This window comes from Chitinophaga sp., from assembly GCF_039596155.1.
GTDB lineage: Bacteria > Bacteroidota > Bacteroidia > Chitinophagales > Chitinophagaceae > Chitinophaga.
This window is the reverse complement of record NZ_JBCNKF010000027.1, coordinates 57,672-114,440: the sequence shown is the minus strand read 5'-3', so window position 1 is coordinate 114,440 and position 56,769 is coordinate 57,672. Positions and strand designations below refer to the sequence as shown.

Annotated in this window: 43 protein-coding genes (1 of these 43 cut by a window edge); 16 read left to right on the top strand and 27 right to left on the bottom strand. The window is 45.8% G+C overall.

What is annotated here, in order from left to right; all coding sequences use genetic code 11:
- Window positions 1-1,028: 1,028 nt before the first annotated feature.
- Window positions 1,029-2,387, top strand: a complete 1,359-nt coding sequence (locus tag ABDW33_RS23360) for a sigma-54 dependent transcriptional regulator (RefSeq protein ID WP_343692518.1) — start codon at window positions 1,029-1,031, stop codon at window positions 2,385-2,387.
- A gap of 27 nt (window positions 2,388-2,414) precedes the next feature.
- Window positions 2,415-2,765: an Hpt domain-containing protein gene (locus ABDW33_RS23355; RefSeq protein ID WP_343692517.1), complete on the top strand. Its 351-nt coding sequence runs from the start codon at window positions 2,415-2,417 to the stop codon at window positions 2,763-2,765.
- Between the two features lie 167 nt (window positions 2,766-2,932).
- Here ABDW33_RS23355 and ABDW33_RS23350 read toward each other — a convergent pair whose 3' ends face one another.
- The 5 genes from ABDW33_RS23350 to ABDW33_RS23330 form a co-directional block, all read right to left on the bottom strand.
- Window positions 2,933-3,388, bottom strand: coding sequence for a PA2169 family four-helix-bundle protein (locus ABDW33_RS23350; protein WP_343692516.1), 456 nt, complete (start codon window positions 3,386-3,388; stop codon window positions 2,933-2,935).
- Window positions 3,389-3,667: 279 nt separating this feature from the next.
- Entirely contained in the window at window positions 3,668-4,114 is a 447-nt protein-coding gene (locus ABDW33_RS23345) for a nuclear transport factor 2 family protein (protein ID WP_343692515.1), read from the bottom strand.
- Window positions 4,115-4,231: 117 nt separating this feature from the next.
- Window positions 4,232-5,077 (bottom strand): SAM-dependent methyltransferase, encoded by an 846-nt coding sequence (locus tag ABDW33_RS23340; protein ID WP_343692514.1) that lies wholly within the window; start codon window positions 5,075-5,077, stop codon window positions 4,232-4,234.
- 100 nt (window positions 5,078-5,177) lie between these two features.
- Complete coding sequence (locus tag ABDW33_RS23335) at window positions 5,178-5,441, bottom strand: hypothetical protein (RefSeq protein WP_343692513.1); 264 nt, start codon at window positions 5,439-5,441, stop codon at window positions 5,178-5,180.
- Between the two features lie 214 nt (window positions 5,442-5,655).
- Window positions 5,656-6,150, bottom strand: a complete 495-nt coding sequence (locus tag ABDW33_RS23330) for a DUF4251 domain-containing protein (RefSeq protein ID WP_343692512.1) — start codon at window positions 6,148-6,150, stop codon at window positions 5,656-5,658.
- Window positions 6,151-6,312: 162 nt separating this feature from the next.
- Between ABDW33_RS23330 and ABDW33_RS23325 the strand changes: the two genes are divergently transcribed.
- Window positions 6,313-7,656, top strand: a complete 1,344-nt coding sequence (locus ABDW33_RS23325; RefSeq protein WP_343692511.1) for a HAMP domain-containing sensor histidine kinase — start codon at window positions 6,313-6,315, stop codon at window positions 7,654-7,656.
- Window positions 7,657-7,837: 181 nt separating this feature from the next.
- On the opposite strand, the gene ABDW33_RS23320 is transcribed toward ABDW33_RS23325, so the two are convergent.
- From ABDW33_RS23320 to ABDW33_RS23305, 4 genes are all read right to left on the bottom strand, one after another.
- Entirely contained in the window at window positions 7,838-9,217 is a 1,380-nt protein-coding gene (locus tag ABDW33_RS23320) for a SusD/RagB family nutrient-binding outer membrane lipoprotein (protein ID WP_343692510.1), read from the bottom strand.
- Between the two features lie 4 nt (window positions 9,218-9,221).
- On the bottom strand, window positions 9,222-12,356 hold the full coding sequence (locus tag ABDW33_RS23315; RefSeq protein ID WP_343692509.1) for a SusC/RagA family TonB-linked outer membrane protein: 3,135 nt from the start codon (window positions 12,354-12,356) through the stop codon (window positions 9,222-9,224).
- Between the two features lie 186 nt (window positions 12,357-12,542).
- Complete coding sequence (locus tag ABDW33_RS23310) at window positions 12,543-14,021, bottom strand: OmpA family protein (protein WP_343692508.1); 1,479 nt, start codon at window positions 14,019-14,021, stop codon at window positions 12,543-12,545.
- Window positions 14,018-16,171: an alpha-galactosidase gene (locus ABDW33_RS23305; RefSeq protein WP_343692507.1), complete on the bottom strand. Its 2,154-nt coding sequence runs from the start codon at window positions 16,169-16,171 to the stop codon at window positions 14,018-14,020. The genes ABDW33_RS23310 and ABDW33_RS23305 overlap by 4 nt, the downstream gene beginning before the upstream one ends.
- A 264-nt stretch (window positions 16,172-16,435) precedes the next feature.
- On the opposite strand from ABDW33_RS23305, the gene ABDW33_RS23300 reads away from it, so the two are divergent.
- The 4 genes from ABDW33_RS23300 to sprA all read left to right on the top strand — a co-directional run bounded on the left by ABDW33_RS23300 (window position 16,436) and on the right by sprA (window position 28,195).
- Complete coding sequence (locus ABDW33_RS23300; RefSeq protein ID WP_343692506.1) at window positions 16,436-16,795, top strand: helix-turn-helix domain-containing protein; 360 nt, start codon at window positions 16,436-16,438, stop codon at window positions 16,793-16,795.
- A 31-nt stretch (window positions 16,796-16,826) separates the two neighbouring features.
- Window positions 16,827-18,152: a hemolysin family protein gene (locus tag ABDW33_RS23295; RefSeq protein WP_343692505.1), complete on the top strand. Its 1,326-nt coding sequence runs from the start codon at window positions 16,827-16,829 to the stop codon at window positions 18,150-18,152.
- Between the two features lie 20 nt (window positions 18,153-18,172).
- A complete protein-coding gene (locus ABDW33_RS23290) occupies window positions 18,173-20,650 on the top strand; it encodes a YfhO family protein (protein ID WP_343692504.1) in 2,478 nt (825 codons plus the stop codon).
- 390 nt (window positions 20,651-21,040) lie between these two features.
- Window positions 21,041-28,195, top strand: a complete 7,155-nt coding sequence (gene sprA, locus ABDW33_RS23285; RefSeq protein ID WP_343692503.1) for a cell surface protein SprA — start codon at window positions 21,041-21,043, stop codon at window positions 28,193-28,195.
- Between the two features lie 96 nt (window positions 28,196-28,291).
- Here sprA and ABDW33_RS23280 read toward each other — a convergent pair whose 3' ends face one another.
- Window positions 28,292-29,344 carry a phosphatidylinositol-specific phospholipase C1-like protein gene (locus tag ABDW33_RS23280; RefSeq protein ID WP_343692502.1) on the bottom strand — a complete coding sequence of 351 codons (1,053 nt, stop codon included), beginning with the start codon at window positions 29,342-29,344 and terminating at the stop codon, window positions 28,292-28,294.
- 130 nt (window positions 29,345-29,474) lie between these two features.
- Window positions 29,475-30,449, bottom strand: coding sequence for a sugar phosphate isomerase/epimerase (locus ABDW33_RS23275; protein ID WP_343692501.1), 975 nt, complete (start codon window positions 30,447-30,449; stop codon window positions 29,475-29,477).
- 539 nt (window positions 30,450-30,988) lie between these two features.
- On the opposite strand from ABDW33_RS23275, the gene ABDW33_RS23270 reads away from it, so the two are divergent.
- Entirely contained in the window at window positions 30,989-31,615 is a 627-nt protein-coding gene (locus tag ABDW33_RS23270; RefSeq protein ID WP_343692500.1) for a response regulator transcription factor, read from the top strand.
- Between the two features lie 53 nt (window positions 31,616-31,668).
- Here ABDW33_RS23270 and ABDW33_RS23265 read toward each other — a convergent pair whose 3' ends face one another.
- Window positions 31,669-32,439, bottom strand: coding sequence for a rhamnogalacturonan acetylesterase (locus ABDW33_RS23265; protein ID WP_343692499.1), 771 nt, complete (start codon window positions 32,437-32,439; stop codon window positions 31,669-31,671).
- A 671-nt stretch (window positions 32,440-33,110) separates the two neighbouring features.
- Between ABDW33_RS23265 and cysC the strand changes: the two genes are divergently transcribed.
- From cysC to ABDW33_RS23250, 3 genes are read left to right on the top strand one after another with little or no spacing between them, the layout of a single operon-like run.
- A complete protein-coding gene (gene cysC, locus ABDW33_RS23260; protein ID WP_343692498.1) occupies window positions 33,111-33,668 on the top strand; it encodes an adenylyl-sulfate kinase in 558 nt (185 codons plus the stop codon).
- 3 nt (window positions 33,669-33,671) lie between these two features.
- Window positions 33,672-34,502 carry a sulfotransferase gene (locus ABDW33_RS23255; protein ID WP_343692497.1) on the top strand — a complete coding sequence of 277 codons (831 nt, stop codon included), beginning with the start codon at window positions 33,672-33,674 and terminating at the stop codon, window positions 34,500-34,502.
- 33 nt (window positions 34,503-34,535) lie between these two features.
- A complete protein-coding gene (locus ABDW33_RS23250; RefSeq protein WP_343692496.1) occupies window positions 34,536-35,810 on the top strand; it encodes a Na+/H+ antiporter in 1,275 nt (424 codons plus the stop codon).
- A gap of 30 nt (window positions 35,811-35,840) precedes the next feature.
- Here ABDW33_RS23250 and ABDW33_RS23245 read toward each other — a convergent pair whose 3' ends face one another.
- The 4 genes from ABDW33_RS23245 to ABDW33_RS23230 form a co-directional block, all read right to left on the bottom strand.
- Window positions 35,841-36,683 (bottom strand): glycoside hydrolase, encoded by an 843-nt coding sequence (locus tag ABDW33_RS23245; protein ID WP_343692495.1) that lies wholly within the window; start codon window positions 36,681-36,683, stop codon window positions 35,841-35,843.
- Window positions 36,684-37,028: 345 nt separating this feature from the next.
- Window positions 37,029-38,039, bottom strand: a complete 1,011-nt coding sequence (locus ABDW33_RS23240) for an MBL fold metallo-hydrolase (RefSeq protein WP_343692494.1) — start codon at window positions 38,037-38,039, stop codon at window positions 37,029-37,031.
- A 29-nt stretch (window positions 38,040-38,068) separates the two neighbouring features.
- Window positions 38,069-39,304: a sigma-70 family RNA polymerase sigma factor gene (locus ABDW33_RS23235; RefSeq protein WP_343692493.1), complete on the bottom strand. Its 1,236-nt coding sequence runs from the start codon at window positions 39,302-39,304 to the stop codon at window positions 38,069-38,071.
- 691 nt (window positions 39,305-39,995) lie between these two features.
- On the bottom strand, window positions 39,996-40,346 hold the full coding sequence (locus ABDW33_RS23230; protein WP_343692492.1) for a YciI family protein: 351 nt from the start codon (window positions 40,344-40,346) through the stop codon (window positions 39,996-39,998).
- 99 nt (window positions 40,347-40,445) lie between these two features.
- Here ABDW33_RS23230 and ABDW33_RS23225 point away from each other — a divergent pair, with 99 nt between their 5' ends.
- Window positions 40,446-40,607, top strand: a complete 162-nt coding sequence (locus ABDW33_RS23225; RefSeq protein ID WP_343692491.1) for a hypothetical protein — start codon at window positions 40,446-40,448, stop codon at window positions 40,605-40,607.
- Window positions 40,608-40,638: 31 nt separating this feature from the next.
- Here the strand turns inward: ABDW33_RS23225 and ABDW33_RS23220 are convergent, their stop codons facing one another.
- A complete protein-coding gene (locus ABDW33_RS23220; RefSeq protein ID WP_343692490.1) occupies window positions 40,639-41,349 on the bottom strand; it encodes a thioredoxin family protein in 711 nt (236 codons plus the stop codon).
- A 71-nt stretch (window positions 41,350-41,420) separates the two neighbouring features.
- On the opposite strand from ABDW33_RS23220, the gene ABDW33_RS23215 reads away from it, so the two are divergent.
- Window positions 41,421-41,636 carry a YwbE family protein gene (locus tag ABDW33_RS23215; RefSeq protein WP_343692489.1) on the top strand — a complete coding sequence of 72 codons (216 nt, stop codon included), beginning with the start codon at window positions 41,421-41,423 and terminating at the stop codon, window positions 41,634-41,636.
- A 123-nt stretch (window positions 41,637-41,759) separates the two neighbouring features.
- On the opposite strand, the gene ABDW33_RS23210 is transcribed toward ABDW33_RS23215, so the two are convergent.
- From ABDW33_RS23210 to ABDW33_RS23175, 8 genes are all read right to left on the bottom strand, one after another.
- The gene (locus tag ABDW33_RS23210) at window positions 41,760-43,280 is read right to left on the bottom strand and encodes an alpha-L-arabinofuranosidase C-terminal domain-containing protein (RefSeq protein WP_343692488.1); all 1,521 of its coding nucleotides are present in this window, start codon (window positions 43,278-43,280) and stop codon (window positions 41,760-41,762) included.
- A gap of 32 nt (window positions 43,281-43,312) precedes the next feature.
- Window positions 43,313-44,143 carry a universal stress protein gene (locus ABDW33_RS23205; RefSeq protein ID WP_343692487.1) on the bottom strand — a complete coding sequence of 277 codons (831 nt, stop codon included), beginning with the start codon at window positions 44,141-44,143 and terminating at the stop codon, window positions 43,313-43,315.
- A gap of 1 nt (window position 44,144) precedes the next feature.
- Window positions 44,145-45,905, bottom strand: a complete 1,761-nt coding sequence (locus tag ABDW33_RS23200; RefSeq protein WP_343692486.1) for a DNA polymerase III — start codon at window positions 45,903-45,905, stop codon at window positions 44,145-44,147.
- A 217-nt stretch (window positions 45,906-46,122) separates the two neighbouring features.
- Window positions 46,123-48,033 carry an amylo-alpha-1,6-glucosidase gene (locus tag ABDW33_RS23195; protein WP_343692485.1) on the bottom strand — a complete coding sequence of 637 codons (1,911 nt, stop codon included), beginning with the start codon at window positions 48,031-48,033 and terminating at the stop codon, window positions 46,123-46,125.
- A gap of 23 nt (window positions 48,034-48,056) precedes the next feature.
- On the bottom strand, window positions 48,057-49,103 hold the full coding sequence (locus tag ABDW33_RS23190) for a class I fructose-bisphosphate aldolase (protein ID WP_343692484.1): 1,047 nt from the start codon (window positions 49,101-49,103) through the stop codon (window positions 48,057-48,059).
- 176 nt (window positions 49,104-49,279) lie between these two features.
- On the bottom strand, window positions 49,280-50,557 hold the full coding sequence (locus ABDW33_RS23185; RefSeq protein WP_343692483.1) for a TlpA disulfide reductase family protein: 1,278 nt from the start codon (window positions 50,555-50,557) through the stop codon (window positions 49,280-49,282).
- A gap of 564 nt (window positions 50,558-51,121) precedes the next feature.
- Complete coding sequence (locus ABDW33_RS23180; protein ID WP_343692482.1) at window positions 51,122-51,595, bottom strand: molybdopterin-dependent oxidoreductase; 474 nt, start codon at window positions 51,593-51,595, stop codon at window positions 51,122-51,124.
- A 6-nt stretch (window positions 51,596-51,601) separates the two neighbouring features.
- Window positions 51,602-52,192 carry a nucleotidyltransferase family protein gene (locus ABDW33_RS23175; RefSeq protein ID WP_343692481.1) on the bottom strand — a complete coding sequence of 197 codons (591 nt, stop codon included), beginning with the start codon at window positions 52,190-52,192 and terminating at the stop codon, window positions 51,602-51,604.
- A gap of 984 nt (window positions 52,193-53,176) precedes the next feature.
- Between ABDW33_RS23175 and ABDW33_RS23170 the strand changes: the two genes are divergently transcribed.
- Window positions 53,177-54,106, top strand: coding sequence for a hypothetical protein (locus ABDW33_RS23170; RefSeq protein WP_343692480.1), 930 nt, complete (start codon window positions 53,177-53,179; stop codon window positions 54,104-54,106).
- Window positions 54,103-54,522, top strand: a complete 420-nt coding sequence (locus ABDW33_RS23165) for a MauE/DoxX family redox-associated membrane protein (protein ID WP_343692479.1) — start codon at window positions 54,103-54,105, stop codon at window positions 54,520-54,522. The genes ABDW33_RS23170 and ABDW33_RS23165 overlap by 4 nt, the downstream gene beginning before the upstream one ends.
- 2 nt (window positions 54,523-54,524) lie before the next feature.
- Here ABDW33_RS23165 and ABDW33_RS23160 read toward each other — a convergent pair whose 3' ends face one another.
- Window positions 54,525-54,881, bottom strand: coding sequence for a DUF779 domain-containing protein (locus ABDW33_RS23160; RefSeq protein ID WP_343692478.1), 357 nt, complete (start codon window positions 54,879-54,881; stop codon window positions 54,525-54,527).
- 154 nt (window positions 54,882-55,035) lie between these two features.
- Window positions 55,036-56,568 (bottom strand): aldehyde dehydrogenase family protein, encoded by a 1,533-nt coding sequence (locus tag ABDW33_RS23155; RefSeq protein WP_343692477.1) that lies wholly within the window; start codon window positions 56,566-56,568, stop codon window positions 55,036-55,038.
- A 185-nt stretch (window positions 56,569-56,753) separates the two neighbouring features.
- Here ABDW33_RS23155 and ABDW33_RS23150 point away from each other — a divergent pair, with 185 nt between their 5' ends.
- On the top strand, window positions 56,754-56,769 hold the 5' portion of the coding sequence (locus ABDW33_RS23150; protein WP_343692476.1) for an AraC family transcriptional regulator. 905 nt of this gene lie beyond the right edge of the window; the window shows 16 of its 921 coding nt (coding positions 1-16); the start codon lies at window positions 56,754-56,756; its stop codon lies off the right edge, out of view.

Sequence of the window (56,769 nt, the reverse complement as noted above, 5' to 3'; positions counted from 1 at the left end):
GTGAAGAGAGATTGAGAGGTGCGGATGGATCGTGAAGAGAGATTGAGAGGTGCGGATGGATCGTGAAGAGAGATTGGAAGGTGTGGATGGATCGTGAAGAGAAATTGAGCGGTGCGGATGGATCGTGAAGAGAGATTGGAAGGTGTGGATGGATCGTGAAGAGAGATTGGAAGGTGTGGATGGATCGTGAAGAGAAATTGAGCGGTGCGGATGGATCGTGAAGAAAGATTGGAAGGTGCGGATAGATCGTGAAGAGAGATTGAGAGATTTATTGTGATATGATTGAATAGTGAAAATGAGTAGTGAAAAGGGAAAGTGATGTGTAAGAGATCATCAATTTGTGTATGCAGGAAATCATTGCCAGTGTAATTGGGAACAGTGAACAATGAAATGTGTAGATTGAATTAGTGCAGCAGCTCATAACCTATGCTAACAATTGAGTTTTGCGCCAACAAAAGAAAGTTATAAAAATAGGGGTGTATTGAATACCTATGCTAACGATAGAGCTTGTCATTAAAAACCAACCAACAATTTTAGAAACTAGTGAACAATTGTGAGAATGCGTCATCCCGGCCCCTGTGAAAACAGACAAGTGAAAAGAAAGGGGTCAGGAGATGATTCATCAGTCAGACGGTGAATAGAAGAGAAAAAGAATTATCTGCCGTTTTGTTAGAAAATTGAGTCAATTTCTGTAATAAGAAATTAGAGCCCGGTTATCTAACAGGAACTATATCAAATTATCGTGCTTTTTTCATAACCGATTCATCCAGGCCCCACGTGATTAAGTTGTTGTATGATGCGGAGTGGGGCCAGGGATGGGTCAGGTTTTAAAAAACAACCATATATTTTGTCTCATTAGCACAAAAGATTTTCAGCACATTTACACTACAATTACCAGCGCCAACAGCAGATTTTACCACCACCAATAGATAATTTTACTACTACCAGTATCAAAATGAACTAAAACTGGTCATCTCTTGAATCGATCATGATTGGAAAATTTCCTAATTTAACGGAAAATTCCATGAATGCTCGATTTTAAGATTTTTATAGTTGAAGACGACAAATGGTATGGTAACCTCTTGCATCATTACCTCACTCAGAATCCCGATTACGAAGTAACCCTCATCGGCTCAGGTAAGGAATGCCTGGCCCAATTGCATCGTAAACCAGACCTGATCACTATCGACTTCGGTCTTCCCGATATGAACGGAGAAGAGCTATACCGTAAGATAAAGCAAGCTCAACCCAATGTTCCTGTCATTATCATCAGTGCCCAGGAGAAGATCACAACTGCCGTAGACCTTCTTAAAATGGGGGCAGAAGATTACCTGGTAAAAGACGAGAATACCCAGCAATTACTGTGGAAAGCTATCATACGACTACGGGAGAATCAATCCCTGAAACATGAGATCACCCAATTAAAAGCAGAACTTAAAACCAGGTACGACTACTCCACCTCTATCGTTGGAAAAAGTCCTGCCCTGCAGGCCGTATTCCGCCTGATCGATAAGGCTGCCGGATCCATGATCAACGTATCCATTACCGGGGAAACAGGTACAGGTAAGGAACTGGTAGCCAAAGCTGTTCATTACAACTCTAACCGCAGTGGTCATCCCTATGTAGCTGTAAACATGGCCGCGATTCCAAAAGAACTGGTGGAAAGCGAATTGTTCGGGTACGAAAAAGGTGCTTTTACAGGGGCACAGAACCGTAAAATCGGCCGTTTCGAGGAAGCCAATGGTGGTACACTCTTCCTGGATGAAATCGGGGAAATGGACCTTAATATCCAAAGTAAACTGCTTAGGGTATTGCAGGAAAAAGAACTGATCCGTCTGGGGGGTAACAGTAAAATAAAACTGGATTTTCGCCTGGTGGTAGCGACGCACAAGAACCTGGCTGATGAGGTAAAGAAAGGTAATTTCAGAGAAGACCTGTACTACCGTATTGTAGGTCTGCCTATCGCCCTCCCTCCTCTCCGCGAAAGGAAAGATGATCTGTTGTTGCTTACCCAGTTCTTCCTTACAAATTACTGCAAGGATAATAAGATCCCGGAAATCAGGGTCTCCCCTGCGGGTCGCGATAAATTACTGAGTTATAATTATCCGGGGAACATCCGCGAACTAAAATCCGTAATAGAACTGGCAGCTGTCATGTCAGAAAACAATATAATTGAGCCGGATGATATCACCTTCCTTTCCGGTAATAATCACGATGTAGATACAGTACTGAATACAGAGTTAACCCTTAGGGAATATACCAGGCTGATCATCCGGAACTACCTGAAACGGTACAACGACAATGTACTGCTGGTGGCAGAGAAACTGGATATTGGTAAATCAACTATTTATAAAATGTTACAGACAGGCGAGATTGAAGGTGCCTGAGCCTGGAGTCATTAACCTATAGACTATATGCAAGCTGATCATGCACTTTATTCATATCACTATCTCTACAAAATATCAGATAATCCTGCATTCATCCACAAGATGATTGCCCTTTTCATCAATTCTGTAACTGAATATACCAGTGACCTGCAGCAATTGCAGGAAACAAAAGTATTGCATGATCTGAAAAGGACAATACATAAGTTGAAGCCGAGTGTACTGAGTATGGAGGTAAAGGGGGCTAAGGAAATTATTTTAAAGCTGGAGGGCCTGGGCGAATGGGACGAAGAGGTGGAGGAATTAGTGGGACGATTAAAGAAGATTTTTCAGGAGATCAAGCCGGGCATGGAAGAAGATCTGAAACAACTGGGAGTGTGACATTTTCTTCCGGAAGGATTCAGGAGCATGTAGATACAGGTCGGAAGCATTGGAAACAGGACATTTTTCCCATTGGGAAAGAATGCTGATCGTATTCGTAAAAAAGACTTCCTCCGTGATGGAGGAAGTCCGGTAAAAATAGACTAAATGAGAAGCCTGTAAAATATTTATTTAGATGCGTCACGCAGCTCTTTAATTTTATCATGAGAGCGTTTCAGCGTCTGTTGCTGTTCAGCTACCATTTCACGCAGGTAAGCAGGTAATTCTTCATCTTCCAGCGCGGTATTGTACGCTTTCTGTGCCGCATCTTCACCACGTTCGCAATTGGCCAGTACAGTATGACGATCATGACCGGTAAACAATGCCTTCACATCCATCCATGCGCGGTAAATCTTTCCACTGGTAGTGGTGGATGTTTCCATATCGCCACCTAATGCATTCACTTCTGTACCTAATGCCAGTCTGATTTCGTGGCTTTCACTGATCATAGATGAGAACAACGCTCTCAGATCAGTATCTTCCTGTTTCAGTTCTCCTAACGCTTTTTCATAACCGTCGATGCGGTCGTTGTTGATTTGTACCAGATCATTCAGGATCTCTATGGTTTCCATTGTCGCTTGCATAAAATACTTTTTTATTGGTTAACAGATAAGACCGTAATAAGTCTCTTTGTTATGATAACCAATAGAAAAATTATGCCATCATGCCAAAACAGGCGTTACAGGCGTTTGAAAGGCAACAGGCGAAATCAACAGGCAACAAGGGCTGCAAAGTAGTCATCAGTTTGGGTAAATAAAGAGACGTGCTCAGGTGTTTATATAGGCACCTTTCTGAGTTTGCAGGGCTTTGACGTTGTGGCGGAGTGAAAAGCTGCCAATTACGAGCCTACACCTTCATACCCCTCATGTATTAGCTACAGGCTGCTTAACTGCCTGCCTGGCGATCAGCTTCCACTGCCCTCCTTCTTTTACCCATACTAACAATATATGCAAATGCACATTGCCGGGTTTGCCGTTATCATTAGTTGCGGCTACCAGATTGTGTCTTACTATTGCAGTATTGCCGCTAATGACGATAGTCTGGTCAGTCAGGTCAATAGACACAAAATCAGAATGCCCGCTTACAATATTCTCTACGAAGGTTTGCTTATCTTCTATTTTCCCACCAGAATGGCCATAGGATAGTTTTGCATCTGCGAGTTTTTCCAATGTGGCTTTATCAGCATCTACCATGGCTTTTCGCAGGGATTCCACCTGGGCAGCGACAGCCTTTTCATCTTTAGATTGAGCAAATGCAAGCGTCGTTAGTGTACAAAATAAGATCAGGAAACAATACAATTTAGTTTTCATAAAACGTCGTTCTGGTTATGTAATGTGATGATATTATAGTTGTTCGGACTATAAGTTATTTAATTATTTTTCAAACCTGGATCTTTTTATCTGTAACTTACAGATAATTCACAAATCCTATTTTCTCACGGCGAAAGCTACACGATAAAACTCATATCCTTTCTCCGTTCGCAAGGGCATATATTGCCGCCTATATTCTACAGCACTATTATCCTCTAACAATTCAAATCCAAACTGCTGCAAATATTTTCGCAGATCACCTGGTTTCCAGCCAAATATCCACTTCTCTTCCAGTTCTGCTACATCATTCAGCAACTTTTCGCCCCCAAAGTAGGCACCTGGTTCCCGCAGCACCTTTTCATCTACATATGTAAAGATTACAAAAGATCCTTCCGGAAATCCGGCTATAAAGCGGAATGTGGCTGCGATCGATTCTTCCTGTAGATAATTGGTCACTCCTTCCCATATAAACACCGTTGGCAAAGAAGCATTGAGTGACAGGTCATCCAGGGATTGCTCATTAAAATCGACCTGTAAATATTGCACGTGCGAAGGCAAAGTACCCAGCTTCTCCTTTTTTACTGCCGAGGTGTTAGGATGATCTATTTCAATTACCGGCAGCAGGCGTAGAAAATCAAGGCGGAGGGCTCTGGTATCAAAGCCGGCGCCCAATATTACCACTTGTTGTACACCCTGGTTCACAGCTTGTTGCACAAGTTCATCGATATACCGGGTGCGGGCTATGCCAGAAGAATAAGCACCCGGTATCCGCTTTTGAATAATACGCTGGATCATCCGGCGGACGGGCGGTAAGGCTGAAAGACGGGTGGCTAACTGGTAACGACGGTCGAGGAAATTGATGGCATACGGGTCATAAACCAGTTTATCATGTGCCCGCTGGGTTTCGAGCGCCCTGAATAGGGCCATGTACTGGGCTGTCCGGCTGGCGGAGAATTTTTTCATAACGGCGTAGTAGGTTGTGCTTTGCCTAAAGATATAAAAAAACGCAGAAAGGGTTACAGTGTGTAACCCTTTCTGCGTTTTAATACTATATCAGGTGATCCTAGTTCAACATGTGCTCATGTTCAACAAACGCCACAAATGCTTCCTGTGTCCACGCCTGATAATCTTCGAGGCCTATTCCTAAACGCTCATCGCGCTGAATTTCTTTATCATCCCTGGAATCCCAGTAACCATTTGCGAGTGATTGAACATTCTCAGTTGTTGCTACTGATACTTCATTATACTCTTCGGGATAGCTCCTATAGTTTCCCATGGCCAGCTCCTGTATGGATTGCTTTACACCTTCTTTGTTATTCTTAGACATGGTATCTGTTTTTGGTTCGTAGAATAAAAAACAACAACCATTCCGCTATGCTAATCTATTGGCCATCTTAAGAGAACTTTAACTTATCGTTTAGATTTCTTTAATTCACTGCGGCTACAAAGCGATAAGCTTTAGTATATACTGCACCAGTAAGTGTTTACATATTTTTGATGTGAGATATCTGAAATATACAGTTGAGAATAATACCAATCACCTACTTTCTATTCTTCCTCGCATCCACCACACCATTAAATGTTATTGGCTGCCTGTTAACCCCAATTACCTGCAGTGTTGTATACCCCGCTGACGAAACATTGAGTATTAACTGATTTGCCTCCTGCGTATCATGCGGTTTAATCACAATTGTCCATCCACCCTTCTTCTTCTCCGTTACCTTATAGTCAAACTTTGTAGAAGTAAACTGAATCCCTCCTTTGGTAGGATCCATCGGTGCCGTGTAAGCTCTGCCAAAATAAGGCAGATAACTGATCACCGAATCTTTCGTTACGGTCAGGTCATAATTACCATTCAACTGCCTGTCAGGAGACGGGCCCGAAGGCATTGAAGACTGAGCAATAAAAACATATGACTGGCTGTTAATCAGGTTAGTTATAGCCGCCTTCTTCTCATCCCCCTTTGACTGTGCAGAAGTGAGGCCAGGCAGGGATATAGCAAGTGACAGAAGGCCTGCTATCATGATGTTCTTCATAAAATGTTGTTTATATGAGTATCAGCGAATATCATTCCAATAAAATGGTTGTATTTATGAAAACCACTATCACATTTTCGTGTTATAACATATTTAATTTGCATCCCCGACCTTTGTAGGACACTACTGAGGGACAATCGACTAACAAATAAAGACTCACACTTGCGAAATGTATTGCGTAAACTAACCAACTTGTGGGAAGTGTTGGTAGGTGATCCGGCGGAATTTACACTGGAGAACCGTGCTTTCAATTCCATTAGTGTCATTACAATGGCACTACTCACTGTTCTGCTACCTTTCAACATGTGGCTGGGACTTACAGCTGTGTGGATCATTGTGCTGGTGCTCCTCTTTTTACAGATCTTTTTCCTCTGGCTTTCCAGGTTTAAACGTATTTACAATGTAAGTATGCTGGCTTATGTGATCGTCAGCTATATTACGCTTACCGCCACCTACTACCTGAACTCCGGTAGCCACGGTCCCGTGCTACTGCTGTTTTTTCTGACCTTTAATCTGCTGATTGCCTTCAGTCCCCGTAAGCAGCACTGGCTTTGGGCAACCCTGCACCTGCTCATACCCATTGCCCTGCTCACGAAGGAATACATGCAGCCTAGCTGGATTGCAGACAGCTACCAGAGTGCGCAGAACCGGTTTATTGACCTGGCATCGAGTTACTTTGTGACGCTGACCTGTACTTTTCTGATCACCAACTATCTGCGCAATAACTACAACAGAGAGAAAAAGAATGCGGAAGACAGGGCCGATAAGATCGATATTCAGAATGTTAATCTCGAACAACTGAACCAGAAAAAGGATAAGCTTTTTTCTATTATTGCCCACGACCTGCAAAGTCCACTCAATTCCATCATCACCACGCTTCACCTGATTGCTGAATACGAATTGTCTGAAGACGAACGTAAAATGCTGGGCGATGAACTCCTGACCATGACCAAGAACACTTCTAATATGCTCACGAATCTGCTTACCTGGTCCAAGATGCAGATGGATGGTCGTGGGGTACGGTTATCCCCTGTACATGTATATGAAGTTGTGCAAAGGGTACTGGCTATTCAACAGATACTTGCGGACAAAAAGCATGTGACGCTGACTTCTAAAATTGATCCTGCTGTATACGTGACGGCAGACAACAATATGCTGGAACTGATTATCAGGAACCTCGTCAATAATGCCATTAAGTTTACACCTAATAACGGCCAGGTCACCATTAGCCTGCTGGTGAAAGATGGCATTTGTCAGTTGATGGTAACCGATAATGGTATCGGGATTGACAGCTCACATAAAGAAGAGATTTTCTCGCTGAAGACACAGTCTACCTTTGGAACGAATAATGAAAAAGGGATCGGACTGGGATTAGTACTTTGTAAGGAATTACAGGCTTTACAGCATGGTGAACTATGGTTTGAGAGTGTATTAGGGAAAGGAACCACTTTTTATGCAACGATCCCCCTGGCGGATCCGGCGGCCGATGGCAGGTTATCCGCATAAGAAAAGTAAGGCTGGCATCAGATCTGAAAGCCTTCAATGTGAGTATCAGTCCAATGAAAAACCGCGTCCACCGAAAAAATGACCTCTTTCAATCCAGTCCCCCTTGCCCCGCAGATCAGAACTTTTCAGTAAAAAAACAATTAAACAGCGGAGCCCATGACCCCGCTGTTCCATTATCTGATTACTTATCCCACCAGAGAAACGCTGCTAAAGAGTTAACTGCCGGCACATTGGCTGCATTCCGGCTAGTCTCAGAAGCAGGATAACTCACCCTCCTGATAAATGTAGTTAGCAGTGCATTTACAGGCAGTGTGAAATCCTTGTATTGATAATCATACCTCCGGGCATCGGTCCAGCACTCAGGCTGTAAGAACATCGCTACGTATTTCTCTTTGAATATTAGTCCCTTTGAAAATGCAGGCAGCTGTGCCAGGTAGACTGCTTTATTCGCCGGCGACACACCCACTTTATCCATATTCGCATTAATTCCGTCCAGGTAGGCCTGGTAAGCTTTGGTCTGATCTGTTCCGTAATATGCTTCGGCAGCGATAAACTTTGCTTCCGCATACGTGAGCAGCAACAAAGGCGCTCCTGATTTTGAGTAGTACCCGTTGACGGACAGGTAGCACTGCCCCTTGTCGGTACCTGATCCTACCCGCCCGGCACCGTTCACTGTACCCCTGTAGTCGCCATACCGGGTCGTATCTGTGATCAGTGGCAGGCGTGGGTCAAAAATGCCGTAGGTGGTGCCATTGAGGGCATTGATAAAGGTCGCACTTAACCAGCCATCCAGGTTTCCGCTGGCATTGCCTACCGCCGTTTCATTCCAGGGACTCAGACTTTGAAAACGGGTGATCGCTGCATCATCGTTGTTACTGGTATACCCGCTGTCCAGTGCGGCCAGTACGGCAGCGGGATTGTAGTTTGCCTGTTTACTGAGCCGGTTGAGTAAACGTGCTTTCAGAGTATAGGCGGTTTTAATCCAGCCGGTAGCAACCCCTCCATGTACCAGGTCATTTTCTGCATCCAGGGTAATGAGCGGATCTGCCTGCCTGAGTGAAGCGATTCCTTTGTCTATTAGTAGCAGGCAACTATCATAAATAGCCGATCCTTTGTCGTAAGCCGGTGTCAGGTAAGTAGCTCCCTGCCATGCCTGGGAATAAGGGGCGTCTCCCCACAGATCAATCAGCATACTCATATTATAAGCTTCCAGGATCTGGCCAACTCCCATGTGCTGATAAGCTTTTTTTGTCACCGCCAGCGCTTCCATCTGCCGGATATCTTCTATCGTGAGGTAGATATTCTTCCAGGTACTACTGGCATCAATATCATCATATACATCCGTACTGCCGGAGGCATTGGGCGACGCCAGCTGCTGTACGTAATAAGACGTAATATTGCCAACATTGAATACATTAATACCGGTTTGGTAGGTCACTTCTGATAAAAGGCCATTGATAGGCGGATTGGTGGTTTGGTTTGGATTGGTCTGGTTCACATCCAGGTAGCCTTTGGAGCAGGCTGCGAGCGATAGTATCAGTAAGATATATATTCGTTTCATGCATTTAGAATTGAAGGTTCACACTAAACAAAAAGCTTCGGGTAGCAGGATAAGTAAAGCCGGCAAAACTATCTGCGCCATTACTGCTGGCGGCTGCTGAACTGGTTTCAGGATCAAAGCCGGTATACTTCGTGTGCAACCAAAGGTTATTTCCGGTGAAAGAAACAGTGGCTCCTGAAATAGTATGCGTAGGTTTCAACCACTCCGCTGGCAGCGTATAAGATAAGCCTGCTGATCTAAGCCTTACCCATGATGCGTTTTCTATAAATTTCTCGCTGGCACCCCGATAGTAATTCCGGTAGTATCCAGCTCCGTAATCTATGCCATCAGGCCCTTTACTTTGTCCTAAGTAAACTGCTTTCTGATTCTGCGATCCGTCGGCCAGTACACCGTCGAATACGATGGTCTGGTCCCTGTTCGCAGTTATCCCAGACTCTCCAAATGCCGCCAGAAAGTTCGATAACTGGTTATATTTATATTGCCCTTGCCTTACATCGACGAGGAGCGAGAGTGTAAAGTTTTTATAGCGGAATGTCTGCAATGTACTCCCGATCCACCTGGGCAAGGTACTACCGAGGTACCGCTGATTAGTAACATCATCCAGGACGGGAAAGCCATTCGCTCCGATCAGTAAGGGCAGGTCTTTACGCAGTGTCACGCCATCATCATCGCCTTTGGCATAATAGCGTTTATAGCTGCGTCCATACAGGGCACCATAGGCCATGCCGGGTACCAGCTTGCTGGTTACAGTGGAACTGAGGTAACCATACTGACTGGAAATAACGATTTCTTTCAGTTCAGCACCTTGTTGTTCATTCAGTTTGATGACCCGGTTCCTGTTTGTAGAGAAATTGATCTTAACATCCCAGCTGAAATCCTTTGTACGCACCGGCATGGCTGTGACTGTTACTTCCAGTCCCTTGTTATTGATTTCGCCCGCATTTACATAAGCCTGATCGTAGCCGGTGGCGTTGGAAACATATACCGGCACCAGCAGGTCTTTACTCTTTTGCTGATAGGCATTTACTTCCAGCCCTAACCTGTTATTAAGGAAACGCAGTTCTGTACCAATTTCACTGGTATTTGTAAACTCAGGACGAAGATTTGCATTACCTAAAGTCCGGCTTTGATAAAAAGGAACGGTTGTACCGATCGGATCCCCTGTTTCAAAACCATTGGTAATCGCATATGCATCGCCGTCTTTACCTATTTGTGCGTATGAAAGTTTCAGTTTGCCGTAGGACCACCAATCTGGTAATTTGAACATATCAGAGAAAATATAACTTAGGCTGGCACTTGGATAAAAGTAGCTGCGATTCTGCCGGGATAAGGTGGATGTGAGATCATTTCTACCCGTCAGTTCTAAAAACAGTAAATTCTTCCAGCCAAGCGTCAGGTCGCCAAAGTAGCCATAGTTACGATAGTCCAGTATATAAGAATCTCCTTTCACCCGCTTTGCATTGCCCAATAGGAACAGATCCGGCACTACCAGGGTATCTCCCTCTACGCTGGTTCTCCTTACCCGCTGATCGCGCAGGTCATGTCCGACCTTAAAGTCAATAGAGAATTTATCATGGATAGTCTTAGTGAAATTAGCAATGAAAGTAGATGTCAGGTTTCTGCTTCGCAGGTTATATTCATCTATAAACCCATATGCATTGTCGTCAAGGTTCGGCGCTTCATCTACAACACTGAGCGGCCCGGGGGCCGTATGGGTGCGGCCATCCGTATAGAAGTCATTCCCGAAGCGGTATGAAAAACTCAGCCATGATACCGGTTTGTAAGTGACATAAGCACTGGCAATAGCCCTGTTCACATTATCTTTGAACCTGTTGGTTGACAGTGTGTAAATGGGGTTATTTGTACCACTGCTATAAGTTTGTTGCGTACCGTCTGCTTTCTTATAATCCTTCATATCCCAACGCGGCGCCCAGTAGATGATCTGTTCCCCGTAGCGGTCAGCGTTTACCCTATTGCCACCGGAGTTGATGTAATTGAGGGAAGCTCCTGCAGTAACCTTATCACTTACTTTGAAAGTCGCATTCAGCCAGGCATTGTAACTGGTGTAATCACTGAAGGGAATTACGCCATTCTGATCAAAATAGGAAACAGATCCCATTACCTGTGCAGCTTCGGTACCGCCACCGGCGCTCACGGTATGGCGTGTTTGCATACCTGTACGAAATGCCTGTTTATAATTATTAAAGAGTTTAGCCGGGTGCGTAGGATCCTGTTGCCGGGCTGCTGCAACGGTAGGTCCCCAGGAGGGCCAGAAGCTCGCGGGATCGTACACCCCCAGATAGCCCTGGGTATAGGTCGATTGCACTTCGGGGGTTTTGTTTACCTGGTCTAAGCCATACATTCCATTATAGGAAACCCTGATCTTGCCGGCTTTAGCAGATTTCGTTGTGATGATGATAGCGCCATTAGCTGCACGAATACCATACAGAGCGGTAGCGGCACCGCCTCTTAGTACTGAGATATTGTCAATATCATCGGGATTGATGTCCGAAGCACGGTTACTCATGCCCCGGGTCTCAGCGCCCCCGGTGGTATAGGTGCTGTTATCTATCTCCACACCATCTATTATAAATAGTGGCTGGTTGTTCCTGTCGCCCGCCAGTGAATTAATACCGCGAATAATGATCCGGGAACTCTGACCGGGTCCGCCACCGGTGCTCGTGATCTGTACACCTGCTACCTTGCCCTGCAGCGCATTGACCACATTGGGTTGGTGGTTTACATTCAGGTCTGCATTATCTACCTGTTGGATCGTATACCCTAATGCACGTTTTTCTTTTTTTACACCAAATGCGGTAACGACCACCTCACTCAGGTCTTTCCGGGAAGGCTGTAAAACGGCGTTTACAGCAGACTGATCACCTACCTGAATTTCCTGGGTGGTATAACCAACGTAAGAAAAGATGAGGGTGGCGTTGTCAGTTGACAGAGTGATCGAATAGTTTCCGGAGGCATCAGTGTAGGCATGGTGCTGGGTGCTCTTTTCGATGATAACGACTCTTTCCAATAGTTGTTTACTATCCCCGGCGGTGACAGTGCCGTGTATTGATTTTCCTTGCTGCGCAAAGGAAATCGAGGTGATGCATAACAGTAGCACCAGCCATGACAAGAATTGCATAAGCTGAGTTTTAGGTGAACAATGAGGCTATTCAGATGATTGAGTTAGACAAATCTTTTTTAGGCAATTGATTCTGGTTTCCTTTTAAATTTAGGGAATAAATATTTACAAAAAAAGCTTCCACCATTGGTAGAAGCTTTTTTCACCACAGGTGGACTGTGGCTGTATCCAATAAAATCGAAGATGCTAATCCGTTGTGTGAAAGATAATAATCTCCACCCTCCTATTCTTTCTGCGTCCTTCGGGGGTCTTATTATCTGCCACCGGCTGGGTTTCTCCTGCACCGCTAATCTGGCGTATATCGTTCCCCACTCCGTACCGCTGCATGTAATCTGCTACGGCATTCGCTCTACGCAATGATAAATTATAATTATAATCATCGTTTCCAGCATTGTCCGTATGTCCTGTTACCTGCAATTGCACACTTCCATCCCGGGGTATTTTTTTCATCAAACTATCAAGTGCTACATGTAAAGCCGGATTCAAATCACTACTGTTAAATTTGAATAATATATCCGGAATCACGAGCGTATCCGGCGGAGGTACTACTTTTTTTAACACCATTACAGGGGGTGTCATGTGACACAGGATCATTTCGACCCTGTTGTTATCTCCGGTAGCTGTATCATATCTTGGATTATCCTTTCCTTCTCCCCTGATCTGAAAATCATCAAAACTATATCCTTCATTGTATACGAGATAAGTAGCTACGGCCTTGGCTTTATCGTAGGAGATAATCTTGTTATACTCGTCTGAAGCAGTTTGCCATGCATGGCCGACCAACTGTATTCGCATGGTTGTATCGCCCCTGTATTTTCCCAACGCCTCATTGATTGGCTGCTTATATCGTTCACTGATAGTGGTACGGTCCTGATTAAAAAGATCATCTTTCAGGATCAAAGTATCGCACCCTTCCTGACTTCCGTTTACCGTATGTAAAACAGGTGCTCCCGGTGTCAGGCTTTCAGGAATTGAATGACGGTGATGTTCCGCATATAACGAAGCCCTGGTGGCAGCTGTATCGTTACACATCTGCAATTGCTCATTTACAGGGGTGATACTGATACTATCTATTAAGAGTTGTGCATTGGTGTAACCCGAAAACCCGTTTTTCCTTACAGGGGCTTTGAAATTGCCAACGATGAGATGTGTCGCGTTATTAGTCGCCACATATGTTTTCTCTAAAATATACCAGGGCATTTTGGTATGCCACAGTTTCTTTTGCTGATCATTTTCATTTAGCTCTATACTCACCGGCTGCGTCAGGCACCCTGTATTTTCACTAAAGATAAACGCGGTGTCAAACCGAAGCCCGATGCGCAAGGGGTAGTTCTCAGTGTTCATATACACCCTGATCTTATAGGCCTGCCCCTTTTGCAAGGCACACAACAACCTTGTTTGTATGTACACCCTTGCATCCGGGTTCTCCACCGGCCCTTCCTGCAAAAGGGATACATAGTGCTGCCCCTGAAGCGCGGCGCCATTACACAGGTATTTCATTTTGATCATTTCCGGTGCAACAGCCATCCATCCGCAGGGTGCGCAGGGCGCTATGTATTCCGTGCAGATATTTACTTCCTCAAAACTGGCGTTCGGCACTATGTTTTGTGCCACCAGCAGATGTGTACAGTAACAGAATAATAATATCAGGATGTTTAATTTCATTCAGCCACAATTTCCAATACTTTGCTGGTTAATGGCTCATTGCCGGATACATTTATACCCGCTTTCATGAGATAATCACCCGAAAATATTTTATTGTGTTCATACAAATGAGATTCTTCGCCGGGTTTCAGGTTGATTTCCGTCACCCGATATTGTCTTTTAGGATCCAAGCCTTGTAATTTTACCGGTGCAAAGTTTTCACCGTACCTGGTATGCAGGTTGTAAGCGAATAATACGGATTTTGCTTTATCGCCATCTACATACATCAATACCGCCCTGTTTTCGTGGTAAGGCGAAATGAGGCGATACAGGTCACCATGAGCCAGAACTGGTTGCAGGCGCTTATAGTTTGCTACTGCCTGCTGACTGAATGTCCACTCATCAGGGGTGAATTTATCCAGGTTGATATCATAACCTAGTCTACCCATCATGGCTACGTCTGTACGGAACTTCAGGGATTGCCTGCCCCAGGAAGTGACGTGATCGGCGACGGTGAATGAAGGGAAGAAATAGGAATATCCCCATTGTATAAATACCCGTTCAAATGGGTCTGTGTCATCACTTGGCCAGAACTCATTAAAGTATTGCAGGGCACCATAATCCACCCTGCCACCACCGCCGGAGCAAAGCATAATGGCCAGGTGGGGATATTTGTTACGAATACGTTTCAGCACCTGGTACAGGCTGCGGGTATATTCTATATACAGGGCAGACTGGTTGTCTTTGAGATAAGGTGAATACGCATTCGTGATCATTCGGTTACAATCCCATTTGATGTAAGCAATACCCGGATTTGCCGTCATCATATTGTCCACGATGCCATATACAAAGTCCTGTACCCTGGGATTCACGAGGTCCAGTACCAGCTGATTACGGAAGTAGTCTTCACTCCTGTTGGGTAGTTTCAATATCCAGTCAGGATGCTGGTGATACAGTTCACTGGCAGGGTTGACCATTTCGGGTTCCAGCCAGATACCAAATTTTACTTTTTTCTCTTCAGCAGTCTTCACAAGATAACCTAGTCCGTGCGGCAGCTTGGCCTTCATTTCCTGCCAGTCGCCAAGGCCTGCATTGTCGGCATTACGGGGATATTTATTACCGAACCAGCCGTCGTCCAATAAGAACAGATCAGCGCCTAACTTATGTGCATCATCAAATAATCCGGTGAGCTTTTCTTCGTTGAAATCAAAGCCGGTTGCTTCCCAGTTATTGAGCAATACAGTGCGTGGTGTATTGCCGTCAACCACGCCATACTTTGTTCCCCAGCGGTGAAAATTGTGACTGATCGTACCGCGCCCATTGTCGCTGTAAGTGAAGATAAAAGCAGGTGTTTCAAAGGTCTGATCCGGTTGCAGCCTGTATTGAGAAGCATAGGTGTTCATACCGGAGATTACCCGCAGCATGTTCAGTTCATCTACTTCAAATGCAAAACGGAAGTTGCCGGTCCACGCCAAAGTACCTGCCATTACGGTACCATGGGTTTCTGTGGAGGGTTCACCCAGCGATACCATGTAGAAAGGCATCTGGTACATATCTGCACGGGTACCCAACTTGGAATCCAGTATTTTGATGCCGCTGGTCAGTTCATTCTCTTCCATTTTCATTTCTTCCGCCCAGTCACCATGGAAGTTGGTAAGATAATATTTATGCGCATTAAAATGCAGGATGGACGATGCGAAGTTAGCCAGGGTAACAGCCCCTTTTTCTTTATGGCTGATTTCTGTCCATACTTTGAAGATATCCTCTTTTCCGTAGGTATTGACATGCAGTAATACGGTGAAAGGATATTTGGGATCACGCAGGGTAATAGTAGTCGAAGTTATATTATCGTCTGTTTTTACAGTATTGCGGCTGATGTACAGCAGCTCCAGCGAAGGGTTACCGTCAGTATGGGTCACCTGTATAGCCGGTTCAAACAGGTTATTGGTACCAGCAGGGGTATAGGCTTCCCATCGCTCTGTGGGGCGAAGCTGGTCTCCCCCGTCAGCAAGTTTAGGCCCAAAATACTTTTGTAATAGGCGTCCTTTGCCATCTACTTCGAAATCCAGTTGTAAATGATCCGTGCTGGTGGTAAATCTTTCCTGTGCCAACAGACGGGCACCAGGTAAGCAACAAATGAGCATAAGGGCGATTGCGACCTGTTTCATCATAACGTAAAATGGTTAATTAGCTGGGTAAGCTATTACTTTTTTTCAAATTATACTAACCATTTGTCGATGAACAGGCCAGCAGCGTGACCATGGCCTGCTATGTGAATTCCGGCAAGGCAGGTGGCTAACTTGGATAATTTGGCGCATGACTTGTACAAAATACTAGACGCACAGTACCTTTTATAATAGTTTTTTCCTTTAACTGTTTAATCTTAACTTTGGGGGTACTGATATTTTAATAGAGTACTGACAAAAATGTAAGTAATGAGAAAAGAAAGCTCTGCTAATACATTGAACAGGAATAACATCAGCAATAACTGCGGCATGGCGTATACGCTTGACGTTATAGGCGGCCGATGGAAACCAACTATCCTCTGGAGCCTGCTTAATGGCAAGCTACGCTACAGTGAACTGAAAAAATCTATTCCCGATGTATCTGAAAGAATTCTCGTCCTGCAATTGAGAGAACTGGAAAAAGACGGGCTGATCAACCGGCTGGTGTACGCCGAAGTGCCACCCAGGGTTGAATATGAGCTCACCAAAGACGGGGCCTCCCTGCAGCCGATGCTGGAGATTATTTCTGAATGGGGGGATATACACAGACCTAAGAAAACAAAAGACTAATTTGCCTTTATAAAAATTAAGACACGCAATAATGAGCATAGAAATATTTTTTACCATTTTCCTGGTATTGCTGAACGGATTTTTCGTAGCAGCGGAATTTGCTATCGTAAAGGTCCGATCCTCGCAGATAGAAGTCAACGCAGGTCGCAACAAAACAGTCTCCAAGATTGCTAAAGACATCCTGAATAACCTTGACGGCTATCTGGCTGCAACACAATTAGGTATCACCCTCGCTTCTCTGGGTCTTGGCTGGGTAGGCGAAAAGGTGATGACTGAAATGATTATTAACCTGTTTACTTCCCTCGGGTTCCGCCCGGATGTAGGTCTTGCCCAAAAAGTAGCGATTGGCTTTGCATTCCTCGCTATTACTATCATGCACATCGTATTTGGCGAGCTGGCACCCAAATCGCTCGCTATCCGCAAACCAGTGCCTACCACCTTTACCGTAGCACTGCCCCTGAAATTATTCTATATCATCTTCCGCCCTTTCATCTGGATACTGAATGGCCTGGCCAATGTCATCCTCCGCATCATTGGTATTACCCCCGTTCATGAAAATGAGGATATACATACAGAAGAAGAACTCCGTGTGATCATCGCAGAAAGCCATCAGGGCGGTGTGATCGAGGAAACAGAAAAGGCTCTCATTCAAAACGTATTCAACCTGGGTGACCGGCATGTATCCACCCTCATGACGCCACGTAATGAGGTGATCTGGCTGGATATTCAGGATAGCCCGGAAATTAATAAAGCCAAGATCCTGAAACATAAACACACTATGTATCCCCTGGCCAACGGCGACCTGGATCATACTACCGGCTTTATCTATTCAAAAGACCTGCTAAGCGACAACTTCAGCACCGCTATCAATAACCTCTCTTCCCTGAGCCGCAAACTGCTCGTGGTGACGGTACATAACCGTACTTACCAGCTGCTGGAACTCTTCAAGAGAGAGCGTATCTACCAGGCCATGGTTGTAGATGAATTTGGATCTATCAAAGGCCTTGTTACCATCAACGATATCGTGGACGCCCTGGTAGGTGACATTTCCGAAACAAACGAATTTGAATATGAAGTGATCAGGCAGGAAGACGGTAGTATGCTGGTAGACGGCCAGCTACCTTTCGTGGAATTCCTGGAACTGATCGGTGTAGATGCTGACCAGCAGAGAGTGAATGTAACGAACTTTGTAACCCTCGGCGGTTTCATTCTCGACAAACTGGGTAAAATTCCGCAAAGCGGCGATAGCCTGCAATGGAAGAACCTGAAAATGGAAGTCGTGAAGATGGATCAGCACCGTATTGCCAAGGTGCACATCTGCAATGTTGAAAACGATCCAAAGGAAGAAGAAGAATAACGCACCACTAAAATACTGTTATGAAACCCAACTGGCTCAGATCCCTGCTACCACACCTGGCAGCCGTTGCCGCATTGCTTTTACTCGCGGTATTGTATTGCAAACCGGTATTAGAAGACAAAGTCATTAGCCAGAGTGATAACGTGCAGTGGCAGGCAATGGCCAAAGAAGCCATGGATTATAAAAAGGAACATGGCATTCCTCCTTTATGGACTACCAGTATGTTTGGCGGGATGCCTACCTACCAGCTGGCCATGGAATCTCCCTATCACATAGATAGCGCTATCCCGGCGATACTGACGCTTGGATTACCCAAGCCCATCAACGTACTGTTTCTCTCGGCGCTTTGTTTCTATTTACTTTGTGTCGTGATAGGCGCACGCCCGTGGATTGGTTTTGCCGGTGCTGTGGCATACACATATGCCAGCTATTCGCCCATTATTATTGCCACCGGCCACGACACCAAAATGGTTGCACTGGCCTACCTGCCTGCGGTGATAGCAGGACTGATACTCATTACAAGACGCAATTACCTGGCTGGTACGGGTATCATGGCATTGTCCCTTTCCTACCTTATTGCTGCCAACCACCTGCAGATGACGTATTATTTCTTCCTGATCCTTGCCATCGCTGGCATTGCCTATGCGGTATACTGTATCAGGGAAAAGACTTTCCGTGCACTGCTCACAGGAACATTATCAGTGGGCCTGGCAGTCGGCCTGGCGCTGGCATCCAACGCGGTCAGTCTGTGGACGACCTACCAATATTCAAAGGAAAGTAACAGGGGTGGCAAATCTGCCCTGCATCCTTTGCCTGGGGAAACAGCCGAACAACATAACGGGAAGGACTATGCTTTCCAGTGGAGCTATGGTAAGTTTGAAACCCTCACACTGATTGCACCGGATATTTACGGAGGTAGCTCCAGCGGCAAACTGGATGAAAACTCCCAGACCTACAAAACGTTAACCAGTATCGGTGTACCGGCAAACCAGGCTGAAAGACTGGTGAGTGGATGGAACCTCTACTGGGGCGATCAATCACTGCTGGGGACTTCAGGTCCTGTATATCTCGGCGTGGTGGTATGCCTGCTGGCGTTACTTGGGCTGTTCGTCATCCGTTCCTGGCATAAATGGTGGCTCATAGGGATCTCAGTGCTCGGCATCCTGCTGGCCTGGGGCAGCAACTTTGCAGCGTTTAACTATTTCATGTTCGATCATTTCCCTTTTTACGATAAATTCCGTGCGCCTTCACAGGCTTTAATCATCCCGCAATTATCATTTGCCATACTCGCCGTAATGACTTTGCAGGAATTGCTACATTCCGAAAATGAAAGAGCAGACTTACTGAAAAAACTGAAATGGTCCGGATACATTATGGGTGGTCTGCTGGTATTGTTATTACTGGCCTCTACAAGTGCACGCTACACGAACGCCACTGGCGATAATAATAACCCGCGTAGCGACGATCAGTTCCGCAGTCAGTTAGTACAAATGGTGCAGGGCCACACAGAAATAGCAGATCAGCTGATGGCTGCTACACGTGCGGACCGGGCAGACCTGTACAGGAAAGATGTATTCCGCTCTATCTTCTTTGCAGCAGTCGCCTTCGGCCTGTTGTGGTTCTTTTTAAAAGGAAAATTACAAGGTCGCTATCTTACCATCGCCATAACGGTTCTGATCGTGATAGATCTGATACAGGTAGACAGGCGTTACCTGAATGAAGACAGTTTTGTGGATGCCGGCTCCTATAGCCAGCCATTCCAGGCCTCTCCTGCAGATCTGCAGATCCTGCAGGACAAAGACCCTTACTACAGGGTATTTAACCTCACACGCAGCCCATTCCAGGATGCTATGACTTCTTACTTTCATAAGAGCGTAGGCGGCTATCATGCTGCTAAGTTGCAGTTATACCAGGACCTGATCGAAAGGCAGCTCAGTCAGAACAACATGCAGGTATTGAACATGCTGAATACGAAATACATCATCACAAACGGGGTGGAGGGTCCCACCGTGCATCAGAACCCGGACGCACTGGGCAATGCCTGGTTTGTAAAAGCTATCCGCTGGGTACCCGACGCAGATGCTGAGATGAATGCGCTCACTAACTTCCATCCGAAAGATACGGTAGTGATCGATCAGCAATACAAGCCACTGGTAAAAACCGATTTTCAGTTTGATTCGGGCGCCATCATCAAATTACAATTCAATCATCAGGATACAATTGCATACACATCGAAGGCGGCAACACTTCAATTTGCCGTGTTTTCAGAGGTGTATTACCGCCAGGGATGGAAAGCTTATATCGATGGCAGAGAGGCTCCTTACAGCCGCGTAAATTATGCATTGAGAGGCATGTCCGTTCCGGCAGGTGCGCATCACATCACTTTCATTTTTGCACCTACAGCTTATTACGCAGGGGTAAAAGTATCACTCGCCAGTTATATAATCATGTTGATCTTATTAGCAGGAAGTTTTGCTTTGTACTTCAAAAAGAAATAGATCCCGGCAAGTCCGCCTTCCTGATTTTTCCGAAGGCGGACTTTTGCATTTCATCTATGGATTTTAACTGTTCGTAGTAAAAAAGTCCGTTTACCGCATTCCCATAGCAAATTCCCCTATCTTGCAGCAAATCCAGGGCTGTCTTGCCCTTCGGCTATCCACTTTACCGTTTCATCTATACATTTCTCCTGTCTGTAGCCGACAAACAATAGTACTGTAATTATGCCCGTTTGATGCGAAGCCGCATTTCGTATAGTCGAACTATACGGGCCGGTATTTATTGGTATTTACGAACTGCTGCTATAGAAAGAACGCGTGAAGAAATCCCTTAGAAAACGTCTTAGAAAGCACTATGCGGCCCTGACTGTATGCTGCATAGTTGTCTTTTTCATGGTTAATTCTGCAGCAAGGGGCACCCGGAGCCTTCCTTACTATCCTATCGTTGCTGGTCCCGGTCGTGCTGCGAATGACTCTGTTATACCTGTAAAAAATGGGGAAGACTCTTTAAAATATCCCATCAGAGACAGGCATTCCCCGGCACTCGTGGAGCCTGTGCGGAACGCTATTGACTTGAAGGACCCTAAGGGGATCATGCGGGATGTAACATATGACCCTGTAACAAAAGAATATATTATCTCCGAAAAGATCGGCGATAACTATTACAGGAATCCCACGTCCATGAGCTTCCAGGACTTTTATAACATGCAGGCCCGTAAAAGTGAAAATGACTATTTCATGAAACGTGCTTCTACACTGGGAAACCTGAACAGAAGCAGCGTTATTGAACTCAAAAAGTCAAATACGCTTTTCGATAGATTATTTGGTGGCAATAAAGTTGACATCCGTCCACAAGGCTACCTGGAAGTGTCTATGGGCTATGCCGGTCAGTATATCAATAACCCCGTATTGACAGAGACGGCCCGCCGTAGCGGTGGGTTTGATATGAACATGAATATCAATCTGAATGTGACAGGTAGAATCGGTGATAAACTAAAGATCATTACGAACTATAACTCGCAATCAACTTATGATTTCGAAAACCAGATTAAACTCGAATACACTGGTTATGATGATGAGATCATTAAGAAGATTGAAGCCGGCAACGTGAGTTTTGCATTGCCTACTACGCTCATCAGTGGAATGCAATCTCTTTTTGGTATAAAGACCCAATTGCAGTTCGGTCGCCTGACCATGACCAGCGTATTGTCCAGTCAGAAGTCTCAGAAGCAGACACTCACCCTGAAAGGAGGCAATCAAACCACCAGCTACAGCATTAAAGCAGATGCTTACGATGAAAACAAAAACTTTCTCCTTGCACAGTTCTTTCGTGATACCTTCAACTATGCCATGGGCAACCTGCCGAGTATCCGCTCACTGGCAAACATTACACGTATCGAGGTATGGGTGACCAACAAAACAGGTACCACTACCAACACCCGCAATGTAGTCGGTCTGATGGACCTTGCGGAATATAACCCCTACAATACAAATTCGGTTCATATTGTAAGCAGTGGTAAACTTCCTTACAACGGCATAAACGATCTCTATAGTAAACTGGCTGCCGACGATGCCGCAAGACAGCCCAGTACCGTCATTTCACAATTGCAGTCTTACGGCCTTTCCGCTGTTCAGGACTATGAAAAAACATATGCACGTAAGCTGGATAGTACGGAATATACTATCAATAAAAAGCTCGGTTACATCGCCCTGAATAGTGCATTACAGCCCGACCAGGTGCTGGCTGTAGCCTATGAATACAGTTACAATGGCCGTAACTACAAGGTTGGCGATTTTGCACAGGATGTACCACCAGATGCAGCCAATAGTAACAACAGCCGCATGCTCTTCCTGAAAATGCTGAAGGCTACTGCGGCGCGTCCGATCCTGCCGATCTGGGACCTGATGATGAAAAACATCTATTCCACAGGTGGATACCAGTTAAGTAGTTCCGACTTTACTGCGGACGTCTATTACAATGATCCAGGCAGTGATAACCGCGCAGCCAGTCCCAGGCGCTACCTGCCGGATGCTGCCGGTCCTTATAGCGGTGCGCCGATCATCACCATTCTTAACCTGGATAACCTGAATACCAATAACGATCCCCAGCCAGATGGTGTGTATGATTTTGTAAGCGGCTATACCGTAGATGTGGCTAATGGTAAACTCATCTTCCCCGTACTGGAACCCTTTGGTAAAGATCTTGCCAAAGCATTTGGAGGAGATGCCGCACTGGAAAAACAATACCTGTTCACGAAACTCTATGATACTACTAAAACTGCTGCACAGCAGTATTCATCACTGAACAGGTTTATCATCAAAGGGAGTTATAAAGCAGGTACCTCTTCAGAAGTTTCGCTGAACGCCTATAACATTCCTTCCGGTTCCGTTACTGTAACAGCGGGTGGTAAAACCCTTGTAGAAAATATAGACTATACAGTAGACTATAACCTGGGCAGGGTGAAAATCATCAATGATGGTATACTCAGTTCCGGGACCACTGTCAACGTATCTTTCGAAAACAGCGGACTTTACGGCCAGCAGGTACGTAACTATGTAGGTACCCGGTTTGACTATGCTGTGAACGATAAACTGAACTTTGGCTCCACCATCGTGCATATGAGTGAACGCCCTTATACCTCCAAAGTGAGTTATGGAGAAGATCCCATCAACAATACAGTCGTAGGGCTGGATGGTAACTATACATCCGGCTGGAAAGGGCTGACAAGGCTCCTCAACAAGCTGCCCAACTATAATACCAGGTCTGCTTCTGCCGTGAGCCTGCAGGGTGAAGTTGCCCGGTTATTTCCCGGTCACAGTAAACTGATCAACGCCTTTGGCTCCAGTGAAGGGCAGGTGTATATTGATGACTTTGAAGGCACGGAAAGCAATTACGACCTGAAGACGCCCAGTAGCAGCTGGGCCCTGGCATCTACACCGGTGGGGGCCACAGACAGTACAGGCAATATCCTGTTTCCGGAGGCAGCTTTGAGTGACTCTGCTGACTATGGTAAAAACAGGTCCCTCCTCGCCTGGTATATCATTGAACCGACGCTACAGGTAAACAGTACATCCAGTCAGCCGGCAGGTATTACGAAAGACGATCAGTCAGATCCGCGTACCCGTATCGTATACCAGAAAGAGATCTTCCCAAATCTCTCTACAGATTATACGTCTACGCAGCTCACTACACTGGATCTTGCCTATTATCCTAAAGAACGCGGACCTTACAACTTCGAAGCCGGTCGCACAGCCGTAAATGCCGATGGAACACTGAATAACCCCAAAAAACACTGGGGTGGTATCATGCGCGCGCTTGATAATACTGATTTTGAAACATCCAATATACAGTACATTGAATTCTGGGTACAGGATCCCTTCATCAACAACAGCACCAGCACGGGTGGTGACCTCTATTTTAACCTGGGGGCAGTATCTGAAGATGTGCTGAAAGACTCCTACAAGTTCTTTGAAAATGGGATGAAGGCACCTGGTACTACGCCCAACTACGACTCCAGTACCTGGGGCCATACGCCTAACTACACTACGCAGCTGACGCGTGCTTTTGACAACGATGAAAGTGTAAGAGAATACCAGGATGTAGGATACGATGGGTTGCGTACAGCAGATGAAGTAACATACCGCACCCACTTCCTCCAGCAGTTACGCAATAATTTCGGCATAAGTGCAGAAGTGTACACCAGGGCCCTTGCCGACCCGTCTAATGATAACTATCACCACTACAGAGGAGATGATTATGACAAGGCGAAATACGGGATACTGGCTCGTTATAAGCGCTATTCGATGTCAGATGGCAACTCCCCTGCCACGACCAGCGGATCTGCCTATTCCTCTGCTGCTACCAATATTCCGGAGTCAGAAGACCTGAACTTCGACAATACCATGAATGAAACAGAAGCTTATTTCCAGTACCGGGTGCACTTAAGCCCCAACATGGCTATCGGGCAAAACTATATCGTCGATAAGGTAGCTGCAAACGTAACATACACCAATGGCAGCACCGGTACCGAAACCTGGTACCAGTTTAAGATCCCGATCGAGCAATATAACGCGGCTATCGGCGGTATTGCTGACTTTAAGTCTATCCGGTTCATGCGTATGTTCCTCACGAACTTTTCAGACTCCGTGGTGCTGCGTTTCGGCAAGCTCCAGCTGGTCAGGAACCAGTGGCGCCAATATAGCTACGAACTGCAGACCGGTGCAGGCGATCTGGTGGCTACGGACAATGCCACTACTTTCAATACTACGGCTGTAAATATCGAAGAAAATGCCTCCCGTACACCGGTCAACTATGTACTACCACCCGGCTTACAACGACAAAGTACCCTCAGTACCAGCAATACTACCCTGCTGCTGAATGAGCAATCCCTGTCTTTACAGCTGGCCAGACTACAGGATGGTAAGACAAGAGCAGTGTACAAAGCACTGGGTATGGACCTGCGCAGGTATAAGCGATTGCAGCTCTTTATTCACGAAGAAGCCGTAGACGACGATAACAGCTTAAAAGACAAAGACCTGCAGGCGGTGATCCGGATCGGTAGTGACTATACAGAGAATTTCTACGAGTACCGGATACCACTCACCAAAACTGCTTTTGGCGCGACTTCACAGGCTGCCATCTGGCCGACTGCCAACAATATCGATATCTCCCTCTCAGACTTCAGTACCCTGAAGCAGGCCCGTAATAATGCAGGTGCGTCTACCGCCGCACTGTACGAAAAGACCCTGGCAAACGGAAATGTGATTGGGGTGATCGGCAACCCGAACTTAGGGGATGTGGAAGGTATGATGATGGGGGTATACAACCCACTGGACGATGGATTGAGTAAGAGTGCGGAAGTATGGTTCGATGAACTGCGGCTGACAGGGCTGGATGAAAAAGGTGGGTATGCCGCAACGGGCAGACTAAATTTGCAGCTGGCCGATCTCGGCCAACTGGCAGTGACCAGTACCATGCATACTGCAGGATATGGCGCCGTGAATCAAAGTGTGAATGAACGCTACCAGGACAACCTGCTGAGTTATGATGCGTCCCTGAGCCTGGAAATGGGTAAACTGCTGCCCAGGCGTGCAAAGCTCCAGATCCCATTGTATGTAGGGCAATCCAGGACCACCAGCATGCCCGAATGGGATCCGTTTGACCTCGACATTAAACTAAAAGAAAAACTGAAATTAGCGGCCAATAAACACGAAAGAGACTCCATCAGGGCACAGGCCGAAGACGCTACCACCACTACCAGTTTCAATGTAACAAATGTGCGCAGGATGAGTGATGGCAAAAAAAAGCTGCGGCCATGGAGTATAGAGAACTTTGACTTCACCTATGCATACACAGGCACCAGGATGCATAACCCGGCTACGGAGAATTATGAACTGACGAAAAACAGGGGCGTACTGGGTTATAACTTTTCAGGCACCAATAAATTCTGGGAGCCGTTCAAAAAAATCATCAAAAGCAAATCGCCCTGGATGCGCTTGTTCAAAGACATCAACCTGAACCCTCTACCTTCGATGATCAGCTTCCGGGCAGACCTGTCAAGGCAATTCAGCGCCACGCAACTGAGGAATGTAGGGAGTAATTACAAGCTGGCAGAAACGTATAACAAATACTTCACGTTTGATCGTTATTACGGTTTGAAATGGGACCTGACGCGGAATCTGAGTCTGGACCTGACGGCAACTAACAACGCCCGCATTGACGAACCTACCGGCAGACTGAATACTCCTGCCAGGCGGGATACTATGTGGAATAACCTGCTGAAACTGGGTCGTACTACCAATTACTTCCAGACCTTCAATGCAACTTATACCCTGCCTGTATCAAAGCTGCCTGTATTGAACTGGACAAACTTTGCCGTGCAGTATACAGCGCAATACAAGTGGACGGCGGCATCGCTCTCTAACAGGATACAGGGCAATACCATTGAAAACACACAGGTAATAGCCGTGCTGGGTGAATTCAAATTTACTGAACTCTATAATAAATCAAAGTTCCTGAAGGCGATCACAGCCATTAAGCAGGCCCCCGTGAAAACAATTGCCGGTGGGCAGCATCAGCCGGCAAAGAAAGAAGAAAAGCTACCGGAGATCTCACCGTTGGTAAAATCGCTATTCAGACCCATCTTAGCCATCAGGCGTCTCAATATCAACTATGCAGAAAATAATTATACCAGTTTGCCGGGGTGGATGGATAGCACCCAGGCATTAGGTATGAACTGGCGGAGTATGGAACCCGGAATGGCATTTGTATTCGGTTATCAGCCGAATAAAAACTGGTTCGACAAAAAAGCAGCCAGGGGGTTAATTTCATCGGATACACTTTTCAACAATCAGCTGGTACAGCAGTTCTCCCAGAACCTGCAGGTGCAGGCTCAATTAGAACCGTTGCCGGGTCTGCGCATCGACCTGTCACTGACCAAAACATTTACCAAAAATCATACGGAAACATTCAAGGACAGGTACGGCGTTGGGAACTTCGAGCACCTGGATGCTTATGAAACAGGTGGTTTCCAGGTATCATCTATCATGCTGAAAACGTTGTTTATGCATGGAGGGCTGGCACAGGCCTTCACCAACTTCAGAAGGTACAGGGCTATTCTGTCAAAGCGTTACTGGTCAAAGAATCCGTATACCAAAGATGCCTCATTGCCCACTTACGACACCAGTGACAACGCCTACATGTATGGCTACGGCAAATATGAGCAGAATGTACTGATCTCCTCATTTATAGCCGCGTATACCGGCAAGGATCCTAATAAGGTGGGGTTAATCGCTACAAGTGGTTTAGATAAGATCAGGAGCAATCCTTTCAGGAATATAGTGCCATTGCCTAACTGGCGTATTACGTACGATGGATTAGCAAGACTGGCACCATTCAGTGACTTTGTGCAGACGCTGACGCTGAATCACTCTTATGTGAGCAACCTGAGTATGAATTCGTATAACACATCATCGAATTATATGGATAAGAACTCATTGGGGAACCCGAGTTTCATCGATTCAACCTCCGGTAACTATGTTCCTTATTACACCGTACCGAATGTAACGATGATAGAACAGTTATCTCCTTTACTCGGTGTGGACATGACGCTGAAGAACAATATGAACGTGCATATGGATTATAAGCGAACGAGGTCATTGAGTTTAAGTCTGACTGACTATCAGTTGGTAGAGGCGCGTACTGCAGAGATAACTTTAGGAGGTGGGTATAGACTGAGAGGACTAAAGCTGCCATTTGTAGTCGGTAAGAACGGGTCCCACCAGCTGGATAATGACCTGAATATGCGCCTGGACCTGAGTTATAGGGATGAGAAGTCGGTGAATAATCAGCTGGATGGAGGGATATCAACACCGACGTCCGGACAGAAGGTGATAAGTGTAGCACCAAGTATTGATTATGTACTGAATAAAAAAATGAACCTGAAATTCTATTATACCAGGAAACAAACGATCCCGGTGTTGTCTACATCCAGTCCTACCGTGACGACCACAGGTGGGCTGACATTAAGATTTGTATTGGGTCAGTAACACGCCGGTCCATAAAAAGGAAAGACGGGTTTTGCCATCAACAAAACCCGTCTTTCCGAATGCGTCGCTCGTAAAAAACTAACTGGTCAAAACGACTTACCTGATATCTTTCCGGCTATACACATTGTCGCCAAAGTTCACGATATAATCAGACGGGAATAAAGTACTTTTAGTATAATAATCCGTGCTAATAATCTGTGCACCTGACTCACACGCTGCTTTATACCTTGTATAATCATTTGTTCTCGCCTCCCTGGTATCGCCGTCTGCCCTTGTACGTACAATGTATCCTTTCCTTACCATTTCGCGGATGAGCTGTTGATCTTTGATAGCATCATTAATGATCATAATCGCAGCTTCCGGCTTTCCGGCAGGTGCATTTACAAACAGTACCCGTCCTTTCAGTGAAGGATGGCCCTGCACATAATCTGCCATTTTAGGATCCTGTTCATCCAGAATGAAAATGAATTTTCCTTTTGCCTGAGATGTGGTGGGCCAATGACCGCGGAGCACTGCGGCTTCGAGGGTCGCATCATTGCCACGGATATCATCTGGTGTGATCAGCTTATCCTTACCTAAGTAATCAGTGATCTCTTTATCCAGGCGATCATACACCGCAGGTGTAAAAGGTTCCGGCTTTGTAAATTCAGGATGACTGGAAATTTCATCCTTTGCATTCATGGTGATGAACACAGGAGAATGCCCCGGATTAGCATTTGACCATGCTTTCAATTGCTCCAGCGCCATTTTGAAGGTAGGGCAATGGCTGTTTACATCAACATCCTGCATATGAAACACTTTGAAGCCAGGTTCCTTCATCACATCGGTATTGTACACAGGTTGCAGGCCTAATTGTTCCAGCACATACGGGTGCATATATTTACCGCCGGCACTATCCGCATATACATCCAGCTCCAGCCCTCTCAGCCCCAGATCCAGCTGTTTCTCCAGCGAAAGGTGGGTATACTCCAAACCATTGGCGGCTTCGCCGGCCCGCTGGCGAATTACGGCCATCACTTTAGGATCTATGGCGATCTTGTAGCTATTGTGAGATCCGATGCGTTGTACTTTGTTCAGTGGTAACTGGTCCTCTCCGGGAAATGCGAATGCTGAGATGCCCAACATGAGGGCGATCATGGCTACTTTCATCTGTCAGTTTTAATTTATTCTGCCGGCAAAGGTTTAACTTTTATTTCGAGGAGGTATATTAAGAAACTATTAATAGATAACACGTTGGTGTTATAAAGTCAGGAGGCATTAGTCCCCCTGACTCATATATTTATCGTACTAAAAGATCAGATTTTACGTAATCATAGCTCTTTTTGATACTTACAAAAGGATCTATTGTGATCTGATCCTGCTCAACAAAGGCATATTTCACCCCAGCTTCGCTGGCATTGGCAAAGATCTTTTTGAAATCGACAACACCGGTACCCACTTCTGCAAATTTGATCTCACTCATCAGGTCTTTCAACCCCTTTTCATCCTCTCCGGGGCCGGTTATTTTGCCTGCAGCCGACTTATCAATGTCCTTTACATGCCACATAGCAAAACGGCCCGGATGCGCCTTAAACAGGGCTACAGGGTCGATTCCTGACTTCACCGCCCAAAAGATGTCCAGTTCAAGCACCACCAGATTGGGATCGGTTTCTTTGAGCAGGATGTCGTAGCCGGTGCTTTTTACATCGGGGAGTTGTTTAAACTCCCAGAAGTGGTTGTGATAGCCGACTTTCATGCCGGATTTTTTAGCCAGTTCGCCCGCTTTGTTCAACTGGGAAGCCATGAACCTGAAATCAGCGCCTGTTAAATTCGCGATCAGGTTCATAGGCGGCACAGGCACCACCAGGTACTTTTGCCCCAGGATTGCAGCCATTTCCAGCTGTGCCTTCAGGGCGGTGTCATCTCCATTGCCCCTGGTCAGGAAGTCGTTCAGCTGATAGTGTCCGCTGTGCGTAGTGAGTTTGTTTTCAGTAAGGAGTGCTTTCAATTCTTTAGGACTGAGGCCCCAGAATTTAGCCGGGTCATTGGGGCCGCTATAACCGTAATAGGTTTCCACATGGTTATAACCGATCTTTGCCACCTTTTGAATAGTATCCTTTACGTCTTTGGTCAGCTGGTCACGCAGGGTATAGAGCTGGATCCCTATTTTATTAACAGTATTTGCGCGACTTCTGCTGAAGATGTCCGACGGTTTCAACATAAGTCCGGCAGCGATCAGGCCGGCTTGTTGCATAAAAATTCTCCGAGAGCTCATGATGATGGTTTAGTTTATTAACGTGGGCATAAGAACAGTTCCTATTGCAGTGCTTATTTTTGAAGCACTGGGAGATGAATGTACAAAAAATTAGTAAAGGATAAAAAAGTAAAAGGGCTTTTACTGTCCGAGGCCAGACAGAAAAGCCCCTTTGTTCGTACGTAGGATAGGGATATAGGATAGGTAATAGTTATTTTAAACAGCTTCCGCTGCTCCATTACTTATATTGTTCATGGTTTGTAGTAAAATCGTTGATACACAAAAAAGACAGACACGTCTAACGTGTTAAGCACATTGTCCACTCTTTTCTGATGTTGGTGAAGGGATGGTTTCGTTTGTATGGGATTACCCCAGATTTTAGCCGTTTTAATTTTTTGCTATTCGCATATTGTACCAAATCACATAGAACAAAATTATATATCTTAATAACCCGAACTGTTAGTAGAAGTTGTAAAGTGTTGTAGTTTTTTTACTACAAAAATGCCCTCCCCGTTTTGATCTTTACGCGTTACCCCGTATATTTACTTAATATCTCCCATATGCCTAACATTTTAGTAGTAGACGATCAGGAGGTTGTACGTTACGGGACAACTCTTATTTTACAAAAATCTATCGAGGATGCACATGTGAGTGAAGCGGGGAGTTTTGAGGAAACGCTGAAGATTTTGTCTTCCAAGCACTTTGACCTTGTGATTCTTGATATCGATATGCCTGGTGGTAATAATCACCAGATGCTTGACGTTATCCGCTTAAGGCATCCGGATATTAAGATTCTCATATTCAGTAGTTATGATGAACAGATCTTTGGCTGGCGCTATCTGGAAGCCGGCGCAGATGGTTTCCTTTCCAAGAAAATGGGGATCGAAGAAATTAAAAATGCGACCAAGAGCCTGCTAAGAGACGAAAAATACCTCAGCCCGGCGCTGAAACAGACCTTACTCAACAATATCACCCGGAAGAAGAACACCATCAATCCGCTTGACCGCCTCTCAAACCGGGAAAGCAATATTATGCAGTTGCTGATAAAGGGACTGAGTGTGGCTGAGATTGCGGAGAAACTGAGTTTACAGGTATCTACAGTAAGTACCTATAAGAAAAGGATCTGTGAGAAGCTGCAGGTCACAAACATCGTAGAAATGATAGAAAAAGTGCAATTATATTCGTAGTGAGTTAGCCCGCCGGGAACCTATCCCGGCAGGCAGACAGCTGAATGCTGATCTTACTTCAGGTATTTTTTCAGGCTCAACTTGCTTATCCCTTTTATTCCCACAACAACTTCTTCCGCATTCAACCTGGCCCCGGCTTCAATCGTATGGGTGTGATCTTTTGATCCGAAATAAGTACCTGCTACTTTTGTTTCGCCTTCCTTATCATACACATCTGCAATCAGTGTATTCAGGTCTATAAAAGCAACTCCTTCCTTCTCTGCCACCTGCTTCGCCCACAAGCCGTAGTCCTCATTATTTCTGGCTACTTTACCTCCTTTCCACACATTGCGCGGAATGGGTGAACACACAATCGGAATGGCACCTTTTGCCTTCGCTTCCTTTATCATCTGCGTCAGGTACCAACCATAAGCATGCACCACTTCCTGTTGTCTGGTGATCGGATTATAGATCTCTTCCTGCTCATCCCCTACTCCCCGGATGGTACCCCTGGCACGTGCCGTATCATCCAATGGCCCTCCATCATTATGCCCGAATTGCATGATGACATAATCACCCGGTTGTAATTTTTCCAACACGGCGTCCCAAAGACCTTTCGTCCTGTAAGTCCGGCTGCTGGTACCGCCCAGCGCACGATTCGCTACATCGATTTTTGTGGAATCAAAATAATCACCGATGAAATGCCCCCACCCCCACAACTCTCCATCTCCTTTGTCTTTCCCGTTTTTAACGGTACTATCCCCGATCAGGTACAAAGTAGGCTTATGCGGTGCGGCGCTCATCAGGAAAGCACCTGTAATGACAGTTAACAACAGTTTATACATGATTGATAAATTTTAAAATCCATTCAATAAATTGCCCGGTCAGGCAAACCTGCATTGACGATCAAAGGTTTTATATGAAGGCCTGCAGGAATGGCTTTCCTATTTATTTAACAGGCTGTCTGACTGTTTATAATCCCGTTTCCGTTATAATAACCAGCCAGATAAAACAAGAGCCGGTAAACAGGCGTTCAGGCTGAAGAAGCTGTCATGCTGCAATTGCATATCGCAGCAGCTCTAAAGGGCTATTCAACCCAGGACCTGCGGCTGTCGGTCGCCATCCAAAGAATGCACTATCCAACGAGCGGCTCAATATTTCATGATGGCTGTTCAGGTATTTTTCTTTGCTCCCGGATAGCGGAGCACAGGCATAACAAAGCATCGAAACAAAAATTACACGTGGTGGTGGTAAACCGGTCTTAAATGTAGGTAAAATGTGTCATTGACACGGTACCGCACCACATGATTAATGCCCGTTCGTCGATAGTTTTACATTTTCCATCTTAACATACGCGGTTTTATAAAGATTTTTTCTATTTTAGCCCTATCCTGCACATCAGTGAAAGGGATATCAAATGCGAACTGTTATCTCTTCTTTTTTCTACGTTCACCCTGCCATGTAACCTGTTATTCCACTATCTGCGGCTAATTGTCAACCTGTAAAATTATATGCGATGATTATTCAACTATGCGGACTTTCCGGCGCAGGAAAGACTACGATTGCCCACAATGTAAAAAGAAAAGCCTTGTCCTATGGCACACCGGTCGAAATTATTGACGGTGATAATTACCGTGCATTTCTTTGCAAAGACCTGGGATTTTCCAAAGCTGATCGTTGTGAGAACATACGCAGGCTGGGATTTGTAGCCAGTCGTCTTTCGGAACATGGTATTATATGTATCATCAGCGCAATCAATCCTTACCATGCCGTGCGTGAAGAACTTTCTAATGCTTATGCGCATGTGAAAACAGTATTTGTTGACTGCCCGGTACACACACTCATGGAGCGGGATACCAAAGGCCTTTATAAGCGGGCATTGTTGCCGGATCATCATCCGGACAAACTACATAACCTGACCGGCGTGAACGATCCCTTTGAAGTACCCATATCGCCGGATCTGCATCTAAAAACCCATGAGAAAACAATAGCAGCGTGCACAAATGAGCTGTTTAGTTTTATCCTGCAATCCTTTCAAACCCACACTCATCCTTACCAGGCAGTAACAGCATAAACGATGATGAAGAATAAAGTTTTAGTAATTACCGGTATGCACCGGTCAGGGACTTCATTGACTACGCAGTGGCTGCAAAAGTGTGGCCTGCATATAGGTGAACAATTCCTGGGTGCCGGTATCGGCAATACAGACGGGCATTTCGAGGATATTGATTTTGTGGAAGCACACCGGGGTATTTTACGTAAGCTGACTGGTAATGATGAAGGATTATTGAACCTGGATAATATCTGCATTCCTGCTGATCAGCAAAATATTTTACAAACACTGGTTGAAAAAAAACAGGCCGCCCAACACCAATGGGGCTGGAAAGATCCACGGACCTGCCTGTTTCTCGACGTTTACCGGGAAATACTACCCGGTGCAAAATACTTAGTCATACTGCGGGACTACCGGAGTGTAGTCAGTTCGTTGTTAAGCCGTCGATTTAAACAATCAGCACACAGGTACGCGATGAAAGGAGGCGTGGCCCGGCTGATATGGGATTACTTCAAGCAGCCGTACCGGAAAAAGCAACTATTAAATAACTACGGTGACATATACCTGAAAGCATGGATCACCTATAACCAGCGCATCCTGCAACATTTACTGCTACAACCGGAAGAATCCTGCCTGGTAATTGATCAGAACAGGCTCCCTGTAACGAATCGGGCCATTTATAACCACCTTACAATAACCTGGGAAATGGACCTCCGCTATTATGACTTTTCCAAAGTCTATAAAGGAAATTTATTGAGTGAAGAATGGGATATCGCTGCATATATCAAGGATAAAAGTCTGCTGGAAAACGCGGAAACCTTGCAGGGTGCTTTATTATTACATACACCGTATTAAAATAATTTATTATTTTGCCGGTTTTAGCATTAAATGGAAAATTACAGCATCGTCATGCTTATCCTGGGTGTCATGATGGCACTCTCGGCTTTTGCGGATAAACTCAGGAGACCTTATCCTGTATTACTTGTGACAGCAGGTATTGCATTGGGATTCGTACCCGGAATGCCACAGATCACAATTAGCCCGGAGATTGTATTTCTTGTTTTCCTTCCTCCAATGTTATATGATGCTGCCTGTAATATTTCGGTACAGGAGTTCAGGAATAATGGTAAAACGATTAATACACTGGCATTCACGGTGGTGTTCATTACCACCGGCGGAATCGCTTTGCTGGCACATTACCTGATGGGAATGCCCTGGCCGCTGGCATTTGTACTGGGAGCCGTGTTATCGGCTACAGATGCTGTAGCTGCAACAAGTATCACGAAAGGACTGGGACTAAATCATAAGACACTCACCATACTGGAAGGTGAAAGCCTGATCAATGACGCTTCGGGCCTGATCGCCTATCGATTTGCAGTAGCGGCAGTAGCCGGGAGTACTTTTGTATGGTATAAGGCGGGCTGGCAGTTCATTGTGCTCATTGCCGGCGGTGTATTGCTGGGAACTGCCGCCGGCAAGTTGTTACAGTTCATCCTGCATCATACCAGGCAGAATGGGATTGTGGCGATCAGTTTTACACTGTTATTTCCTTTTGTGACGTATTCACTGGCTGAGGACCTGCATGTATCAGGTGTCATTGCAGTGGTGGTACTGGGTATCCTTACGGCCAGACTTACCAGTATGTACTTTCCTGCTGCGACCAAAGCACAATCCAAAGCATTCTGGGATATCATTGTTTTTATATTGAACGGACTCGTATTTATACTTATTGGATTGGAGTTTCCTTATGTGATCCATAATGTAAAGAGTGTACAGATCCTGCCGCTTATAGGATATAGTTTCCTGATTGTATTTGTAACGATTGCCATTCGTGTGGTACGTATATTTTTAGAAAGCAGGAAGCATTACCTGACATTTCGTAAAACCGGTACAGACAAGCATAAAAAGGCGTTACTGGATTGGAAAACCTGTCTTATACTAGGCTGGTCTGGTATGAGGGGGATTGTATCGCTGGCGACCGCGCTTGCACTACCGGAGCGGCTGGAGAGTGGAGCTCCGTTTCCACAGCGGGATACGATCATATTTATTGCCGTCCTGGTGGTGGTTATATCATTGGTGATGCAGGGGCTCACGCTGCCGCTGCTGGTAAAGTGGCTGAAGATCAAACCGGATGGGCATAGAGGTAAGGTACAGATCAGATAAACAAAAGTACAGATCACAGGGTGGTCTGAATTAATAGGCCCGGGTTCGTCCTATATAAATATTTCTTGCATTCAGATATGTATCTGCTGTAGGCCCGGGTGTGCCACTGGATCCTTCCATTTGCATGTTAATGATCACATACAGCGGTTTACCTACAAAGTTGGCATTGTGTACACCTTTCCATACACCATCTATATAATAATGAATATCGACATTGGTATCACTCACTTTGGTGATCCAGGCACGGTAGGTGTGCCAGCTACCGGGAGAAGAAACCGTGGTCAGTGTATTGGATACATCCGAAGACGTTCTGAAAGTATTCTGCCAGTTGACAGCACTTCCTTTAAACTCCATAATATCGCTTTCAGGCGGCCAGCTATTTACACCTGTGAGCCAGAAGGCAGGCCATGAGCCAGTGACGGTAGGCACCTGAAAATCGCATTTCACTTCCCAGTTTGGAAACTGGTCGTTGACCAACACATGTTCTTTTGTGTTGATCGCCCCTGAATGATAATGAATAGCCAGATGAGGGGTAGAACTACTGGTGCCTTCATCCCAGGTGATCTTTGTCGCCTTGATGGTCAGGACACCATTGTTCAGGTAGATGTGATTGTGATCTGTGGAGCTGCCATACATACGTGCAGTTCCGTTATGATCAGAGCCCCATGGGTAAAGATAATTCCATGCAGCTTCAAAAGCAGTGTAACTGGCAAATGAGTTGCCATCTAATACCGTTTCCCATGTTTCGGCAGCCTGGGCAGCAGCAATTGATTTTGCGCTGACTGCAGCAGGCGCTTTTTCCTGCCATTGCTTACCACAGGAAAATAAAAAGGGTGTGGTGACGGCTAGCAGTACTGTAGTTAAGAGTTTCATAGAGTGGAAGATTATGGATGAACAAAAAATGCTCTCGCGAAGTTCCTGTGATCTGTACCACTCAATGATACGGCATTTTCCTGTGCAGGCATAGCAGGATTATAACCCGGATTAACTATATATGAACCATATCTGACAGTAAGCCGTCATCCAGGCAGGAACCTGTTATGATATTCAAAAGGTAATAACCCGGGGAAATTAATTCCAGGGTAAATGTATCTGCAAAGACATGAATGATCTTTTCCTAAAAACAAAGATGATATTAAAATATGGTTAACAGCATGTAGACGCTACTTTTCAGGGCAACTCCCTATTTACTTCACCTGCCAGGCAATCCATCCAACGTCATTTCAGATGCAACGCCTCTCCTATACGCAGCGGTTTGATCCTCTTTTCCACCCCATTCTCTGTCGCCACCTGCTTAAACACTTTCAACGGCAAATCCAGCGGCTCATCCGACAGATCAAAAGTCCCAAAGTGCATAGGTATGGCATACTTCGCTTCCAGCTCTTCCATCGCTTTAATAGCCAGCGCCGGCGACTGATGTACCGGATGCATAAACCATTCCGGCTCAAATGCGCCAATTCCCAGCAATGCATAATCAAATCCACCAAATACCTGCTGTAATTGCTGGTAATGTGTATCATACCCGCTATCTCCGCCAAAATAGATCCTGCGCTGTGCGGATTCTATAACAAATCCTCCCCACAGGCGTCGGTTCGTATCAAAAGCTCCCCGCTTGCCCCAATGACGCGCAGGCACATATGTAATCCTGATTCCTTCTGTCTGATATTGCTGATACCAGCCTGCCTCCTGTATATTTTCACTCCCTGTAAACTCCTTCAGCAGCGGCGCCATTCCCAATCCCGAAAGATAAGTTGCCTTCGGATTGTTCCTGGACAAACGTTGTAAAGTTGGTTTATCGCAATGATCCCTATGATCATGAGAGAGCAAAATATAGTCCAGCTTATTAAACAGGATAGGATTCACAGGGAATGGCGACACCCGCTTCACTGCAAGGATATCTCCAAATACAGGATCGGTCAGCAACCGTACACCACCAATGCGAATGAAGAAGGTACAGTGCCCCAGCCATGCGATCACATCATCATCTCCATTCAACCAGGAGGCATCAGTCATGACATCCGGTTTCCAGCGAAGCTTTTCCTTTTCTGCCTTGAATGGATTCTCCTTCATCTTCCACCGGATCACTTCCATAAAAGAAGGTGAATATGGATGCTGCAAATTTACATAACGTCCACGTGTATCCACCGGAGTTCCCTTCCAGTCTTCATCTTTAATAATAGTTTCCAATGATGCATTGTTCACATAATCTGCTGCCATGATTGCTTCCATAACTCAATTAATATACCTAAAGATAATATCTACAAATTTAACTTTGACAACATCTTCCTGATATAATTTGCTTCCGCTGCAGATCTGGTCTGGGTAAGGGTTTTAGAATAGTATGCAGCGGCCTGTGCATGATCACCTTTCTGCATAAACAGTTTGCCAAGTGTGGCATTGAGCAGGTAGTAGCTGTTCATAAATGGTGTGCGCTGCAGTGCAAATAGCTTTTCAAATGCGCTGTCCTGCTCGCCGGCATAATACAATGCAATCGCGTAATTTAATTCTACAAATGGATTCGGTAAAAGATGTTTGTACAACTGTGCGATCGTCTTCCAATCAGTATCGGCAAACGAAGGTGCCGTACTGTGCAGGTATGCAATGTATGCCTCAAAATGATAGGAAGACAGCTGCTCACCTTTTGATTGCTGAAAGTAATAGGCACCCAACCGGATCAGGTCCTGGTTCCATAATGAACGATCCTGCTGGTCGAGATCCAGCAACTCCCCGTTGTCGTCAAAACGGGCCTTAAATCGCGCGGCATTTAACAACATCAGTGCATATAAGGCACAGCTGTCAATATTGCCCATATGGCTGTCTAAAATCGCCTTATTGAGGATCAGGGCTTCTTCACAGAGTTCTTCTCTTAAGAGTGTTTTCCCTTCTGCGGAAGTATGTCCTTCATTAAATATCAGGTAGATAATTTTATGCACGATAGGTAACCGCTTTGCCATAGCTGCTGGTGCCGGGGTAACGAGCAGGATCTTTTCGTCCTTTATCTTTTGTCTCGCTCTCAGTAGTAACTTATCTGCCCCATCGATGGTCATGCCCAGTAAGCTGGCGATGGTCGCGACTTTGAGGTTGATCACATATTTTAAGGTAATCACCACCTGTACCTTTGGCGCAAGATCAGGATGTGCACAGGCAAACAGCAAACGAAGCTGTTCATCGTCGGGAAAATCAGCGGAAAAAGCGGAGACAGTATCTTCAGGCTCCGGCGCCTGGTGTAGCCGAAGCATCTTCTTATCATCGCGGAGTTTATTCAGCGCTTTATTTCTGCATACACTGAAGATCCAGCCTGCGGGATTAGCAGGCAGCTGTGTTGCCCAGTGCGACATGGCAGCTGCGAAGGCATCCTGGACAATGTCTTCTGCTGTTTCGAGGTCAATTTCTTTTGAAAAACGCAACAGGGAAGCGACCATCTTTCCATAATGTTGTTTGTATAAACGGTCAATCACCTGTTGCATTTTTACTGTATTGTTTTGATCAGTCATCCCGGGATTCAGATTATTCTGTCAGTCAACTTACAGTTGTCCTTGCTGGTCCTGCCATCCGGGCATCTAACAACCCGGATCGGCAATTTACAACTCTCATCTACGATAGACATTTAAACAGTCAACTCCAACGGCTTTATGCATCCCTCTTCCAATCAGCCATTCAGGAGATCTGAAAACTCAGTCATTCAACTTTACGGCCCTGGTCTCCAACCAACCATATACGCAGTTCTACAACCCACTCCAGCTGCTTCATGCATTCCCTTTCAGGAGATCTGAAAACTCAGCCATTCAACTTTACAGTCCTCATCTCCAACCAACCATGTAAGCGTTGCTAAAATCCACTCCATCTGCTTCATGCATTCCTTTCTGGAGATCTGAAAACTCAGTCACTCAACTTTACAGTCCTCATCTCCAACCAACCATGTACGCGGTTCTACAACCCACTCCAGCTGCTTCATGCATTCCTTTCAGGAGATCTGAAAACTCGGTCACTCAACTTTACAGCCCTCATCTCCAACCAACCATGTACGCGGTTCTACAATCCACTCCAGCTGCTTCATGCATTCCTTTCAGGAGATCTGAAAACTCAGTCATTCAACTTTACAGCCCTGGTCTCCAACCAACCATGTACGCAGTTCTACAGCCCACTCCAGCTGCTTCATGCATTCCTTTCAGGAGATCTGAAAACTCAGCCGTTCGGAAAGTCTGAGATCAACACCTGCCTTACTTCTATATCCAGCTCGCCACGTTGCAAAATAGGACAGGTCTGCGCCATCGCTGCCGCCTGCTCCAGGTTCTCTGCATGGATCATAATATACCCGCTAATGCCCTCCTTCGCCTCAATGAACGGACCGTCTGATACAATTTCGTCTTTCGTGACATACCTGCCCTGCGGCCATAAAGGCTCTCCGCCTACAAACTTATCACCCAGACTATCTACCCAGTCCATCATTTCCTTTACACCGTGGTCCCTGTCTTTATCTGTGAATTCTTTTAATTTCTTCAGGTCTTCCCTGACGAGGAGCATGAATTTTTCCATAACTGAACAGTACTTTTAAATATAAGATAACAAAGGGAAACAATACATATTGAAATCAGCCCCCAGCGAAGCCAGGCAGCTACTGTAAATGAAATACCTATGCCGGTACCAAGCGCGATCCATGCTGCCAGGCACAGCGGACATTTAGGTATTAGAAACAGGATGATGCCGGGCAACAATATCCGGACAGGAACCAGCTTTTTACCTGCCACCCGCCGCTCAGTACCCGCCGGAGTATGCTTCCCTCCTGCCAGTCGCTGATCACGCCCGGCAGGCCCGCAACTGCACCCCATCAGTGACAGCATTTATGTTCACTCACCACCTCATATTTATCGTGATGCTTCACCCAGTCCTGCAAACCGTTGTCTTCATTCCGCCCTTTCGGCATCAGATCCAGGATCACATATGTACTTAACAACGATTCATTTCCCCTTGCATAAGATGAATATGTATGGAAGATCTGCCCATGCTCATCCTTATAAAAAACACTGATTCCCGGTAATTCCTCTCCACCGAACTGGCTTATCTCGTAATTGTAATATACAGTTTCCTGTTTTTTAAAAGATACATGGTAATCAAAATTAAAATTGTTCTGCCCGGACGATACCCATGGGAAATTCCAGCCCATCCGCTTCCTGAATGCCTCTATGTGCTCAATTGGCGCCCTGGATACTGCTACAAACGATACATCATGATGATTCAGATGGGGCAGGGTGCCGGGAATATGATCTGCCATAAAGGAACAGCCGATACAACCTTCCTTCCAGTCCGGCCCCATCATAAAATGCTGCAGCAATAGCTGACTGCGTCCCCCGAAAAGGTCAGCGAGGGTGACTTTTCCATGGGGGCCTTCAAATACATAGTTTTCCTCTACCTTTTCCCAGGGCAGGGCCTGGCGTTCCCTGGCCAGCTGGTCACCCAGGCGCGTATATTCCTTTTCTTTTACCAGAAAGGCTTTGCGGGCTTCGACCCATTCAGCATGCGATACGATACGATTTTCCATATTTTGTGGGTTTTGTTTTCTTAAAGACACAGGAAAATGGAAAATCCGGACAAAGGATTTAATTTTATTTTATGAAATCAGAAGGACAATATAGAAAAGACATTTATCCGGGGCTGGAAGTAGGGATTATTTTAAAGAAAGACCAGCGGAGTGGGAAGATCACTTATGGGATCGTAAAGGACCTGCTGACCTCAGCAGCCTTTCATTCCAGAGGGATCAAGGTGAGACTGGAAGATGGGCAGGTAGGACGGGTACAGGTGCTGGATACTGACCCTGACCTGGATTGATGGTAGAACCAATAATTATAAGACGGAGAACTGTGTCAATAAAACATCAGCCCTTCGATCATCCTCTTAAAGTAAAATGATCGAAGGGCTGATGTTATCTCTACAAGCAAATATTACAACTGCTTAAATATTTATCCGCAAAAAGGAAATGCTGTGTGCCGGGGCTGTATAACTCCCTCCTTTCAATACACGCTCCCCATGCACTACCACGTCCTGTCCAAACGTATTCTCCACTGCTGTTCCCGGCGCATTCAATACATACACTTTCCAATCACCACGCTTATTCAAAGCTATCTCAATATCCTCTTTCGGATCCCTGTTTACCACCGCCAGCGTCAACACCCCCTCCTTTGTAGTCGCGGACACATCCAGTGCCGGATTTCCTTCGAATGTGGGCCCTTCCACCTTCACTGCCACACTCCTGTCCCCGCACAACTGCCTGTACATGAGCATTGGATAATAAATTGTCTGCAAATACAGGCGCTCCTTATCCGTCATGATCGGTGCCAATACATTCACAGTCTGCGCCCATGTGGCCATCCCGATCACATCGGCATGCCGGTGAAAAATATTAAAGAACGTTGCTACCCCCAGCGCATGATTCCAGTTGTACTTTACTTCCAGTCCATAGTCGCCGGTTCCGCCTGACTCCCAGATCCCCCACTCATCCAGTGCTATCTTCACAGGTTTCTGCCGGCAGGGAAAACGGTACCACTTGTTAAAGTTTTCCACCTTCTCCGGCGTCAGTTCATGGATCAGCTTCGCCGTCTCCTCGATCCTTTTTTCCATAGCAGCAATAGAAGAGAACAATGATGCGGGTTTGCCCGGCTGTGTGCCCGCATACAAGTGCAGGGATATAAAATCACACACCGGGTGCATCTCCTGTAGGACTTTCCTGTTCCACTCATCAGTATCCCCCACCAGCACGAGCTTTATGCCCGGATCCTGCAACTTCATGAGCTTTGCAAAGTACCATGCTCTTTTAATATAGTCGCCAGGGTTCTGTAGCAAACCCGCGTCCTCTTTGGCGGCTTCTTCATTTCCAAGCCCCCAGTATTTCACCTGATAGGGTGCTGCATGTCCATTCGTTTTACGTAAGGTGGCGAAGTAGCTGTTGCCATTCGCATTACAATACTCCACCCAGTCTGACGCCTCCTCCGGGGTACCGGTATTCATATTCACCGTGAGGAAAGGCGCCGCGCCTATTTCAGCGCTATATTGCATAAATTCATCCGTACCGAAATGATTACTATCCTCACCGCCCCAGATCAGGTTGCGTCTCACCGGCCGCTTATCTACCGGGCCAACCCCATCTTTCCAGTGGTAGATTTTAGTCACTGTTCCACCGGGATAGCGCATCAGGGGCGTATTCAGTTGCTTCACGGCCGAGAGCACGTCCTGGCGAAAATGACCTGTTGATTCGTCAAAGATACCACCATAAATTGCCCTACCCAGGTGCTCTATGAACTGCCCATAGATCTCCGGTGCGACCATGCCTCTCACATCATTTACATCTACGCTGATACTGGCCTTCTCTTTCACAAATAACCCCTTCACCCCCGCTGGTATCATCATACCTGCCAGTACGCCACCGCCTGATTTTAAAAAACCCCGGCGGGAAAAACCTGTAACATTATTATCCATTACACTAAAATAATAATGCTTCCCGGATTTTCTTAGTGGTGCGTAATAAATAACGGGAACGCCAGTTGTTTGATCAGCTTATCTGCTTTACTCTCCTGGAAGAAACGGGACAAAATGCTTCTGCCATAAGCCCCCATTACCACCAGTGTATTCTTTTTCGGTGCCAGGTAAGAGAACAGCTCCACCTCAGGCTTACCGCTCACAATCACAAACTCTGTGTAGCTATAATGACGGCTCAGCCAGTCTGACACCTGCAATTGTTCATTCTCTTCGATTATCTGTCCGCTGTTTACCTCCAGCACAGTGGCTTTTACTTCGTCCAGCTCGGGCAGCAGGTACACCAGTTGTTTCATAGCAAAGAAAGCAGCCTCACTGCCATCATAACAGAACACGATTTCCTCGATCGGTGAAGGCTTGAACGGTGTAATCAGTACGGGACATTCAGCACCGGCGAGCAGGATCTTCAGCATATTGTCCGGCAATCCTTCCCTGGACTTATCATTAGAGAACACACTGTCTGTCACGATCAGGTCCACGAAACGGCTTTCTGCCAGCACCTCTTTTAAAGTAACGCGCTGATTGGAATACATGGTTGCATTGATTCCCTTTTTGCGGCAGGTTTCCTTGAAGAGGCCTATCTGTTGCTCCATCCGCTCGTGCGTACGATCGGGCAGGTCTTCGGCCAGTATACCTTCTACATAGCTATATCCATACATCTCCTTCAGCGCAGATGTTGTTTCACTGATCTTATCACACAGAAATACACCGACCAGCCTGGCTCTTGTAATACCTGACAGATAGCAGCCAAAAGCAATCGTATTTGCGAAGTTAGGGCCGTTCAGCACCAATAAAATCGTTTTCATATCACGCGTGTTTTATGTTTGTGAGCGATAATGCATTTTCGCGGGACAGCTTGAATTGTTCAATGGCTTCCCAATGCATGGTATTCAGAATATTTTCGCATTTGCACCAGCCTCTCCTGGCCAGTGTGACTCCCAGCTGCATATAGTCCACTTGTCGCATAATAGCGGCACAACTACCAATGGCCAGGTATACTTTTTTCTCCACAGCTCTTTTCACCCATTCATCACGCAGGTCCATGCGGCAGGGCTGTGCATTTATTTCCAGCGCAGTGCAGGTGGCCGCAGCTTTTTCGAACAACAGCTCCCAGTTCACAACAGATGGTTTCTTTCTGCCAATGATCCTGTTGGACGGATTACCGATGCAATGGACAAATGGATGCTCGCAGATTGTGAGCAGGCGTTGGGTCACTTCTTTGTCTGTATCTTTCAATACAACACCGCTTACCCAGTCAAACTGTTGCAGCAGGGAAGCAGGCAGTGCTGGTGTACCATCCTGTAAGATTTCTACTGTAAGTCCTTTTTTCAGGAAAGTCCAGCCAATCTGTTCGTTGATGCGGTCAATATTGCTGATCCATGCAGCCAGTCCTTTCCTGTCCTGCGTATCGCCGTGTGCAGCCGCTACAATGTACTCATACTGCGGAAAGGCATTCATGACATAATGTGCGGTTGTGGCGATGCTGTCGTGCAGGTGTTCATCTACATGCATGCGCAGGTCACCTTTGATCTGGTGATGTGCGAGCAGGTTGGGCAACATATGCCGGACAGCGCGGCGTATTTCTTTGCCGCTTTCCCGCAGTTCCGCAGGAATGAATGCAATATCCAGCTGTTGATAGATACCTTCTTCAGTCGCACCGGCTACATGGTTGCCCATGGTATCGAAGAGACCTTCCGGTGTGAGTGTAAATCCTTTTTGTTCGGCCAGATCGCTCAGGTGGAGCAGGTGCTCACGACTACCTGTATAATACAGCCAGCTTGCCCCGAAGGCGGTAGCACCGGCCATCCTGATGTCTAGTTGTGTATGATTGTAGAGTACTACACAGATGCGGTTCCTGCCAGAGAGCACAACGCTTTCTACGTGTGGCAACTGCACGATCTGTGTCGTTACCTGCTCGCGTTCCGGCTCGTCCACCTGCAATACGATATCCAGGTCGCCAATGGTTTCACAACCACGGCGCAGGCTACCGGCAATTTCTGCATGGTTAACGCCCCTGATGAGGCGTAATACACGCAGGATCTCATGTCCCTGCAGCATTGCATCCCACAGCAGCAGGCGGTTGGCAGTATTTTTATGTAATTTGAAACTACGTTTGAGTAAGTCGAGTTTTGCAGGACTGATCTCTCCTACATCATCCAGCCTGCCGTATTGCAGCGCAGTGATGAGTTGATCACGGGTTTGAATCCCGCAGGTTTCATGTAATAATTTTACGGTAGAAGGTCCGAAGCCCTTTATTTCCAGGAGGTCCAGGAGTTCGAAAGGAACTTTACTCTTAAAGCGCTGGTAATGCTGTATGGCACCGGCTTCCAGGTATTCTGTGATTTCACCTCTGATCACATCTGTCAGGCCAGCCACTTCCCGGAGACGGGTTCTGAATACTTCAATGTCAACAGGCAGTCTGCGCAGGCAGGTTGCTGCACGCTCATAGGCCTGTACCTGGTCGTAATGGTCCTTGCCCATATACCTGTAACAGGCTGCCATATGATGGAAGATATCCGCAATGGCGACATTATTTGGTGGCGAAGGCTGATATACGTCGGTGTGCATAACAAGGAGGGTTTATACACAAAGGTTCGCATATAAACGCCGCCCGGCAATGTCTATGGTCAAAGGTAAAAATGATAGTTGTCAGGAAGACGGAGGTTAGTTTTTTAACAGGGTTAGCCGAAAAACAATCCTGCTATTTCAACAAATATAACCGGATCAGTTCACCGCTATGAACTGATCCGGTCAATAAAATTAAAGGCCTTTATCATTTAAATTTTCAGGAGTTCAGCATTTTCCCGAAACGGATATACTCCGCTACGCTCCATGCCTGTGCGACCGTACCTCCGGCTGCATGCGGGGCATCTCCATGGTATACTTCCGGAATAGAGAACAGGCAGAGCTCTTCCAATGCACTATCTACATGACTGAATAATTCGTGTAACTCAGCTTTGCCTTCAGGACCGCCTGTTTTCAAAACGGCGGCCGCATAATGCCCCATTAACCAGGGCCACACCGTGCCCTGATGGTACGCGTGATCACGTTCCAGCTGGGTGCCGCCATAATGCCCGATATAATTGGGATCATGCGGGGATAGTGTACGCAATCCACGTGGTGTGAGCAGCTCGTTCTTTACAATTGACACTACCGCTTTTTGCTGTGCTTCGTTCAGTGGACTGTAAGGCAATGCCACGGCAAAGATCTGATTGGGTCTTACCGACCAGTCCTGCACGTCTTCGTGTACGACATCTGCCAGATATTGCCGGTTATCGTCCCAGAAACATTTTACGAAACCGGCCGCTATCATGGCGGGGAATCCGCTCCATTCTTCTACGAACACGGTATCTCCTGCAGCACGGGCTGCATGTACACAAAAAGAGACAGCGTTGTACCAGAGGGCATTGACTTCAACGGGCTTACCGGGTCTTTGGGTAATGGGAGTATCATTGATCACAGCATCCATCCATGTCAGTGCCTTGCCGGGATAGGCAGCACTGATTAATCCGTCCGGTTCCATGTGAATGTTGAATGCAGTGCCATACCTGTAATGATACAACACATCTTTCAGTACGTCCCGGAACAGGTTCCATGCAGCCGCTTCTCCTACCTCGTGAATGGCATATTGCTGGATGGCCCATACAAGCCACATAGAAGCATCAACAGTGGCATATTTGCTATCATCCCGGATATTGCCTGTATTGGGCAATAAACCGTCTTTAAGGAGCACGCGCAGCAATGCAATGATACTGGTAAATGCAGGGGCGTTGCCAGCTAAAAAAGTCAACCCGGGCAGTGAAATACAGGTATCCCTGCCCCAGCTGCCAAACCAGTAGTAACCGGCTTTGATACTTAATCCGCCGGAGGTATGAATAATAAACTGCGAAGCTGCCCTCAGTAAATGTTCCGTCGTTGTGTGGGGTACCGGTTTAGGTTCCCTGCATACCAACTGCTGTTTCTCAGCAATGGCACCGGAAAAGAGCACAGGCACACCAGGTTGCAGGGTTACTTCAAAGTATCCGGGGCCATACAGGTCTTCCTGGTATTCATATCCCCGTTCGCGTTCTACAGGATACTCCACGTTGTAATACCAATAACCAGCTTCCTTAAACACGGCATCTCCATTCATCTGCAAAAAGAGGGGTGAATACTGCGGATACAGCTGCATACGGATACCGCCATGAATGTAATGAACGGTCTTATCTGCCTGCTCATCCGCCCTGCGTACCCAGTGCATGTTCCTGAAAGCCAGCAAAGGATGCAGGTGCAGAGTAACCGGTGTTTCCCCTTTTGTGAGTGTATAACGGATAGTTAAACTTCCTTCATCATCCATCTGCAGTTCCTTGCTCACAACGATCTCACCTAATTCAAAAGTCCAGGAAGGTATGGGCAAGGGTGTAAAGGAGGCCATATACTGCGGGCCATCCGGTGCAAATACATTGGGGTATTTATGAATACTGAGGTCAAAGGTCTGGTCACCATTTATCACCGTCTCGTCCAATCCTGCCAGCAATACATGGTGGTCTTCATCGATCTGCGGCTGCAGGGCAACGACCAGCCCATGATACTTGCGGGTATTACAACCAGCAATCGTTCCTGCGGCATAATTCCCTTTTGCCGCTACTGTCAAAAACTCCTTACTATTCGAAAAAGCCAAATCGTTCAACTGAGAACGGTCATAGATCGTGCGCATGGTCTCCGTTTTTGTAAATAAAATCAGGCAATAGTAATTCCCTTATCGAGATAGACCTCCTGCACCTGGTGGATCAGTTCCACTCCTTCTGCAAAGGGTCTTTGAAAAGCTTTTCTTCCCATGATCAGTCCTGTTCCACCGGCTCTTTTATTAATAACCGCGGTCTTTATGGCGGCAGCAGTATCTGATTCTCCGGCAGATCCACCACCTGAATTGATCAATCCGATTTTCCCCATATAGCAATTCGCAACCTGAAAACGGCAGAGGTCTATCGGATGAGCAGTCGTGAGGGCTTCGTACATGGCATCATTGAACACGCCGAATTTAAGGTCTCTGAATCCATAATTGGTATCCGGTAATTTCTGTTTGATGATATCGGCCTGGATAGTCACCCCGATATGGTTGGCCTGACCTGTGAGATCGGCGGCAGTATGATAATCTCTTTCCGGTGTTTTAAAAGCAGCATTCCGGGTATAACACCAAAGGATGGTAGCCATGCCCAGTGCGTGTGCCTCTTCGAAGGCAGCAGCAATTTCCTGGATCTGACGGTCACTCTGCCCGGAGCCAAAGTAAATAGTCGCTCCTACAGCTGCTGCTCCCATATTCCAGGCTTCCTGTACACTACCAAAAAGCACCTGGTCATACTTGGTCGGGTAGGTAAGTAGCTCATTATGGTTCAGTTTTACGATATACGGAATTTTATGAGCGTACTTCCGCGCATGCAGTGCCAGGCCGCCAACGGTAGAAGCAACAGCATTGCAACCGGCTTCAATGGCCAGTTTCACAATATTTTCCGGATCAAAGTAAATCGGATTCTTATAAAATGAATAGGCAGCGCTATGTTCAATGCCCTGGTCAACAGGAAGGATACTCACATAACCGGTATTGGCAAGTCGTCCATGGCCGTAAATTCTCGCCAGACTATTCAGTACGGGAGCCGGGCGATTACTTTCCATGAAGAACTGCTGCCATTGGCCGGGGTGAGCAATATCCTGTGCGGTAATCTTTCCGCAAATATGCTCGAGTAATGAGGCGGCGTCTTCGCCCAGATAATTGGAGATCGATAACATGGTGTGGTTAATTATTACTGCCAAAATTGCACAATTACCATGCCCACAGGTTCAACACATGTAAGATGTACAATTGCAACCATAGATGGTACACCATTTATCAATATTAACAAAAATAAAAGACCGTCTCATTTTTGAGACGGTCTCCCTTTACAATCAAACTACTTATTTAAATCTTATAGTACGCTTTGCATTCCCTTTTCAGCCATGCCAATCATCTGTACGATTTCTTCTGCTTCTACATCATCATCTTCATCCAGGTCGCTCAGCGAGAAGCGGATGTTACCTTTACCGTCGATGATAAATTTGGAAGGCAGGCCATTTACTTCGAACAGTTTCGCTACGCGGCTGTCAGTAGTGCTTCTCAGGTCCATGAGGGCTCTGAAAGGATAGTTGTTTTCCATCATGTACTTAGCAGCTTCAGAAGTGGCCTTTTTAGGATCTCTTTCTGTTTCGAAGCTATGAACAAAGAGGAATACAACACTGGTGTCGTGTCTGAACTTGTTGAATACTTTCTGCATAACAGGGAAAGATTTCTTACAAGGTGTACACCAGGTGGACCAGAAGTCCAGCATTACCACTTTACCTTTAAAGCTGTTCAGGGAGACTTCACGACCTTTTACGTCAGTCAGTACGAAATCAGGCGCTGGTCTTTCCATCAGTTTGGATGCGATAGATTCCTTCATACGGCGTTTAGCAACAACGTTGGTAGAATCCACGAACACAGCGAAATCACTTTCATTACCGTAGTTGTCGAGGTAGATCTCTTTTGCTTCAGCTTTCAGCGCCACAGTTGCAGAAGACTTCAGCATAGCGTGTTTGATCAGCTCGAAAGCTTCTGCCTTCTTACCCATACCGGACAGTGCTATGATGTATGGCTCCTGTACACGGGTGAAGGAGTTAGGATCGTGCTGCTCATAGAGTGGTTTTACCAGTTCAAAAGCCTGCCTGTAATCACCTTTCTTATTCAGCACTTTTGCCTTGGCAATTGTATAATTGGTATAATTTGAAATAAACTCAGGGGTAAATGCCTGTGACTGACCTTGTTTCTGGATAAAATCCATGGTATCCATATTCGGCTTTAACAGTGCCAGCGCTTCATTAAACAAACCTGCTTCTGCCAGTCGCACAGCTGCATTCGTGGTCGCAGCATTTTTGTATCCTGTTGAGGTCATGGACTTGATCATCTCTTTCACTTTCAGCGCCTGCTGGGCATCCGCCATGCTGATAGCAATGGAATACCTGGCCTGATCGTACAGCGCGATATTGATACCGGTATCGCTGTTTGGATAGTCAGCACGTACTTTGTTAAAAGCAGAAATCTTTTTTGACAAATAGGTTTCTTCCAGTACACCACTGCTCAATTTTTCACCAATCGGATTGTTCAACAGAGACTGCGCATTTACCTGAAAAAACGCAGCACCAAGAAGGCCCATCAGGAATAAAACTTTCATCTTCATGAGTATTTATCTGTTTATATTAACATTCAATTTTTCAGGGCAATGAATGCCCTGCCCGTACCAGACGAGCCTATCGTTAGTTAATCAGTATACGTGAGTTTATAACAGACAGCTAAGCAGGTCCGCTTGCTGTTACTTTACCATCAGTCTGCACATCTCGTTCGTTTGGGAAAGCGATGCAAAGTTACAACCTCTTCTATTCAAAACAAGCAAAATAGTACTACTTCTTGTCAGCAAAATCACTGTTAACAAGCATCATATCCATTAAATATTAACCCAAATAGTTACTTTTCAATATATTATATTATTTGCATCAGCAACCAGTTATATTAAAAATTAACAAATATTAACAGATAATTGGTTATTCGATTTAGCAGATATGAGAAGTTAGTATCAGGGTGGGAAATAATAGTATATAAACTACCCTCCATTTTGCGTTGGGCGGTTGGAAGGGGAGCGTAATAATAATAAGTAATTGGAAATCTAGGTATTATTCAGCAGTTGATGCCTGAAAACGTGATTTTGGGTACTATTTTACCAGTTTAGACTGACGGGGATTTATTTAGCCCAACCGATGGTAAATGATCGCACGCTATAGCAACTTCTTGCCGGCTTCTTTTCGCCGGGCACAATGATACGCCAGGGGCCTTTGTCCGCCGGCAGCGGTTGGCCATCCACTTCATCGGCGAGTAGCACGACCTTGTCAGTAAAGACAGCATCCAGTTCTGCCAGAGAGAATACCACGGCATAACCGTCCGCACATTTCACCAGTAAATATTTAGAAAGGTGTTCTCCTCTTAATTGTGCGCCCGTGGTAACACCTGCCAGCTCCAGTATTCCGGCAACGGCCACCCCTTTATATATATGGTCTTTCCCGTCTTTGTCTTTGGATGTAACGGACGATCTTTTCATTTTTGCAAGATCTTCTTTTGTCAGGTTTAATTTTTGGGTCACTTCTCCGGTTACCTGAATAGATTGTGCTTTTAACTGCTGGAAGCAAAAAAATACAAAGAGGAAACAAATGGTTCTCATGTTTATCTATCGTTTAAGTAACTGCTGGTAGTCATCTGCCGTATCTATATCAAGCGCTCCCAGTGGAAAAGATACAATAGCGATGTCGCCTGTCGACTGCCGTAGTACCTGGCGTAGGCCATCCGGCCCCTGTAGTTCCTTCAATGCAGGAAAATATTGATTGCCAAAAAGCACAGGGGTACCGATTGTATTTTCATAGGTGGCTCCTACAATTCCTTTTCCGGTTACCTGCTGGTACTGTATCAGTTTCCTGAGCAAGGCGGCATTTACGAATGGTTGGTCGCAAACCATAATAATAACGCTGGAGAGTTCGGGATGCAGCAGGTGCATTTCTGAAATCCCGATACCTATAGAGGTACCCATTCCATCCTCCCAATGATCATTTTCCACTACTTCGATGGGGAGCTCACGCAGCGCTTCTTCCACCAGGTCTGCGTTGGCTCCGGTTACGACCATTACGGGTGTATCTACCGCAGCAATCGCTTCCTCACCCATATGCCGGATCAGGGTTCTGCCCTGATAGCGTAAAAGTTGTTTAGGCTGTCCCAGGCGGGATGAATTGCCCGCTCCCAGTATCAATACCCCATAAGTATTCATGATTAAATGTTTTATGTTATAGGGGAAAGGGTACACACAAGTTAAGAAAAAAAAATAGGAGACCATAATTGCCTCATCAGGGTTACAGCCTGCTGGCAAGCTGAAGGCTGATAGTCCAAATGCTGCGTATGATCTCCTAGTAAGGTTACCGTGAGTTTATAATAATGTCCTGCTAAGTATTAGTAATGCCCAGTTCAGAATAACTACTACTACATTTATAAATAAAGCGTTGTACTATTAGGAGCATAGTACATGCCAATTAAGATAACAAATTAATATTCATTGATTTATCTAGTGCTCCGCCTGCTCAATAAGTCCAGATTTGGGAAATTCTGTGTAAATAATGGAACGTGTATCATGCTCAAAATGAACGCTCAGTCTGTTAAATAGCTCATGTCTCCCTAATAAATATAACGCGTTTTAGGCAAAAACATTTTGGTTAGCGCTAAAAAATAATACTCATAAAAATAATTGTTACTCTCAGGAAACTTTCCTAGATTGAGTGTACTATACAATGCATTGTAACACCCAATTCATCAAAGATTTCAACCAAAAGAAGACCCTGTAATTTTCATTTATTAATTCTCATTACACAATCTCAAAACCCAAATCGAAACCGATGAAAAAACTAGCGTTTCTGATGCTTGTGCTAGCTGTAGGCACTACTATCGCTGTAGCCGTAAAAGCCGGCCAAACTAAAAGAGTTGCATATTGCCATTGTGAACCTGACCTGAAGTGTAATTCTACCGGCGCATGGGGCATTAAAACTCAGATCTGCCCCTGATCTGCTTCCCACACTCATTTAGCTGTTGTTTGAGAGGGTGTGATAAGCACCCTCTCTTTCCTTTTCAGTCTGGTCATAGAGAAAAGTTCGTTTGAACAAAAGACTGCTATCCGGGTCTTTTGCATGGACTACTTTGCTATGAGAAGCGGCCTGTTATTTACGTAACTGTAATCGGTTGCTTATACATTCACACCTTTGCTATGAAAAGAAATCTGATCATTTTATCCGCGCTTTTTTGCAGCGCGTTTATTATCATGTACATACTTGTCCGCGGTGCAGAACCTGATCGCATTGTTTCGGGTGTGAGCCGCCAGTATTCCCATTTCCAGCTTGAGACGCTGGATACGATTGCATTCCCGGGGAGGGTGAGTATTATGAGAGCAGCGGGTGATCATATTTATGGCTACGTATATAGCCAGAAAGCGGTGTTTAATTATGATACCCGTCTGCATCGAATGGATACCCTGTATAATGGTCCGATGCCTATTATTACCCGTATTGAAATTTCTCCTGACGCACAGACCTTTTACTTGTTCGACGATACGCAGGAACACATTACTGCTTACCAGCCAGCTACCCGGAAAACGGATAGTGTAAGCAGTGAAAACTTCCTGACAAGGGAAGGAACGCAATTGCATTATAGAGATAGTACGATAGCGGAGTTTACGCACTTTGATGATGGCGGGTTATCCGCCGACGGATTCTTTGTGAATGACAGCCGGTATCAGTTTTACATTCCATTCTATCATTCAGGCGTGGTGCGATATGATCTGGCCCAAAACAGGGTGACGTCGTTTCAAACCATTGACCAGTCTCCCCCGGTCAATATTGCCGTTCCCCAGGGGAATATTTACGCCCGTTCTCCCAAAGCGGTGATTGTGAATTCTACTGCCACTGCAGATGCCGATCGTTTATATGTATTATCCTATGTGCTATCGCAGGATGCGATTAAAAGTGGTTACAGGGGGCCTGCAGTAGATGTTTATAATATTGGCGACACACATTATGCGGGTAGTTTCAGGTTGCCGGGTTACCAGAATAAACCTGTTCTGCAACTGGCTAAATGTGGGGATACATTGATAGCGGTTTACGAACGGAACATCTTACGGTTTAAATTGAAACAGGTATGAAACGAGCATATCTCGTATTCCCGATTGTGGGTTTACTGAGTTTACTATTTATGTACGCGGCGGTGGTAAAAGCAATGGATTACGGGTTATTTTTAGCGGATATGAGTAAGTCTCCTTTGCTGGTGAAGTACGATAAAGAGATATTAGGACCAGGGGTACTGGGTGTGGAGTTTTTGATAGTGGCATTGCTGAGCTTTGCGGCCACCCGGAAGTCGGGGTTGTTTTTGTCCTTCTTTGTGATGTTGTTGTTCACTTTGTACCTAAGTACGCTATACTTTTTTTATACCAACATTCCCTGTTCCTGTGGTGGTATTTTAGGGAAGATGTCTTACCCGGCACATATTGCATTTAATGCGGTATTTACATTGCTGGCGGCAACGGGTGTATTGTTATATAAAACAAACAATGCAAAATGAAATCAGTTAGCCATTGCCTGGAGTTCTTCTGCTGTGAAAACGCGGGAGCGGATATGAAATCTTACGCCCAGCGGAATTTCGAGAGAAAAACTGGATCCCCTGCCGGGAATTACATCCAGCGTGAGTTGGGTATGCTTCCAGTAGGCAAACTGGTCTGCACTCATATAAAATTTACAGCCGGCCACATTGCCCAGCAGGACGTCTGACTGGCCTACTTTGAACTCCCCTTCCGGAAAGCACATGGGCTGAGAGCCATCGCAGCAACCTCCACTCTGGTGAAACATCAGTGGACCATGCTGCTGCCTGAGTGTTTCGATCAGGTCAATGGCGGCTGGTGTAGCGAGGATTCTTGCTATCATGCACAACGGTTATTAGTTTTTTTGATCGTATAGCGGCAACAAGGCTTCGTCAATATTGGCTACTACTACTTTTTACCGGCTATCACAACCAGTTGAATATAGGGCTGCTCCCATCCGGGCAGCAGCCCTCACTTGTCCACTTAATCACAATATTCTAGAAAAATCCAAGCTTTTGCTTACTGTAGGATATCAGCATGTTTTTGGTTTGCCGATAGTGATTCAGCATCATCTTATGTGTTTCACGACCGAAACCAGACTTCTTGTATCCGCCAAATGGGGCATGTGCAGGGTAAGCATGATAACAGTTTACCCATACACGGCCCGCCTGGATAGCTCTTGGCACCTGATATAATTCATGTGCATCGCGGGTCCATACACCCGCACCCAAGCCATATAATGTATCATTGGCAATGGCAATCGCTTCTTCCGTGGTTTTGAAAGTTGTTATGCAGCTCACAGGTCCAAAAATTTCTTCCTGGAACACGCGCATCTTGTTATGCCCTTTCAGCAAGGTAGGCTGGATGTAATAACCATTTTCCAAACCGCTATTCTGTTTGAATGCCTCCCCTCCTGCCAGTACTTCCGCACCTTCCTGCTTACCGATGTCCAGGTAGCTCAGTATCTTCTGGTATTGGTCCTCACTCGCCTGTGCGCCCATCATGACTGTAGGATCCAGCGGATTTCCCAATTTGATGGCCTTGGTACGTTCGACTACTCTCTTAATAAAGGCATCATAAATATGTTCATGTACCAGGATACGGCTGGGACAGGTACATACTTCACCCTGGTTCAGGGCAAACATGACCGCCCCTTCGATGGCTTTATCCAGGAACTCGTCATCTGCATCCATCACGCTTTCGAAGAAGATATTCGGACTTTTACCACCCAGTTCCATGGTTACAGGAATCAGGTTTTCAGAAGCATACTGCATAATCAGGCGCCCGGTGGTGGTCTCACCTGTAAAAGCCACCTTGTTTACTTTGGGAGAAGAGGCCAGTGGTTTACCTGCCTCGACACCAAAACCGGTTACAATGTTCAACACACCTTTAGGCAATACATGTCCGATCAATTCCATCATTACCATAATACTGGTAGGTGTCTGTTCTGCTGGTTTTACCACTACACAGCAGCCTGCAGCCAATGCGGGTGCTATTTTCCAGGCAGCCATGAGCAGCGGGAAGTTCCAGGGTATAATTTGCCCTACAACACCAATAGGTTCATGCAGGTTGATGCTGACGGTTGTTTCGTCATGTTCACTGACAGTACCTTCTTCAGACCTGATCACGCCGGCAAAGTAGCGGAAGTGATCTACCACCAGCGGCAGGTCGGCAGCTTTGGTTTCGCGGATGGGTTTACCATTGTCGATCGTTTCAACAGTAGCGAGATAGTCGAGATTGTCTTCAACAGTCTGGGCGATCTTCAGGAGTAAATTACTCCTGTACGCTGCGGCAGTTTTGCCCCAGGTTTCAAATGCTTTATGTGCGGCGTCAATAGCTTTGTCAATATCCTGGGCATTGCCACGGGCCGCCTTGGTAAAAGGTTTGCCATCTATCGGGGAGATGTTGTCAAAGTACTCTCCGCTGGATGGGGCGACCCATTCACCATTGATAAAATGATCGTATTTCGATTTGAAAGTTGGGCGTTCCGCCACATTAGGTGTGGGAGCCACGGCGACTGTGTTGCTCATTACGGTGGAATTTATTTCGTGAAACAATATTGCTAATTTCAGGTATGTCAGCCTGAGAGGGAGTGATTTTTGTACTTATTTATAGCACGATTGTACTCTAATTAAGCAATACGTTTCAGGGTTTAACAAATCGTTCAGAAAAAATTAGCTTATCTTACTTAAAGTAATAATAAAATGATTTTGTCATGCAGGTTAAAAATC

Coding starts and splice junctions, on each gene's coding strand:
- ABDW33_RS23180 (WP_343692482.1), bottom strand. CDS start 51,595: ATGAGAACCATTTGTTTCCTCTTTGTATTTTTTTGCTTCCAGCAGTTA.
- ABDW33_RS23175 (WP_343692481.1), bottom strand. CDS start 52,192: ATGAATACTTATGGGGTATTGATACTGGGAGCGGGCAATTCATCCCGC.
- ABDW33_RS23255 (WP_343692497.1), top strand. CDS start 33,672: ATGATGAAGAATAAAGTTTTAGTAATTACCGGTATGCACCGGTCAGGG.
- ABDW33_RS23335 (WP_343692513.1), bottom strand. CDS start 5,441: ATGTCTAAGAATAACAAAGAAGGTGTAAAGCAATCCATACAGGAGCTG.
- ABDW33_RS23245 (WP_343692495.1), bottom strand. CDS start 36,683: ATGAAACTCTTAACTACAGTACTGCTAGCCGTCACCACACCCTTTTTA.
- ABDW33_RS23290 (WP_343692504.1), top strand. CDS start 18,173: ATGAAACCCAACTGGCTCAGATCCCTGCTACCACACCTGGCAGCCGTT.
- ABDW33_RS23215 (WP_343692489.1), top strand. CDS start 41,421: ATGAAATCAGAAGGACAATATAGAAAAGACATTTATCCGGGGCTGGAA.
- ABDW33_RS23355 (WP_343692517.1), top strand. CDS start 2,415: ATGCAAGCTGATCATGCACTTTATTCATATCACTATCTCTACAAAATA.
- ABDW33_RS23300 (WP_343692506.1), top strand. CDS start 16,436: ATGAGAAAAGAAAGCTCTGCTAATACATTGAACAGGAATAACATCAGC.
- ABDW33_RS23305 (WP_343692507.1), bottom strand. CDS start 16,171: ATGATGAAACAGGTCGCAATCGCCCTTATGCTCATTTGTTGCTTACCT.
- ABDW33_RS23315 (WP_343692509.1), bottom strand. CDS start 12,356: ATGCAATTCTTGTCATGGCTGGTGCTACTGTTATGCATCACCTCGATT.
- ABDW33_RS23200 (WP_343692486.1), bottom strand. CDS start 45,905: ATGCACACCGACGTATATCAGCCTTCGCCACCAAATAATGTCGCCATT.
- ABDW33_RS23265 (WP_343692499.1), bottom strand. CDS start 32,439: ATGTATAAACTGTTGTTAACTGTCATTACAGGTGCTTTCCTGATGAGC.
- ABDW33_RS23360 (WP_343692518.1), top strand. CDS start 1,029: ATGCTCGATTTTAAGATTTTTATAGTTGAAGACGACAAATGGTATGGT.
- ABDW33_RS23225 (WP_343692491.1), top strand. CDS start 40,446: ATGCCGGTACCAAGCGCGATCCATGCTGCCAGGCACAGCGGACATTTA.
- ABDW33_RS23165 (WP_343692479.1), top strand. CDS start 54,103: ATGAAACGAGCATATCTCGTATTCCCGATTGTGGGTTTACTGAGTTTA.
- ABDW33_RS23295 (WP_343692505.1), top strand. CDS start 16,827: ATGAGCATAGAAATATTTTTTACCATTTTCCTGGTATTGCTGAACGGA.
- ABDW33_RS23210 (WP_343692488.1), bottom strand. CDS start 43,280: ATGGATAATAATGTTACAGGTTTTTCCCGCCGGGGTTTTTTAAAATCA.
- ABDW33_RS23185 (WP_343692483.1), bottom strand. CDS start 50,557: ATGAAAGTTTTATTCCTGATGGGCCTTCTTGGTGCTGCGTTTTTTCAG.
- cysC (WP_343692498.1), top strand. CDS start 33,111: ATGATTATTCAACTATGCGGACTTTCCGGCGCAGGAAAGACTACGATT.
- ABDW33_RS23170 (WP_343692480.1), top strand. CDS start 53,177: ATGAAAAGAAATCTGATCATTTTATCCGCGCTTTTTTGCAGCGCGTTT.
- ABDW33_RS23220 (WP_343692490.1), bottom strand. CDS start 41,349: ATGGAAAATCGTATCGTATCGCATGCTGAATGGGTCGAAGCCCGCAAA.
- ABDW33_RS23330 (WP_343692512.1), bottom strand. CDS start 6,150: ATGAAGAACATCATGATAGCAGGCCTTCTGTCACTTGCTATATCCCTG.
- ABDW33_RS23345 (WP_343692515.1), bottom strand. CDS start 4,114: ATGAAAACTAAATTGTATTGTTTCCTGATCTTATTTTGTACACTAACG.
- ABDW33_RS23160 (WP_343692478.1), bottom strand. CDS start 54,881: ATGATAGCAAGAATCCTCGCTACACCAGCCGCCATTGACCTGATCGAA.
- ABDW33_RS23230 (WP_343692492.1), bottom strand. CDS start 40,346: ATGGAAAAATTCATGCTCCTCGTCAGGGAAGACCTGAAGAAATTAAAA.
- ABDW33_RS23270 (WP_343692500.1), top strand. CDS start 30,989: ATGCCTAACATTTTAGTAGTAGACGATCAGGAGGTTGTACGTTACGGG.
- ABDW33_RS23350 (WP_343692516.1), bottom strand. CDS start 3,388: ATGCAAGCGACAATGGAAACCATAGAGATCCTGAATGATCTGGTACAA.
- ABDW33_RS23340 (WP_343692514.1), bottom strand. CDS start 5,077: ATGAAAAAATTCTCCGCCAGCCGGACAGCCCAGTACATGGCCCTATTC.
- ABDW33_RS23280 (WP_343692502.1), bottom strand. CDS start 29,344: ATGAAAGTAGCCATGATCGCCCTCATGTTGGGCATCTCAGCATTCGCA.
- ABDW33_RS23190 (WP_343692484.1), bottom strand. CDS start 49,103: ATGTTATCGATCTCCAATTATCTGGGCGAAGACGCCGCCTCATTACTC.
- ABDW33_RS23195 (WP_343692485.1), bottom strand. CDS start 48,033: ATGCGCACGATCTATGACCGTTCTCAGTTGAACGATTTGGCTTTTTCG.
- ABDW33_RS23155 (WP_343692477.1), bottom strand. CDS start 56,568: ATGAGCAACACAGTCGCCGTGGCTCCCACACCTAATGTGGCGGAACGC.
- ABDW33_RS23320 (WP_343692510.1), bottom strand. CDS start 9,217: ATGAAACGAATATATATCTTACTGATACTATCGCTCGCAGCCTGCTCC.
- ABDW33_RS23275 (WP_343692501.1), bottom strand. CDS start 30,449: ATGAGCTCTCGGAGAATTTTTATGCAACAAGCCGGCCTGATCGCTGCC.
- sprA (WP_343692503.1), top strand. CDS start 21,041: ATGGTTAATTCTGCAGCAAGGGGCACCCGGAGCCTTCCTTACTATCCT.
- ABDW33_RS23205 (WP_343692487.1), bottom strand. CDS start 44,143: ATGAAAACGATTTTATTGGTGCTGAACGGCCCTAACTTCGCAAATACG.
- ABDW33_RS23240 (WP_343692494.1), bottom strand. CDS start 38,039: ATGGAAGCAATCATGGCAGCAGATTATGTGAACAATGCATCATTGGAA.
- ABDW33_RS23250 (WP_343692496.1), top strand. CDS start 34,536: ATGGAAAATTACAGCATCGTCATGCTTATCCTGGGTGTCATGATGGCA.
- ABDW33_RS23235 (WP_343692493.1), bottom strand. CDS start 39,304: ATGACTGATCAAAACAATACAGTAAAAATGCAACAGGTGATTGACCGT.
- ABDW33_RS23310 (WP_343692508.1), bottom strand. CDS start 14,021: ATGAAATTAAACATCCTGATATTATTATTCTGTTACTGTACACATCTG.